Source organism: Janthinobacterium sp. Bl 1, assembly GCF_058215535.1.
On sequence record NZ_CM177086.1, the window covers coordinates 3,587,564 to 3,644,522 of the forward strand.

The 56,959-nt window shown below is 61.1% G+C and carries 54 protein-coding genes (1 of these 54 only partly in view); 32 read left to right on the forward strand and 22 right to left on the reverse strand.

The features are described from left to right. From mnmH to AC4BCN_RS16005, 11 genes are all read left to right on the forward strand, one after another. Positions 1-112, forward strand: partial view of a tRNA 2-selenouridine(34) synthase MnmH gene (gene mnmH, locus AC4BCN_RS15955; RefSeq protein ID WP_456149806.1) — the end only. 980 nt of this gene lie to the left of the window's left edge; only the last 112 of its 1,092 coding nucleotides appear in the window; the start codon falls outside the window, past its left edge; it ends in the stop codon at positions 110-112. Positions 113-157: 45 nt separating this feature from the next. Then, the gene (gene selD, locus AC4BCN_RS15960) at positions 158-1,222 is read left to right on the forward strand and encodes a selenide, water dikinase SelD (protein ID WP_490491204.1); all 1,065 of its coding nucleotides are present in this window, start codon (positions 158-160) and stop codon (positions 1,220-1,222) included. 25 nt (positions 1,223-1,247) lie between these two features. Beyond that, positions 1,248-2,114 carry a putative selenate ABC transporter substrate-binding protein gene (locus tag AC4BCN_RS15965; RefSeq protein WP_139089099.1) on the forward strand — a complete coding sequence of 289 codons (867 nt, stop codon included), beginning with the start codon at positions 1,248-1,250 and terminating at the stop codon, positions 2,112-2,114. A gap of 131 nt (positions 2,115-2,245) precedes the next feature. Then, positions 2,246-3,058 (forward strand): phosphonate ABC transporter ATP-binding protein, encoded by an 813-nt coding sequence (locus tag AC4BCN_RS15970; RefSeq protein ID WP_490491205.1) that lies wholly within the window; start codon positions 2,246-2,248, stop codon positions 3,056-3,058. An 11-nt stretch (positions 3,059-3,069) separates the two neighbouring features. Next, positions 3,070-3,882 carry a PhnE/PtxC family ABC transporter permease gene (locus AC4BCN_RS15975; protein ID WP_490491206.1) on the forward strand — a complete coding sequence of 271 codons (813 nt, stop codon included), beginning with the start codon at positions 3,070-3,072 and terminating at the stop codon, positions 3,880-3,882. Next, on the forward strand, positions 3,879-4,682 hold the full coding sequence (gene phnE, locus AC4BCN_RS15980) for a phosphonate ABC transporter, permease protein PhnE (RefSeq protein WP_490491207.1): 804 nt from the start codon (positions 3,879-3,881) through the stop codon (positions 4,680-4,682). The genes AC4BCN_RS15975 and phnE overlap by 4 nt, the downstream gene beginning before the upstream one ends. 26 nt (positions 4,683-4,708) lie before the next feature. Beyond that, entirely contained in the window at positions 4,709-5,074 is a 366-nt protein-coding gene (locus AC4BCN_RS15985) for a hypothetical protein (RefSeq protein WP_490491208.1), read from the forward strand. A gap of 56 nt (positions 5,075-5,130) precedes the next feature. Then, positions 5,131-5,775, forward strand: coding sequence for a putative DNA-mimic protein (locus AC4BCN_RS15990; protein ID WP_490491209.1), 645 nt, complete (start codon positions 5,131-5,133; stop codon positions 5,773-5,775). Between the two features lie 2 nt (positions 5,776-5,777). Continuing rightward, positions 5,778-6,263 (forward strand): GNAT family N-acetyltransferase, encoded by a 486-nt coding sequence (locus AC4BCN_RS15995; protein ID WP_490491210.1) that lies wholly within the window; start codon positions 5,778-5,780, stop codon positions 6,261-6,263. Between the two features lie 28 nt (positions 6,264-6,291). After that, positions 6,292-6,876, forward strand: coding sequence for a hypothetical protein (locus tag AC4BCN_RS16000; protein WP_490491211.1), 585 nt, complete (start codon positions 6,292-6,294; stop codon positions 6,874-6,876). Positions 6,877-7,172: 296 nt separating this feature from the next. After that, on the forward strand, positions 7,173-7,763 hold the full coding sequence (locus AC4BCN_RS16005) for a hypothetical protein (RefSeq protein WP_490491212.1): 591 nt from the start codon (positions 7,173-7,175) through the stop codon (positions 7,761-7,763). On the opposite strand, the gene AC4BCN_RS16010 is transcribed toward AC4BCN_RS16005, so the two are convergent. From AC4BCN_RS16010 to cyoA, 7 genes are all read right to left on the reverse strand, one after another. Then, the gene (locus AC4BCN_RS16010) at positions 7,764-8,300 is read right to left on the reverse strand and encodes a response regulator transcription factor (protein WP_034748067.1); all 537 of its coding nucleotides are present in this window, start codon (positions 8,298-8,300) and stop codon (positions 7,764-7,766) included. It abuts the gene before it with no gap. Beyond that, positions 8,290-9,639 carry an ATP-binding protein gene (locus AC4BCN_RS16015; RefSeq protein ID WP_128141424.1) on the reverse strand — a complete coding sequence of 450 codons (1,350 nt, stop codon included), beginning with the start codon at positions 9,637-9,639 and terminating at the stop codon, positions 8,290-8,292. Before AC4BCN_RS16015 ends, AC4BCN_RS16010 begins: the two co-directional genes overlap by 11 nt. Continuing rightward, positions 9,623-10,450 (reverse strand): SURF1 family protein, encoded by an 828-nt coding sequence (locus AC4BCN_RS16020; protein ID WP_128141423.1) that lies wholly within the window; start codon positions 10,448-10,450, stop codon positions 9,623-9,625. The genes AC4BCN_RS16015 and AC4BCN_RS16020 overlap by 17 nt, the downstream gene beginning before the upstream one ends. After that, complete coding sequence (gene cyoD / locus AC4BCN_RS16025; protein ID WP_034748058.1) at positions 10,447-10,833, reverse strand: cytochrome o ubiquinol oxidase subunit IV; 387 nt, start codon at positions 10,831-10,833, stop codon at positions 10,447-10,449. Before cyoD ends, AC4BCN_RS16020 begins: the two co-directional genes overlap by 4 nt. Next, entirely contained in the window at positions 10,830-11,468 is a 639-nt protein-coding gene (cyoC, locus tag AC4BCN_RS16030) for a cytochrome o ubiquinol oxidase subunit III (RefSeq protein WP_034788486.1), read from the reverse strand. Before cyoC ends, cyoD begins: the two co-directional genes overlap by 4 nt. After that, entirely contained in the window at positions 11,461-13,464 is a 2,004-nt protein-coding gene (cyoB, locus tag AC4BCN_RS16035; RefSeq protein ID WP_490491214.1) for a cytochrome o ubiquinol oxidase subunit I, read from the reverse strand. The genes cyoC and cyoB overlap by 8 nt, the downstream gene beginning before the upstream one ends. An 84-nt stretch (positions 13,465-13,548) precedes the next feature. After that, complete coding sequence (cyoA, locus tag AC4BCN_RS16040) at positions 13,549-14,532, reverse strand: ubiquinol oxidase subunit II (RefSeq protein ID WP_046682726.1); 984 nt, start codon at positions 14,530-14,532, stop codon at positions 13,549-13,551. Positions 14,533-14,749: 217 nt separating this feature from the next. Between cyoA and AC4BCN_RS16045 the strand changes: the two genes are divergently transcribed. After that, positions 14,750-16,096 carry an MFS transporter gene (locus AC4BCN_RS16045; protein ID WP_485882682.1) on the forward strand — a complete coding sequence of 449 codons (1,347 nt, stop codon included), beginning with the start codon at positions 14,750-14,752 and terminating at the stop codon, positions 16,094-16,096. Positions 16,097-16,658: 562 nt separating this feature from the next. Here the strand turns inward: AC4BCN_RS16045 and AC4BCN_RS16050 are convergent. Then, on the reverse strand, positions 16,659-17,111 hold the full coding sequence (locus tag AC4BCN_RS16050; protein ID WP_034748582.1) for an Hsp20/alpha crystallin family protein: 453 nt from the start codon (positions 17,109-17,111) through the stop codon (positions 16,659-16,661). 282 nt (positions 17,112-17,393) lie between these two features. Here AC4BCN_RS16050 and AC4BCN_RS16055 point away from each other — a divergent pair, with 282 nt between their 5' ends. From AC4BCN_RS16055 to AC4BCN_RS16070, 4 genes are read left to right on the forward strand one after another with little or no spacing between them, the layout of a single operon-like run. Beyond that, positions 17,394-20,876 carry a response regulator gene (locus tag AC4BCN_RS16055; RefSeq protein ID WP_490491215.1) on the forward strand — a complete coding sequence of 1,161 codons (3,483 nt, stop codon included), beginning with the start codon at positions 17,394-17,396 and terminating at the stop codon, positions 20,874-20,876. Continuing rightward, a complete protein-coding gene (locus tag AC4BCN_RS16060; protein WP_490491216.1) occupies positions 20,876-21,757 on the forward strand; it encodes a CheR family methyltransferase in 882 nt (293 codons plus the stop codon). Before AC4BCN_RS16055 ends, AC4BCN_RS16060 begins: the two co-directional genes overlap by 1 nt. Beyond that, positions 21,747-22,937, forward strand: a complete 1,191-nt coding sequence (locus tag AC4BCN_RS16065; RefSeq protein WP_128143197.1) for a hybrid sensor histidine kinase/response regulator — start codon at positions 21,747-21,749, stop codon at positions 22,935-22,937. The genes AC4BCN_RS16060 and AC4BCN_RS16065 overlap by 11 nt, the downstream gene beginning before the upstream one ends. 7 nt (positions 22,938-22,944) lie before the next feature. Further along, on the forward strand, positions 22,945-25,833 hold the full coding sequence (locus AC4BCN_RS16070; RefSeq protein WP_490491217.1) for a hybrid sensor histidine kinase/response regulator: 2,889 nt from the start codon (positions 22,945-22,947) through the stop codon (positions 25,831-25,833). 9 nt (positions 25,834-25,842) lie between these two features. Here AC4BCN_RS16070 and AC4BCN_RS16075 read toward each other — a convergent pair whose 3' ends face one another. Beyond that, on the reverse strand, positions 25,843-29,043 hold the full coding sequence (locus AC4BCN_RS16075; protein WP_490491218.1) for a PAS domain-containing protein: 3,201 nt from the start codon (positions 29,041-29,043) through the stop codon (positions 25,843-25,845). Between the two features lie 139 nt (positions 29,044-29,182). On the opposite strand from AC4BCN_RS16075, the gene AC4BCN_RS16080 reads away from it, so the two are divergent. From AC4BCN_RS16080 to AC4BCN_RS16105, 6 genes are all read left to right on the forward strand, one after another. After that, complete coding sequence (locus AC4BCN_RS16080; RefSeq protein WP_490491219.1) at positions 29,183-30,088, forward strand: alpha/beta hydrolase; 906 nt, start codon at positions 29,183-29,185, stop codon at positions 30,086-30,088. Beyond that, positions 30,085-30,522 (forward strand): hypothetical protein, encoded by a 438-nt coding sequence (locus AC4BCN_RS16085; protein WP_152546386.1) that lies wholly within the window; start codon positions 30,085-30,087, stop codon positions 30,520-30,522. Before AC4BCN_RS16080 ends, AC4BCN_RS16085 begins: the two co-directional genes overlap by 4 nt. Positions 30,523-30,539: 17 nt before the next feature. Then, on the forward strand, positions 30,540-30,845 hold the full coding sequence (locus tag AC4BCN_RS16090) for a hypothetical protein (protein ID WP_034748032.1): 306 nt from the start codon (positions 30,540-30,542) through the stop codon (positions 30,843-30,845). A gap of 283 nt (positions 30,846-31,128) precedes the next feature. Then, positions 31,129-32,526: an AAA family ATPase gene (locus AC4BCN_RS16095; RefSeq protein ID WP_338678749.1), complete on the forward strand. Its 1,398-nt coding sequence runs from the start codon at positions 31,129-31,131 to the stop codon at positions 32,524-32,526. Beyond that, positions 32,523-33,194 (forward strand): HNH endonuclease, encoded by a 672-nt coding sequence (locus tag AC4BCN_RS16100; RefSeq protein WP_034748029.1) that lies wholly within the window; start codon positions 32,523-32,525, stop codon positions 33,192-33,194. The genes AC4BCN_RS16095 and AC4BCN_RS16100 overlap by 4 nt, the downstream gene beginning before the upstream one ends. Positions 33,195-33,295: 101 nt before the next feature. Continuing rightward, positions 33,296-34,735, forward strand: a complete 1,440-nt coding sequence (locus AC4BCN_RS16105; protein ID WP_338678750.1) for an IS1182 family transposase — start codon at positions 33,296-33,298, stop codon at positions 34,733-34,735. Between the two features lie 313 nt (positions 34,736-35,048). On the opposite strand, the gene AC4BCN_RS16110 is transcribed toward AC4BCN_RS16105, so the two are convergent. Both AC4BCN_RS16110 and fusA read right to left on the reverse strand, forming a co-directional pair. After that, entirely contained in the window at positions 35,049-35,579 is a 531-nt protein-coding gene (locus AC4BCN_RS16110; RefSeq protein ID WP_490491220.1) for an SRPBCC family protein, read from the reverse strand. 186 nt (positions 35,580-35,765) lie between these two features. Further along, on the reverse strand, positions 35,766-37,874 hold the full coding sequence (gene fusA, locus AC4BCN_RS16115) for an elongation factor G (RefSeq protein ID WP_490491221.1): 2,109 nt from the start codon (positions 37,872-37,874) through the stop codon (positions 35,766-35,768). 285 nt (positions 37,875-38,159) lie between these two features. Between fusA and AC4BCN_RS16120 the strand changes: the two genes are divergently transcribed. Continuing rightward, a complete protein-coding gene (locus tag AC4BCN_RS16120) occupies positions 38,160-39,278 on the forward strand; it encodes a phospholipase A (protein WP_070302464.1) in 1,119 nt (372 codons plus the stop codon). A gap of 63 nt (positions 39,279-39,341) precedes the next feature. Here AC4BCN_RS16120 and AC4BCN_RS16125 read toward each other — a convergent pair whose 3' ends face one another. The 10 genes from AC4BCN_RS16125 to mltG all read right to left on the reverse strand — a co-directional run bounded on the left by AC4BCN_RS16125 (position 39,342) and on the right by mltG (position 46,644). Next, positions 39,342-39,539 carry a hypothetical protein gene (locus tag AC4BCN_RS16125; protein WP_128143192.1) on the reverse strand — a complete coding sequence of 66 codons (198 nt, stop codon included), beginning with the start codon at positions 39,537-39,539 and terminating at the stop codon, positions 39,342-39,344. A 163-nt stretch (positions 39,540-39,702) separates the two neighbouring features. Further along, positions 39,703-39,951: a hypothetical protein gene (locus AC4BCN_RS16130; protein ID WP_128143191.1), complete on the reverse strand. Its 249-nt coding sequence runs from the start codon at positions 39,949-39,951 to the stop codon at positions 39,703-39,705. Between the two features lie 100 nt (positions 39,952-40,051). Further along, positions 40,052-40,975 (reverse strand): class I SAM-dependent methyltransferase, encoded by a 924-nt coding sequence (locus AC4BCN_RS16135; protein WP_490491222.1) that lies wholly within the window; start codon positions 40,973-40,975, stop codon positions 40,052-40,054. Positions 40,976-41,228: 253 nt separating this feature from the next. Then, positions 41,229-41,879: an ankyrin repeat domain-containing protein gene (locus tag AC4BCN_RS16140; protein WP_139089135.1), complete on the reverse strand. Its 651-nt coding sequence runs from the start codon at positions 41,877-41,879 to the stop codon at positions 41,229-41,231. Between the two features lie 16 nt (positions 41,880-41,895). Then, positions 41,896-42,675, reverse strand: a complete 780-nt coding sequence (locus AC4BCN_RS16145; RefSeq protein WP_034756159.1) for a TatD family hydrolase — start codon at positions 42,673-42,675, stop codon at positions 41,896-41,898. 92 nt (positions 42,676-42,767) lie between these two features. Then, on the reverse strand, positions 42,768-43,400 hold the full coding sequence (locus AC4BCN_RS16150; RefSeq protein WP_034756156.1) for a carbonic anhydrase: 633 nt from the start codon (positions 43,398-43,400) through the stop codon (positions 42,768-42,770). Positions 43,401-43,456: 56 nt separating this feature from the next. Continuing rightward, positions 43,457-43,843 (reverse strand): VOC family protein, encoded by a 387-nt coding sequence (locus tag AC4BCN_RS16155; RefSeq protein WP_490491223.1) that lies wholly within the window; start codon positions 43,841-43,843, stop codon positions 43,457-43,459. A 106-nt stretch (positions 43,844-43,949) separates the two neighbouring features. Further along, positions 43,950-44,978: a DNA polymerase III subunit delta' gene (locus AC4BCN_RS16160; protein ID WP_070302470.1), complete on the reverse strand. Its 1,029-nt coding sequence runs from the start codon at positions 44,976-44,978 to the stop codon at positions 43,950-43,952. Positions 44,979-44,993: 15 nt separating this feature from the next. Beyond that, complete coding sequence (gene tmk, locus AC4BCN_RS16165; RefSeq protein ID WP_490491224.1) at positions 44,994-45,635, reverse strand: dTMP kinase; 642 nt, start codon at positions 45,633-45,635, stop codon at positions 44,994-44,996. A 22-nt stretch (positions 45,636-45,657) separates the two neighbouring features. Beyond that, on the reverse strand, positions 45,658-46,644 hold the full coding sequence (gene mltG, locus AC4BCN_RS16170; RefSeq protein ID WP_034756592.1) for an endolytic transglycosylase MltG: 987 nt from the start codon (positions 46,642-46,644) through the stop codon (positions 45,658-45,660). Between the two features lie 176 nt (positions 46,645-46,820). On the opposite strand from mltG, the gene ygfZ reads away from it, so the two are divergent. From ygfZ to AC4BCN_RS16215, 9 genes are all read left to right on the forward strand, one after another. Next, a complete protein-coding gene (gene ygfZ / locus AC4BCN_RS16175; RefSeq protein WP_490491225.1) occupies positions 46,821-47,927 on the forward strand; it encodes a CAF17-like 4Fe-4S cluster assembly/insertion protein YgfZ in 1,107 nt (368 codons plus the stop codon). A 7-nt stretch (positions 47,928-47,934) separates the two neighbouring features. Further along, the gene (locus tag AC4BCN_RS16180; protein ID WP_490491226.1) at positions 47,935-48,225 is read left to right on the forward strand and encodes a DUF4936 family protein; all 291 of its coding nucleotides are present in this window, start codon (positions 47,935-47,937) and stop codon (positions 48,223-48,225) included. After that, positions 48,216-48,953 (forward strand): NRDE family protein, encoded by a 738-nt coding sequence (locus AC4BCN_RS16185; protein WP_046682751.1) that lies wholly within the window; start codon positions 48,216-48,218, stop codon positions 48,951-48,953. The genes AC4BCN_RS16180 and AC4BCN_RS16185 overlap by 10 nt, the downstream gene beginning before the upstream one ends. Positions 48,954-49,262: 309 nt before the next feature. Beyond that, on the forward strand, positions 49,263-50,270 hold the full coding sequence (locus tag AC4BCN_RS16190) for a LacI family DNA-binding transcriptional regulator (RefSeq protein WP_490491227.1): 1,008 nt from the start codon (positions 49,263-49,265) through the stop codon (positions 50,268-50,270). Positions 50,271-50,301: 31 nt separating this feature from the next. Continuing rightward, the gene (gene xylB, locus AC4BCN_RS16195; RefSeq protein WP_490493608.1) at positions 50,302-51,786 is read left to right on the forward strand and encodes a xylulokinase; all 1,485 of its coding nucleotides are present in this window, start codon (positions 50,302-50,304) and stop codon (positions 51,784-51,786) included. 2 nt (positions 51,787-51,788) lie between these two features. Next, positions 51,789-52,739, forward strand: a complete 951-nt coding sequence (gene tal / locus AC4BCN_RS16200) for a transaldolase (RefSeq protein WP_490491228.1) — start codon at positions 51,789-51,791, stop codon at positions 52,737-52,739. Positions 52,740-52,792: 53 nt separating this feature from the next. Then, positions 52,793-53,728 carry an ABC transporter substrate-binding protein gene (locus AC4BCN_RS16205; RefSeq protein WP_077404737.1) on the forward strand — a complete coding sequence of 312 codons (936 nt, stop codon included), beginning with the start codon at positions 52,793-52,795 and terminating at the stop codon, positions 53,726-53,728. An 83-nt stretch (positions 53,729-53,811) separates the two neighbouring features. After that, on the forward strand, positions 53,812-55,311 hold the full coding sequence (locus AC4BCN_RS16210) for a sugar ABC transporter ATP-binding protein (RefSeq protein ID WP_139089153.1): 1,500 nt from the start codon (positions 53,812-53,814) through the stop codon (positions 55,309-55,311). A 36-nt stretch (positions 55,312-55,347) separates the two neighbouring features. Continuing rightward, positions 55,348-56,358: an ABC transporter permease subunit gene (locus AC4BCN_RS16215; RefSeq protein ID WP_034756126.1), complete on the forward strand. Its 1,011-nt coding sequence runs from the start codon at positions 55,348-55,350 to the stop codon at positions 56,356-56,358. 119 nt (positions 56,359-56,477) lie between these two features. Here the strand turns inward: AC4BCN_RS16215 and AC4BCN_RS16220 are convergent, their stop codons facing one another. Then, positions 56,478-56,903, reverse strand: a complete 426-nt coding sequence (locus tag AC4BCN_RS16220) for a GNAT family N-acetyltransferase (RefSeq protein WP_490491229.1) — start codon at positions 56,901-56,903, stop codon at positions 56,478-56,480. Positions 56,904-56,959 lie beyond the last annotated feature (56 nt).

Genomic DNA, 56,959 nt, shown 5'->3' on the forward strand with positions numbered 1-56,959 from the left:
CGCCCAGGCGACGCCGCTGGTCTTGCCCGATATTTCAGAACATGCCTTTGAGCAAGCCGCGCGTGCATTATGTGCTATCGTCGGCGACAACCGTACCGCCAGCGCCGCGTGATGCCTGGCTTGCCACCCAATTACCTATTTCAGCAGGATGAAGACCATGTCCGATAGCGCAGCAACAGCCAATACACCGATCCGATTGACCGAGTTTGCCCATGGCGGCGGCTGCGGCTGCAAAATTGCGCCGGGCGTGCTGGCCGACATTTTAAAAGGCAGCGGCGGCTTTCCGCTGCCGAAGGAATTGCTGGTCGGCATAGAAACCTCGGATGACGCGGCCGTCTACCAGCTCAACGACGAGCAGGCGCTGATCGCCACGACGGACTTTTTCATGCCCATCGTCGACGATCCGTTCGACTTTGGCCGCATCGCCGCCACCAACGCCATTTCCGACGTGTACGCCATGGGCGGCACGCCCATCATGGCGCTGGCCCTGGTCGGCATGCCGATCAACAAGCTGCCGGTGGAAACCATCGGTCTCATTTTAAAAGGCGGCGAAACCATCTGCGCCCAGGCCGGCATCCCCATCGCGGGCGGCCACACCATCGATTCCGTCGAGCCGATCTATGGCCTCGTCGTGCTGGGCCTGGTCCACCCGTCGCAGGTGAAACGCAATGCGGGCGCGCGCGCCGGCGACAAACTGGTGTTGGGCAAGCCGATCGGCGTGGGCATCCTGTCGGCCGCGCTGAAGAAGAATGCACTCGATGCGGGCGGTTACGCTTCCCTGATCGACAACACCACCAAATTGAATACCCCGGGCAAGAAGCTGGCCCTGCTCGATGGCGTGCATGCGCTGACGGATGTGACGGGCTTCGGCTTGCTGGGCCATACCCTGGAACTGGCGCGCGGCGCCAAGTTGCAGGCGCGTATCGCCATGGATGCCGTGCCACTGCTGCCGCAAGTGCAGCAACTGGCGCAAAACGGCAACATCACGGGCGCCTCTGGCCGCAACTGGCAGGGATATGGCGCGCAAGTGGCGCTGGCCGACAGCCTGAGCGCCATCGACAAGGCGATTCTGACGGACCCGCAAACGGCCGGCCCCCTGCTAGTGGCCTGCGCGCCGGAAGCCGTCGAGCAAGTGCTGGCGATTTTCCGCGCCGAAGGCTTTGCCGACGCCACAGTGATTGGCGACGTGCTGGAAGGCACGACCGGGGTTTCCGTATTTTAATGAATAATTTAACAAAGGGAATAGCATGACCACATTCTCGAAATTCCCCGCCATCCTGGCCACCGTCGCCGCTACCCTGGCTATCCACAGCGGTCTGGCGCAAGCGCAGCAAGTGTTGCGCGTGTCCGCCATCCCCGACGAAGCGCCGACGGAACTTCAGCGCAAGTTCAAGCCGCTGGGCAGCTACCTGGAGAAAAAGCTGGGCATGAAGGTGGAATTTACGCCCGTCACTGATTACGCGGCGTCCGTGGAAGGCTTGATCAATAACAAGCTCGACATGGTCTGGTTCGGCGGTTTTACCTTCGTGCAAGCGAACGTGCGCAGCGGCGGCAAGATCGTCCCGCTGGTGCAGCGCGAGGAAGACACGAAATTCCGCTCGGTTTTTGTGACCACCAGCAAGGACATCAATCAGTTGTCCGACCTGAAGGGAAAGAATTTCACGTTCGGTTCGGAATCGTCGACCTCGGGCCACTTGATGCCGCGCTACTACTTGCTGGCGGCCAAGGTCAACCCGGATACGGACATGAAGCGCATCGCGTTTTCCGGCGCGCATGACGCCACCGTGGCGGCAGTGGCCGGCGGCAAGGTCGATGCAGGCACCTTGAACATTTCTGTTTGGGAAAAACTGGTCGAAGCGAAAAAGGTCGACCCAAGCAAGGTGCGCGTGTTCTACACGACACCAGGCTACTACGACTACAACTGGAGCGTGCGCGCCGACATGAACCCCGCCGTGCGCAAGAAGCTGACGGACGCCTTCCTGGCGCTTGACCCGTCTACGGCCGAAGGCAAGGAAATCCTCGAACTCCAGCGCGCCACCAAGTTCATCCCGACCAAGGCCGAGAACTACAAGGATATCGAAGCGGCCGCGCGCGATGCGAAGCTGTTGAAGTAATTTTATTGCCGAACCTGTCGGATTACGTCCTGCGGACTAATCCGACCTACGCTGTCCGTTGTATGGCGTAGGTCGGATTAGCGGCGCAGCCGCGTAATCCGACACCGCCCCAAAAAAAACCGACACATCGCATGACATTCCAACTTCACAAGGTCAGCGTCCACCACGCGGGCGCGCCCGGCAATGCGCTGGCCCTGCGCGAGCTTAGCCTGGACGTGGCCCAAGGTGAACAGATCGCCCTGATCGGCCCTTCCGGCGCCGGCAAGACCAGCTTGCTCCATACCCTGGCGTGTGCGCTGCGCCCCGAATCGGGCATATTGAATATTCTTGGCACTTCACCCTGGCAAGTCGCCAGCGCCGAACGCCACCGCTTGCGCGCGCGCCTGTTCCTGGCGCCGCAAACGCCGCCGCTGCCGCCGCGCCAGCGCGTCGTCAACGCCGTGCTGGCGGGCCGCTTGCCGCAATGGAATTTGTGGACGGCCATCCGTTCGCTGCTGGCGCCCATCGACCCGCGCAGCGCGTGGGAGGCGCTCGGCAAATTCAACCTGCAAGACAAACTGTATGCGCGCGTCGACCGCCTGTCCGGCGGCGAACGCCAGCGCTGCGGCATGGCCCGCGCGCTCGTGTCGAACGCGGAAGTGTTCCTTGTCGACGAACCCTTGTCCGCGCTCGACCCCACACTGGCTTTGCAGACGATCCATGTGCTGCAGGCCGAAGCAACGGAACGCAACGCCACCCTGATCTGCAGCCTGCACCAGGTGGAAATCGCCCGCGCCTGCTTTACGCGCATCGTCGCACTGCGCGATGGCCAGATCGTCTTCGACTTGCCTGGCGCCGAGGTCAGCGACGCCATGATAGCAGCGCTGTACCGCAACAAGGCAGACCCCGCGCCACAATTCGATACGGTTGAAACAAAGCTGGATGCTGCGAGGCCCCTTTGCTGAAGAGCAGCGCCATGCCGCGCGACCCCGCCTGGCGCGGCCGCCTGACCGGCGCCGCCGTCGTGCTGCTAGTGCTGTGGCCGATGCTGGTGCAGGCCGAATTCAAGCCGTGGATTTTATGGGATGCGCAAAGCCTGGCCGCCACTTGGCAATTCATCGCCAGCTTCGTGCCGCCCGCCCACTCGCTGGAATTCCTGCAACTGGTGGCCGTATCCAGCTGGGAAACCATTGCCATGGCCACGGCCGGCATGGCGCTGGCCATGCTGGGCGCCATCCCATTGACCTTGCTGGTGACGGAGCGGCTGTCGATTTCGCGCATCGGCTCAGGCCGAGTGTCGCCGCTGGCTGCCAGCGTGCGCCACGCCGTGCGCGCGCTGCTGGTGTTGCTGCGCAGCGTGCCGGAACTGGTCTGGGCTCTATGCTTGGTGCGCATCGTCGGCCTGGGACCGACGGCGGGCGTGATCGCCATTGCCCTCACCTATTGCGGCATGCTGGGCAAGGTGTACGCGGAAATCCTTGAATCGTCGGATGCGTCCGCCTGCAACGCCCTGCTCCACAACGGCAGCGGCAGATTACAAGCCTTGCTGTACGGCGCCCTGCCTGAGTCGGCCGCCGAACTGGTGTCGTACACGATTTACCGCTGGGAATGTGCGATCCGCGGCTCCGTCGTCATGGGTTTTGTCGGCGCGGGCGGCCTGGGCCAGCGCATGGATGAATCGATGAAGATGATGGCGGGCAGCGAACTGGCCACGATGCTGATGGTGTTCGTGCTGCTGGTGGCGGGTGCCGACGCCGTGTCCGCCATGCTGCGCCGGAGGTTGGCATGAAGCATCCGACCTTCGACGCCATGCTCGCCCCTGCGCCCGCGCGCTGGTCGACCTGGGCCTTGCTGGCCGGTTTGCTGCTGCTGGTCATCGCCAGCTTTGCCACCCTGCCCCTGAAATGGGGCGAGTTCTTCAGTGCCGACGCCGTGCGCACGAGCGCCGACTTCCTGCACGGCTTCGCCCCGCCCGAGCTGGCGCCGAACTTCCTCATGAAAGTGGGCGTCGCCACGTTCGAGACACTGGCCATGTCGGCCATCGGCACGGTGATCGCCGCACTCGTGGGCGCACTGCTGGCCTTGCCCGCCAGCGGCCGTTTTGGCAACGTGGCGCGCAATGCCACGCGCGCGATACTCAACGTGCTGCGCTCGATTCCCGAACTGGTATGGGCTTCGATTTTGCTGATCGCCGCCGGCCTGGGCCCGTTCGCGGGCACCCTGGCGCTGGCGCTGCACACGATGGGCGTGCTGGGCCGGTTGTTTGCCGATGCGTTTGAGAATTGCCCGCCCTTGCCGGCCGCCACCTTGCGCATCAATGGCGCGCGTCCTGCCGTGGCCTTCCTGTACGCCACCTTGCCGCAGTGCGGGCCGCAGATGATGTCGTACACCTTGTACCGCTGGGAAAACAATATCCGCGCCGCCGCCATCCTCGGCGTCGTCGGTGCGGGCGGCCTTGGGCAGATGCTGAAATATCACCTGTCGCTGTTCCAGATGCAGAACGCCGCTACCGTCATCGTCGCCATGCTGCTGATGGTGGCCGCCGTCGATGGCCTCAGCTACCTGCTGCGCCGCGCGATGACCCGTTAATTATTTACTTTTCACAAGGAAAATCCATGTCAGGCTGGTGGACCATTATCTCAACAGACACGCCGGAGCAAATGGCCGACATGACGAAAGTCAACAAGGACGCTTTTCTCGCCACGTGGGAAGCGGACCTGTTCGGCGCCGACTGGATCGCGCAACTATGCCATCAAGGCAAGGCGACCCAGCTGGCTTTCAACGGCTTTCCCAACCGCTACACGGCGCCGGCGAACGTCGTCGTGCCCCTGCTGCAGGCGGGCATCGCCGAGGCGCAGGATGGCGAATTTCCGCAGGACCGGCTCACAGGCTGGCCCGGTTGCATTACCGTGCACCAGGACCGCATCGCCGCCTGTAAGCCCGGTCAACTGCTGACCATCGAAGTGTGGGATCAATCGTAAATGATGATCAAAGGCAAATGGTTTAGACTGATGCGCAGCTGCAACTAGAGGAGTTCATGATGGGATTGGCAATTTCGGTCGGCGCCCTTGCCGACCTGCAGGAAGAAGACCCGGAAGGCGCGCAGTGGCTCGTCACCGCTTTGGAAGAAGCCAATCTGCTGCTGCAAAAGGCGGGGCTGCCACAGCACAGCGAACCGGCCACGCTGCCGCAACTGGACTCGCGCGTCATGCTCGATTCCTTTCCATACAGCTTCCTGCACACCCTGCGCCGCGCGTATGCCCATGCGTGCCTCGATGCGCAATGGCGTGCCACGCCATTGGCCGAGGGCGAGGATGCAACGGAGGATCCGGTGCTCGATGCCGCGCAGGATGACTTTGACAGCCACCTGATCTGCCATTCCGATTGCGAAGGTTTTTATTTCCCCCTCGTCTTCGAGGAAGTCATTTTTGCCGATGAGGAACACGCGCTGCTGGGCGGCATGCTGGGTTCCTCGTACAGCCTGCGCGCTGAACTGGTCACGGTCGCGCCCGCACTGGGCATCTTCCTGCTGGGCGACGAACTGAGCGATGAAGAAGCGGCCCGCATCAATGCGCGCATCGACGCCGAAGACGGCCTGGAACGCGAACTGGTCGCCTGGCTGGCCGCGTACGAGGCATGCCGGCTCAGCATCGAGCACAAGACGGTGATCGTCTTCAATTAAGCATGCTGATACGCCCCACCRCCGCCGCCGACTGGCCGGCCCTGAAAGCCACGCGCCTGGCCGCCCTGCTCGACGCGCCCACGGCCTTTGGCGCCAGCCACGCCAGCGCGGCCGGTTTTTCCGATGCCGACTGGCAGCAGCGCGCCGTCAGCACGCCCCAGCGCACGTTTTTCCTCGCCTTTGATGGAGAGCAAACCATCGGCCTGGCCGCGCAAGTGGTGGCCGGCAATGGCGAGTGCCACCTGATCGCCATGTGGGTACATCAGGAATATCGGGGCATGGCCGTGGCGCAGGGTCTGGTCGACGCCGTGAAACAATGCGCCGTGAACAATGGCCATCGTCGGCTGGTGCTCGACGTGGCGCCGGAGAACGCGCGCGCGGCCGCGTTTTACCGGAAACAGGGCTTTGTGTTTTTACCGGTATGGGAAGCGCTGGAAAGCCATCCGCATATCCAGGTGCAGAAGATGGAGTGGCTGGCGCCCGTATAAGCATTAACTAATGGAAAGGTGCAAAGCGATGCTGCGATCTATCTCCACACTCCTGCTGTTGACTGTCCTTGCCGGCAAGGCGAGCGCAGCGAATATTCCCGATACCGTTCTTGAATATGCGCATGCGTTTGCGCAAACACAGGCGGCGGACAAGCAAGCACCCACGCCGCCAGCCGACTACGCGCAATGGTTCTTTCAAGGCTTGACCCATCCATCGGGCGGGATCGTGACGCAATCGGCCGCCATGCGCGATGCCTACACGAATGGCCAACGCTATTGGCGCGATCATCCGTCCGAACGGGCCAACATCATGGCAGGCTATGGCTACCGTGCCATCGAGCGCGATGGCCTCTGGTCGCGGGGCTTTGAAAAGAGCGTTTTCCAACCGGCCCATGCTGATCTCGACGGTGACGCCGGCGCATGGTGGTTCAACTCCTTCGGCGGCGTTGCATGGCGCGACGTCGGCCTGGTGGCACCCAATTCAAGCCATGAACAGCCGCGCGTGCATATTGTCGGCTATCTCAGTCCCAAAGGCCATTATGGCCATCTGGGCGCCTATGAACATGAAGTCCTGGTCACGTCGGGTGCCGCCGTGCAAGCCGCAGATCATTGATGGTGAATCCGGATAAACGCGATTTCAAGCACTCCATTCATCCCGATTGACATCCTGTCTTAAAAACCTCCTCGCGCCTGTATTTTTTTCTACACTCTGCCAAGGTGGGATTACTTGGGATTCAAATGAACAGGATAAATATGCGTGCAATAGCTGGTCTTATGCTGTGTTTATGCAGCGCCGCGGTGCGAGCCCAGGCGGATACGGCGCAAGCCACGGAGCCATCCGCTCAGGATGTCGCGGCGTCAGTCAATGTAAAGGGCATCCGGGACCCGGACTGGAAGCCCTACAGTGCCATGCTCAAGGGCGTCAAACGCTTCGAGGAAAAACATGGTCTGTCGCCTGGCGCGCAGCTGCGCTTCATCCTGGAACCGCGCCGTGCCGATGTCGACATGCACACCATCGCGCTGCGGCTGGAAAGCGACGAAGCGGCTATGGCCATACCGCTGGGGGAGCGCAATATCTTCACCTTGCCCGTCGAACAAGGGCCGCTATATGAAAAGGCCGAGCTGACCGTGAACCGCAAGGCGGGATCGGTCAGGTGGATTCCCTACGTCAGGAGCGCGGCGGCCAGCGACACCATCCGCCGCCTGGGCGACCTGCGGCTGGCGTGCGAAGTCCATTGGGCCATCGACAAGGACACCTTGCCTTTTGCGATGCGCACGGCGATGGGCGCATTGGGCGGACCCTGCAATTTCGTGTCGCAAAAGGGAACCTACAGCTTTTCCGAACCGCGGCGCATCACGGCCGCGACCATCAGCTACAACGGCAAAAGCGCGCCCGTGCCCTTCAGCGGCTCGTCGTTTACGCCGCCGCTGCGGGAGCAGGACTGGAGCGATGACAGCGTTGTCGAGCTGACGTTCGACAATGAACAAGCTGCGCGGTGATTACTTCACCCGCTGCTTCTCCAGCTTCCTCGCCAGCGTACGCCGGTGCATGCCAAGGCGGCGGGCCGTTTCCGAGATATTGAAATCCGTCTCGGCCAGCATTTCGTGGATACGTTCCCATTCCAGGGTCTTGATGTTGGTGGCGCGGTTCGTCAGTTCGATGTCGGCATTGCCGGCCACGTGGCCGAAGGCCGCTTCGATGTCGTCCGTGTTCGACGGTTTCGCCAGGTACTGGCAGGCACCCAGCTTGATGGCTTCGACGGCCGTGCCGATGCTGGCGTAGCCGGTCAGCACGACGATCAGCATGTCCGGGTCATGCTGGTGCAGCATCTGCACGCAGGCCAGGCCCGAGGTGTTCCCATTTAACTTCAGGTCGACGACGGCGTAGTCGGGACAATGCTGTTCCAGCAAGGCGCTCGCTTCGTCGAAATTGGTGGCCAGGATGACCTGGTAGCCGCGCCGTTCGAACGAGCGGCCCAGGGTGCGGGCAAACGCGGCGTCGTCTTCCACGATCAGTAACAGACGGTCATCCTGCATGGTGGTCGCTTTCTCTTTCCAGTTTGATGGCCGCCAGCGGCAAGGCCAGGTGCACCACCGCCCCGCCCTGCACCCGGTTGCGTGCCGTCACTGTGCCGCCCAGGGTACGCGCGACATTGACCACCAGGAACAAACCGAGGCCGCCGCCGGGCTTGCCCTTGCTGCTTTGATACGGCTTGCCCAGGTGCGTCAGCATCGACGGCTCGAAGCCGGGGCCCGCATCGGTAATGACCAGGTGCAAGGCATCCGCTTCGCGCGTCGCTTCGAAACGCAGCCACTCGGGCGACGCTTCCAGCGCATTGTCGAGCACATTGCAAATGGTTTGTTTCAGGGTCGAATCGAAGACGACGGGCACGTCGTGCTCGATGCGGTTATCGTACTCGAAACCCTGGATCGGGCGGCTGGTGCGCCACTCGTCGACCAGGTCGTTGAGGAAGGTATTGATCGTCGTTTTTACGGAAGATTCGCCGCGCGCCTCGCCCGCCGACAATAAAATGCCGCTGACGATGCTCTTGCAGCGCTGCAACTGGGCCTGCATTTCCGTGATTTCTTCCAGCAATTCGCTGTTCTTGCTCAGTTCCGGCATGCGGCGCCAGTCGCCGAGGATGACGGAGAGTGTTGCCAGCGGCGTGCCCAGCTCGTGCGCGGCGCCCGAAGCCAGCAAGCCCATGCGGATGATGTGCTCTTCTTCCGCCGCGCGCTGGCGCAAATCCGCCACCTTGGCGTCGCCGGCGCGCTGGTTGCGGTTGATACGCGTGATGAACACCACGAGCAAGGCCGCGTTCAGGATGAAACAGATCAGCAAGCCCTGCACGTACAGGCTGGAAAAGCCCCGCTCGGGGTCGATCGGCAGAATCAGGGGGCCGGGCAGCAAGGCCAGGCCGGCCAGGCACAGGCTCGTAATGGCTACCATGATCCAGGTCGACCACACTTCCAGCAGCACGGCGCTGAGGATGACTTGCAGTAAATACAGGAAGGCAAACGGATTGCTGATGCCGCCACTCAGGTAGAGCTGCGCCGTCAGCACGGTGACGTCGACCAGCAGGGCAAGGAACAACGCCGTGTTGGAGACGGGCTGGCGTTCATGCCAGCGCAGCAGGCTGGCAAGGTTAAAAGCGATGAGGCAGGACAGCACTTCGAGCATGTAGGGCACGGGCAAGGCGATGCCCAGTCCCACGCCCACGCCGAAGATGGTGCTGATCTGGCCGATCACGGCCAGCCAGCGCAGCTGGATCAGCAGCTTCATGTTCTGGTGGCCGGCCGGATGTTCCATCTCGGCCGCCACCGTACCGCGTTCTAACACTTCGCGGTTGGGCAGGATTTCAATCCTGCCCGGCATGGTCACTCTCTTGCGTGCCGGCGCGACGGCGCGCGCGGCGGCGCTTGTCTTCGCGCACGATCCACCACGTGATGCCGGCCACCATCAGGGCCAGCGCGAACCACGTCAGGGCGTACACGAGGTGGTTGTTGTGGAAGGAAATCACGGTCAGGCCGCCGACGGGCGCGTCGCTGGCCGTTTCCGATTTTGCCTTCGCGTCGACAAAATATGGCGCCACATTGGTCAGCATGTGCGAAGCGCCGATGGCGGCCACGTCGCGCGAATACCAGTGCTGCGTGGCAGGACTGTTTTCGCGCAAGAAACCGCCGCCCGTCTCGCTGACGCGCAGCAAGCCGTCGACGTGCACGATGCCGGCCGGCGTGCTGGCGGCGATGCCTTCGCGTTTCGGCACGAAGCCGCGGTTGACCAGCACGGTGCTGCCATCGGCCAGACGCAATGGCGTCATCAGCCAGTAACCGCTGCCCAGTGCCGTCGTTGCTTGCACCAGGGTATTGAAAATGGGGAGATAGGTACCGGAGAGTCGCACATGGCGGTATTCGTCCGTTTGCTGCGTGATGCTGGCCCAGGCTGCGGGTCCAGGTGCGTCCGTTGCGGGCGCATGTACGCGTTGTTCGACGCGCTCGATCAGGTCAAGCTTCCAGAACAGGCGCTTGACTTGCCAGGTGCCCAAGGCACAGAAACCGGCAAACAAGATCCCCGCCAGCAAGGCTAATGCGTAGCGCACAGCCATGCCGCGTGGGCCTGGCGCGGCATCTTGCGATGCGGCGCCAGGGGCGCGCCCGGTGTTGCTTGGGCGCGTATTACTCATCATGGAGCCGTTTTCGTATGCATGTACTCAGGCATCAGATCCGGCATCATGTTGTGGTTCATGTGGTACATGACCCACAGGGAACCGGCCATGGCAATGCCCACGATCATGATGGTGAAGATCAGCGCCATCATGTTCCAGCCGCCTTCGGACTTGGTGTTCATATGCAGGAAGTACACCATGTGTACCACCACTTGAACAGCCGCGAACGCCAGCAGGACCAGGCCCATGGTGCCCGAGTTGGTGATGGCTTTCGTCATCACCAGCCAGAACGGAATGGCCGTCAGGATCACCGACAGGATGAAACCGATCGTGTAGCTTTTCAGGCTGCCATGATCGTGGTTGTCATGGTGGTGGCTATCGCCGTGTGTGTGGTGGTCGCTCATGGCAGCACTCCCATCAGGTAGACAAAGGTGAAGACGCCGATCCAGATGACGTCCAGGAAGTGCCAGAACAGCGACAGGCACATCATGCGGCGGCCGTTTTCCGGGGTCAGGCCATGCTTGTTCAACTGGAACATCAAGGTCACGAGCCAGATCACGCCGAACGTCACGTGCAAGCCGTGGGTACCGACCAGCGCGAAGAACGACGACAGGAACGCGCTGCGCTGCGGACCGGCGCCTTCGTGGATCAGATGAATGAATTCATACATTTCCAGCGACAGGAAGGCCAGGCCGAACAGGCCCGTGATGCCCAGCCAGACCAGGGTGCTGCGCAATTGCTTGCGCTGCATGGCCAGCATGGCGAAACCGTAGGTGATCGACGACAGCAGCAGCATGGCCGTGTTGACGGCCACCAGCGGCAGGTCGAACAGCGCGGCGCCCGTCGGGCCGTCCGCGTAGCTGCGGCCGACCACGGCGTACGTGGCGAACAGACAGGCGAAGATCAGGCAATCGCTCATCAGGTAGAGCCAGAAACCCAGCAAGCTGCCGTTTTCCGGGTGGTGCTCGCGCACAAAGTAGCTGCGCGTGCTTGGTGCGGCGCCAGCGGCGCCGGTGTTATGGGCGATGGTATCAGACATGGCTGCTCAGCAATTTAGTATAAGCGTCTTCGGTACGGACCACTTCTTCCGCAGGAATGTAGTAATCGCGCTTGTAGTTAAAGGTATGGACGATGATGGTAATCATCATGATCACGAAGCCAATGCTGGCGACGAGCCACATTTGCCAGATCAGGCCAAAACCGACCAGTGCGGACAGTGCTGCGATCACGAAACCAGCCCAGGTGTTCTTCGGCATGTGGATCTTCGTGAAACCGGACGTCGGACGCTGGTAACCGTGTTTCTTCATGTCAGTCCATGCATCGAGTTCGTGCACTTGTGGCGTGAAGGCGAAATTATAGTCTGGCGGTGGCGACGACGTCGACCATTCCAGCGTACGGCCACCCCATGGGTCACCGGTCACGTCGCGCAGGGCGTGACGGTTGCGGTAGCTGACGAAGAACTGGATCAGCATGGAAGCGATACCCAGTGCGATCGAGACGGCGCCAAACCAGGCGATGATGGTCCAGATTTGCAACGATGGATCTTCGAAGTGGTTGACACGGCGGGTCACGCCCATCAGGCCCAGCACGTACAGCGGCATGAAGGCCAGGTAGAAGCCGACGAACCAGAACCAGAACGAGCACTTGCCCCAGAACACATCGAGCTTGTAGCCGAAGGCTTTCGGGTACCAGTAGTTAATCGCCGCGAAGACACCGAAGACCACGCCGCCGATAATCACGTTATGGAAGTGGGCGATCAGGAACAGGCTGTTGTGCAGCACGAAGTCAGCTGGTGGTACTGCCAGCAATACGCCGGTCATGCCGCCGATGGTGAAGGTAACCATGAAGCCGATCGTCCACAGCATGGGCAGTTCAAAGCGGATGCGGCCGCGGTACATGGTAAACAGCCAGTTGAAGATCTTCGCGCCCGTCGGGATCGAAATGATCATCGTCGTGATGCCGAAGAAGGAGTTGACGCTGGCGCCCGAACCCATGGTGAAGAAGTGATGCAGCCATACCAGGTACGACAGGATCATGATGACGCAGGTGGCGTACACCATCGAGGCGTAGCCGAACAAACGCTTGCTGCAGAACGTGGCGACGACTTCCGAGAACACGCCGAACAGCGGCAGGATCAGGATGTACACCTCAGGGTGGCCCCAGATCCAGATCAGGTTGACGTACATCATGGCGTTGCCGCCCAGTTCCGTCGTGAAGAAGTTAAAGCCCGCAACGCGGTCCAGCGACAACATGGCCAGTACGGCCGTCAGTACCGGGAAAGCGGCGACGATCAGGATGTTGGTGCACAGTGCGGTCCAGGTGAAGATCGGCATGCGCATCCAGGTCATGCCCGGCGCGCGCATCTTGACGATGGTGGCGATCAGGTTGACACCGGACAATAGCGTCCCGACCCCGGCAATCTGCAAGGACCAGATGTAATAATCTACCCCCACGTCCGGACTGCCGACGATGCCCGACAGCGGTGGATAGGCCAGCCAGCCCGTGCGGGCGAATTCGCCGACGAACAGCGAAGCCATGACCAGGGCGGCGCCCATGGTGGTCATCCAGAAGCTGAAGTTGTTAAGGAATGGGAAAGCCACGTCGCGCGCGCCGATTTGCAGCGGCACCACGTAGTTCATCAGACCCGTCACGAAAGGCATCGCGACGAAGAAGATCATGATCACGCCGTGGGCGGTGAAGATCTGATCGTAGTGATGCGGTGGCAGGAAGCCGGCATTGTCGCCAAAGGCGACAGCCTGCTGGGTACGCATCATCAGCGCGTCGGCAAAGCCGCGCAGCAGCATGACGAGGCCCAGGATCATGTACATGATACCGATTTTTTTATGGTCGATACTGGTGATCCAGTCGCGCCACAGGGTACCCCAGACGCGGAAATACGTCAGTGCCGCAACGAGTGCGATACCGCCCAGGGCAACCATGGCAAAGGTCACCAGCAGGATAGGTTCGTGAAATGGAATTGCATCCCAAGTCAGACGGCCGAATATAAGCTTCGTCAGATCAATATGGTCTAGCATTGTTACTCTCAGAGAAAAAAGGGAGGCGCCAGGCAAACGGCGCCAGTATCTGCAGCGCAATGCGCTGCGGGATTCATGCAGTTGTTACTTGGCTTGAACGCCCTTTTCAACCACTGCATCGCTAGCGACTACTGCCGTTACGGCCGCTACCGGGCTATTTGCCATCGTCAACTTATATGGCTGGACCGGCGTCACGCACAGGGCGTCGGAAACGATGGTGCGGTTCAGGATTGCCTTGTACAGGTCGTTAGGCACGGCGCTGTAGCGGCGGACCGGGTCGCGTTCGCTAGGCTGAGCCAGCGACAGGTAGTCGTCGCGGTTCAGCGCGCCGCCACCGGCACGTGCCGATTCCACCCATTTGTCGAAGTCCGCATCATTGACACCGTGGAACTTGAAGCGCATGCCCGAGAAACCGGCACCGCTGTAGTTCGCGGAGAAGCCCTTGTAGACACCAGGCTTGTTGATGACGGCATTCAACTGCGTTTCCATGCCCGGCATGGCGTAGATCTGACCTGCCAGTGCGGGGATGAAGAACGAGTTCATGACGGACGACGCGGTGATCTTGAAGCGGATTGGACGATCAACAGGCGCGTACAGTTCATTCACGGAAGCGATGCCTTGCTCCGGGTAGATGAACAGCCATTTCCAGTCCAGGGCCACGACTTCGACGATCATCGGCTTGTGGCTGGCAGGAATAGGACGGTTGGCGTCGATACGGCTCAATGGGCGGTATGGATCGAGGGTGTGGGTGCTGATCCAGGTCAGCAGGCCCAGCACGATAATGATCAACAGGGGCGCGCCCCAGATAATCAGCTCGAGGCGAGTCGAGTGGTCCCAGTCCGGCTCGTATTTGGCCGCGGTATTGTTTTTTCTATAGCGCCATGCAAAAAGCAGGGTCAGGGCGATTACCGGAACGATAATCAACAGCATCAGCAATGTCGAGATGACAATCAGATTGCCTTGCTGAACTGCGATGTCACCAGACGCATTCAGTACCACCGTATTGCAACCAGCCAACAATGCGAGAGGTAAAAGAAGCAGTCCGCGACGAACTTTTAATGAAAACATACAGGAAAGTCCAGTACAGGGGATGAAGATATGGTACTGTATTCTCACTGGAGCGCGTTGGCAATTGGACGTTTTGTCCACCCCCTTGCTCGGATTTTCACTGGATGATTGCGGAGTTTTCCTACAGCTATCCATTGAATAGTCCTACTCCGGGCGTGAGACACCCGGGGTATGTTACGCGTTGGCCGAACTCGAAACTATATTGGAGACGATCATCATGTCCAGCACGCGCATACACAGCGGGGATGTACCCGCCGACTTTTCCCCCCACTCCCTGCGCGACGCACGCGGGGCCGGCACGGTCGAATCGCATATCGACCCCGGTGAGATCGCCGTCGGCGTGATCATCGGCCGCGCTTCCGAATACTTTGACTTCTTTGTCTACGCCATCGCCTCGGTGCTGGTGTTTCCACGCGTCTTCTTCCCGTTTGAAGAACGCCTGGAGGGTACATTATATGCATTCCTGATTTTCTCGTTTGCCTTCATCGCCCGTCCTTTCGGCACCGTGATCTTCATGGAGATCCAGCGCCGCATGGGACGCAGCGCCAAACTGACGTTCGCCCTCTTCCTGCTGGGCGTGTCGACGGCCGGCATCGCTTTCCTGCCGACCTATTCCCACCTGGGCTTTGCCGCCATCATCTGGCTGTCCGTACTGCGCATCGGCCAGGGCGTGGCGCTGGGCGGTTCGTGGGATGGCCTGCCATCGCTGCTGGCTCTGAACGCGCCGGAAAACAAGCGCGGCTGGTACGCCATGCTGGGTCAGCTGGGCGCACCGACCGGCTTCCTGATCGCCGCCGGCCTGTTCTGGTTCATGCTGACCACCCTGACGGATGAAGACTTCCTCGACTGGGGCTGGCGCTATCCTTTCTATGTGGCTTTCGCCATCAACGTGGTAGCCCTGTTTGCCCGTCTGCGCCTCGTGTCGACGAATGAATATGCGCGCCTGCTCGACGAACGCGAACTGCAGCCCGTGAGCGTGTTTGAAATGAGCCGAGGCCAGGGCCGCAACGTGCTGATCGGCGCCCTCGCCGCTTTGGCCAGCTACGCGCTGTTCCACCTCGTCACCGTGTTCCCGCTGTCGTGGATTTCCGTCTACCAGACGCGTTCGGCTTCTGACTTCCTGCAAATCCAGATGCTGGGCGCCGTGCTGGCCGCCGTCGGCGTGGTGATTTCCGGCGTGCTGGCCGATAAAGTGGGCCGCCGCACCACCCTGGGCGTGCTGGCTGTGCTGATCGCCATCTTCAGCGCCTTCGTGCCGACCCTGATGGGTGGCGGCAATACGGGCCAGGACGTCTTCATCCTCGTCGGCTTCAGCCTGCTGGGCTTGTCCTACGGCCAGGCAGCCGGCGCCGTGACGGCCAACTTCCCTGCCCGCTTCCGCTACACGGGCGCGGCCCTGACGTCCGACCTGGCCTGGCTGGTCGGCGCCGGCTTCGCACCGCTGGTGGCGCTGGGCCTGTCGGCCAACTTCGGCCTCGCCTATGTCAGCTTCTACCTGCTGTCTGGTGCCGTCGCTTCGCTGGCCGCCCTGAGCCTGAACCGGGCGCTGGAAATCCGCGACTGACATATAGACTGACATACATATAGAGGCAATCCGGGTGGCAGCGCGCCGCCATCCGGAACACCCCAGAAACGCCGGCACCGTCCGGCGTTTTTTCGTAGGTCGGCTTAGCCCGCAGGGCGTAAGCCGACAGGCGCCGCCACGAAGATTGTCAGATTACGCTGCGCTAATCTGACCTACGCAGCTAAAACTGACATATATATAGAGAGACAATCCGGGTGGCAGCGCCCCGCCACCCGGAACACCCCAGAAACGCCGGCACCGTCCGGCGTTTTTTCGTAGGTCGGTTTAGCCCGCAGGGCGTAAGCCGACAGGCGCCGCCACGAAGATTGTCAGATTACGCTGCGCTAATCTGACCTACGCAGCTAAAACTTGACATATATATAGAGAGGCAATCCGGGTGGCAGCGCCCCGCCACCCGGAACACCCCAGGAAACGCCGGCACCGTCCGGCGTTTTTTCGTAGGTCGGTTTAGCCCGCAGGGCGTAAGCCGACAGGCGCCGCCACGAAGATTGTCAGATTACTCTGCGCTAATCTGACCTACGCAGCTAAAACCCGGCACGGCTCACTGTATCGACAGTTGCCGCCCACCCGTGCCTTCCTTCTTCGGCAAGTCCAGCAGCAGCACGCCATTTTCATAGCGGGCTTGCGCGCCGGCCTCGTCCACCTCGTGCGGCAGCACGAAACTGCGGTACTGCTGGCCGTACTCGCGTTCGCTGCGCACGGTCTTGCCGCCGCCGTCGCGCGTCACTCTTTCATCCTTGAGCTCGGCGCTGATGGAGACGCGGTTGCCGTCGATGGAGACCTTGATATCGTCCTTGTTGACGCCGGGAATATCCGCCTGCACCTGATAAGCTTGTTCGGTTTCGGAAATATCGACACGCATGCGTGCCGAACCGCCATCGCGCAAGCGCAAGGCGGGCGCGAAAAAGTCGTGCATGAATTCTTCCATGTCGCTGAACGGGTCGAAACGTGCCAGCGGGTTTTGCGGATCGCGACGGATCAGTTGATTAGCCATGATGTCCTCCTGCATGGGCTGGTTTGCACACGGCGGCCGTCTGCTTGGACGTCGCCACCTCCTGCATCTTAGGATGTCAACAACCAATCTCTTTGATCTGCCTCAATCGTGGCCACCTTGATTTTTCCTCTACTTTCATCTGTGCGCTACCCCGCATTGCACTAGCTTGCGCCTGCGAAAAATGTCCCAAGGCTGTTATGCTAGCGCACGCTATGCTTGACCATCAGAAATCTTGCATTTCAATTAAAATTGATTTTTTCGCGACAGCCTTACACGGACATGATGAATACCAAGACCCCGATCGACTCCTTCAGCTTTCGCCGCATCCTCGCCCGCAACGTGACCTTGCCGCTGGTCATCGGGGTCGTCACGGCCCTCGTGTTCGTCGCCTTGATCGCCTACCTGCTCTCGGCCCTGCGCTCTGTCGAGCATTCAGAACGGGTGATCGGCAACGCGAATGAAGTCATGAAGCTGTCGGTCGACCTGGAAACGGGCATGCGCGGCTATTTGCTGACGGGCGATGAAACGTTTTTGGCGCCATATAAATCGGGCAAGGCCAAGATCGCCGTGGAAATGACCACCCTGCTGGACCTGGTATCCGACAGCCCCATCCAGGTGGACCGCTTGCGCCGCATCCGCGCGCTGCAAGGCCAGTGGCTCGATTACGCCGAAGGCGTGATCGCCCAGCGCCGCAACAACCAGGAATTCCTTGCGCGCGTGCGCCAGGGCGAAGGCAAGCTGGAGTTTGACGAAATCCGCCGCGAATTCCTCGCCTTCCTGTCCATGGAACAGCGGCTGCGCCAGGAACGGGCCGATACGGCCGAAAGCCGCACCATGCTGGCCGTGGTCGTGTTCCTCATCCTCAGCCTGGGATTGTCGGGCTTGCTCGCCTACTTGGGCCGGCGCGAACTGCTGCGCCTGTCCGATATCTACAACGATGCGCTCGAGCAGCGTGGCAGGGACAACGATGTGCTGCAGGAGCAAGCGTGGCTGCGCACGGGGCAGACGGAACTGGCGGCCCACACGAGCGGCCAGCTGGGCCTGCCGCAACTGGGACGGCACGTGCTGGATTTCCTCGCCCACCGCCTCGACGTGGCCATCGCTACTCTGTACGTCGTCGACGAAGATGGCAGCCTGCGCCGCACGGCCGTGTACGGTTTCAACGAACAGGGCGTCAAGGAAAAGCAGGTGTTCAAGCTGGGCGAAGGCCTGGTGGGCGAGACGGCCCGCGAAAAGCGCCTCAAGCATGTGCAGCAAGTGCCCGAGAATTACCTGACCGTGACGTCGAGCCTGGGCCGTGGTGCGCCGCTGGAACTGGTCCTGGCGCCCGTCAACAATGAAGGCGTCGTCAACGGCGTCATCGAACTGGGCTTTACGCATCCCGTCAGCGCCCGCGCCAAGGAATGGCTGAACCTGATTGCCGCGAACGTCGGCACCTCGCTGGAAGCGGCCCTGTACCGCCAGCGCCTGCAAAATGTGCTCGAAGAAACCCAGCAACTGAATGAAGAACTGGAAGTGCAGCAGGAAGAACTGCGCACGGCCAATGAAGAGCTGGGCGAACAGTCGCGCGTGCTGGAACAGTCGCAAGCCCACCTGGAAGAGCAAAAGGCGGCGCTCGAGCAGTCGAACGGGCAACTGGCCGTGCAGGCGCTGTCGCTGGACCAGAAAAACATGGCCATCGTCCAGGCGCACGCCCAGCTGGAAGCGCGCGCGGAAGAGCTGCAGCGGGCCAGCCGCTACAAGTCCGAATTCTTGGCGAACATGTCGCACGAGCTGCGCACGCCACTGAACAGCTCGCTGATCCTGTCCAAGCTGCTGTCGGACAACACCAGCGGCAACCTGACGCCGGAGCAAGTGACGTTTGCGCAAACCATCTATTCGGCCGGCAACGATCTACTCACCCTCATCAACGATATCCTCGACATTTCCAAGGTCGAGGCAGGCAAGCTGGAATTGACCCCGGAAGCCGTGCCTTTCGACGAACTGCTCAGCAGCATGAAGATGCTGTTCGGCGCCCAGGCGCAGCAAAAGAAACTCATTTTGAGCGTCAAGGTGGCGCCGGACTCTCCGCCGTCGCTCGTCAGCGACCGCCAGCGCCTCGAGCAAATCCTGAAAAACCTGCTGTCGAACGCCATCAAGTTTACGGATACGGGTACCGTCAGCTTGCACGTGAGCAGCGGCGCGGACGGCCAGGTGCGCTTCCAGGTGCAGGATTCGGGCATCGGCATTGCCGACGACCAGCAGCACAAGATTTTCGACGCCTTCCATCAGGCCGACGGCACCACCAGCCGCCGCTATGGCGGCACGGGCCTGGGCCTGTCGATTTCGCGCGACCTGGCCACCTTGCTGGGCGGCAGTATCGAGCTGGCCAGCACGCCAGGCCAGGGCAGTATGTTTACATTGGTGCTGCCGGCCGTCATGCCGGAGCGCGCCGTGGAAGCGGAGCCGGCCCCGGCCGCAGTGCCGCAAGCACCCGCAAAAATCGCGGCCGCCGCGCCCAAGGCCGCGCCCGCCGCCAAGCCCGTGCCGCTGCCCACCTTCCAGGATGACCGCGACAGCGTGCCCGCCGTCAAGACGGGCCAGCGTTCCGTGCTGGTGATCGAGGATGAACCGTCGTTTGCCGGCATCCTGTTCGACCTCGCGCATGAAATGCAATACCGCTGCCTGGTGGCGCACGGCGCCGACGAAGGCTTGCGCCTGGCCGAGGAATTCCTGCCCGACGCCATCCTGCTCGACATGGGCTTGCCGGACCGTCCGGGCTTGCTGGTCTTGCAGCAGCTCAAGGAAAACCCGCTGACGCGCCACATTCCCGTGCACATCGTGTCCGGCAACGACCAGATCCAGGAAGCCATGCAGCTGGGCGCCATCGGCTACGCCACCAAGCCGCGCACGCGCGAGCAATTGAAGGAAGTGTTCCGCAAGCTCGAGTCGAAATTCACGCAGCAGATGAAACGCATCCTGCTGGTCGAGGACGACGAACGCCAGCGCGAAAGCGTGGTGCACCTGATCAGCGACGACGACGTGGAAATCACGGCCGTGGCCCTGGGCGAGCAGGCGCTGGAATTGCTCAAAACGCAGATTTTCGACTGCATGATCATCGACTTGAAGCTGCCCGATATCCAGGGCAACGAATTGCTCGAACGCATGGAGCATGAAGAACTGTGCTCGTTCCCGCCCGTCATCGTCTACACGGGCCGCAACCTGAGCCGCGAGGAAGAAGCGGACCTGATGAAGTATTCACGCTCCATCATCATCAAGGGTGCCCGTTCGCCCGAACGCCTGCTCGACGAAGTCACCCTCTTCCTGCACAAGGTGGAATCCGAACTGTCGAGCGAGCGCCAGGGCATGCTGCAGCAGGTGCGCAGCCGCGAACGCGTATTCGAGGGGCGCAAGATCTTGCTCGTGGACGACGACGTGCGCAATATCTTTGCCCTCACCAATGCGCTGGAACAGCGAGGCGTGGTGGTGGAAATCGGCCGCAACGGCTTCGAAGCCATCAGCAAGCTCAACAGCGTGGACGATATCGACCTCGTGCTGATGGATGTCATGATGCCGGGCATGGATGGGCTGGAAGCGACGCGTTTGATCCGCGCCGATGGCCGTTACAACAAGCTGCCGATTATCGCCATCACGGCCAAGGCCATGAAGAATGACCAGGAAGAATGCCTGCAGGCGGGCGCGTCCGACTATCTGGCCAAGCCGATCGACCTCGATCGGTTGTATTCGCTGCTGCGCGTGTGGATGCCGAAGATGGAACGCATCTGATGTCCCAGCGCACCACGGACGCGCAACTGCACGCGCTGATGGAAGCGCTGTACCAGCGTTACAGCTATGATTTTCGCGACTACTCCCTGCCCTCGCAACGGCGGCGCCTCAATCATGCGCTCGACCGTTTGCATTGTGCAGATGTGCCTGCCCTGCAGCAGCGCGTGCTGGACGACCCGTCCGCCTTTGGCGACCTGCTGCAGATTTTGACCGTGCCCGTCACGCAAATGTTCCGCGACCCGGCATTTTTCCGCGCCTTGCGCGAACACGTGGTGCCCGTGCTGAAAACCTACCCGTCGCCGACGATCTGGGTGGCCGGCTGCTGCACGGGGGAAGAAGCGCTGTCGCTGGCCATCGTGCTGCACGAGGAAGGTTTGCTCGAGCGCAGCACGATTTACGCCACAGACATCAATCCCCAAGCGCTGGCCACGGCCGCGCGCGGCGCGTATCCGCTGCACCGGCTTGAAGAATATGGCGCCAACTACCTGGCCGCGGGCGGCCTGGGCCAACTGGCCGACTATTACACGGTCGAGCATGCCACGACGCGGTTCCAGCAGGGTCTGCTCGACAAGATCAACTTTGCCGACCACAGCCTGTCCACGGACAGCGTGTTTATTGAAACGCAATTAATTTTGTGCCGTAACGTCTTGATTTACTTTAATAAAACCTTGCAGGAGCGAGCCTTGGGCCTGTTCCAGGACTCGCTATGCCACCGGGGTTTCCTGGGCCTGGGCAGCAAGGAAAGCACGCATTTCACGCGCTTTGCCCCCGACTTCGAGCCATTGCCGGGTCCTGAAAAGCTCTACCGCAAGCGTGCGCCGTCGCACGCCGCTTCCCACTACGCTGGACGGCACATGCCAGGAATGAAACATGATGAATGAAACAAGCACCAAACTGCTGATCGTCGACGACTTGCCGGAAAACTTGCGCGCGCTCAACGCGCTGATCCGCGAGAGCGACCGCAGCGTCTACCAGGCCTCGTCCGGCGAAGAAGCGCTGGCCCTGCTGCTCGAGCACGATTTCGCGCTGGCCATCCTCGACGTGCAAATGCCGGAGATGGATGGTTTTGAGCTGGCGCAATTGATGCGCGGCACGGAAAAGACGCGCCACATCCCCATCGTCTTCGTCACGGCGGCTGGCAAGGAAATGAATTTCGCCTTCCAGGGCTATGAAAGCGGCGCCGTCGACTTCCTGCACAAGCCGCTCGACATCAATGCCGTGCAAAGCAAGGTCAATGTCTTCGTTGCCCTGCACCAGCAGCGCAGCGAGACGCGGCGACAGGTGCAGGCACTCGAGCACAGCCGCCAGCAGCAGGAAGCGCTGCTGAAGGAATTGCGCGCCACGCAGGCTGAACTGCAGCGCTCGCTGCGCCTGCGCGATGAATTCATGTCCATGGTGGCGCACGAACTGCGCACGCCGTTGAATACGCTGTTCCTGGAAACGCAGATGCGCACCGTTAACCTGGAACGGGGCAACCTGGCCGCCTTCGAGCCGGACAAGCTGGGCAAGATGGTGGCACGCGACGGGCGGCAAATCCGCAGCATGGTGCGCCTGATCGACGACATGCTCGACGTATCGCGCATCACCAGCGGCAAGCTGTCGATCCGCCGCGAAGCCGTCGACCTGACCTGCCTGGTGCGCCGCGTGGCGGACGACCTGGGCCCGTATGCGGCCGCCACGGGCAGCGTACTGGAAGTGATGGCCTTCGAGCCCATCCACGGTTTCTGGGACGCCTTCCGCGTCGAGCAAATCGTTGTCAACCTGATCAGCAACGCCGTGCGCTACGGCCAGGGCCAGCCCGTGGAAATCAGCCTGGCGCACACGCAGAACAGCGCCGTCATCGAAGTGCGCGACCATGGCATCGGTATCAACGCACGCGACCAGGAACGCATTTTCGACGCGTTCGAGCGCGTCATGCACCAGGACCGCACGGGCGGACTGGGCCTGGGCCTGTTCATCACCAAGCAGCTGGTCGATGCGCATGGCGGCGCCATCACCCTGCAAAGCCAGCCCGGCAATGGCGCCCTGTTCAGCGTCACCCTGCCGCTGGCCGGCAGCTGAGGCCGGCATGACCAGCACCCCCGTCCCCCGCAGCCAGGCCGGCGCCAGCGGCGTCGCCTTTTTGCTGCAACTGGAACGCCGGCTGCGCCTGCTGCAAGACACGGGCGAGATTCTTTCCCTGTCGGCGCAGCTGCTGGGACAGCGCCTGGGCGCCCAGCAAGTGGCCTGTTTCGATATCGACCAGACCCTGCAGTGCCCCACCCTGCAGCATGCGTGGAGCGATGGACTGGCACCGGGCGCCGCCGGCGAGTATTTCCTCGGCGATTACGCGGCAGGTCTGGCCGATGCCCTTGCCGCCGGCCAGGCGCTCGCCGTCAGCGATGTGGCAAGCGACCCGCGCACAGCCATGCCGGCCGCGCTGGCCGCGTTCGCGCGCCTGGGCATCCGTGCCTTCCTGAACATTCCGATTGCCAAGGATGGCCAGCTGGAGGCCCTGTTCGTCGTACACAGCAGCGCGGCGCGCCTGTGGCATGCGGACGAGATCGAACTGGCCGTGCAAGTGTCGGAACGCGTCTGGTCGACCATTTTGCGGGCCCGGGCGGAATCGCGTTTGCGCGCCCTGACTGCCAGCATGGAAACGCAAGTGGCCGAGCGCACGCGCGAATTCGGCCGCACCTGGAACGTCAGCCCCGACTTGCTGGGCGTGCTCAACCTCGACGGCTATTTCGAACACTCGAACCCCGCCTGGCAAGCCACCCTGGGCTGGTCCAGGGAGGAAATCCGCACGACGAAATTCTTTGAACTGATCCACCCGGACGACTTGCCGCGCACCTATGCGGCCTGGGATGCTGCCAACCAGGGCCAGCCGGCACTGCGCTTCGAAAACCGCTACCGCCACAAGCTGGGCGGCTGGCACTGGCTGTCGTGGGTGGCCGTGCCCGAAGGCGAGAAGGTGTATTGCAGCGCGCGCGACATCACCGTGGAAAAGAAGCTGGAAGCGGACCTGGCCGCGCGCAACAGCGAGCGCGAGCGCCTGTGGCGCAGCGCGCAAGACCTGATGGTGGCCATCGATGCCGAAGGCTGCTTTGCCGCCGTCAACCCGGCCGCCGGCGCCATCCTGGGCTGGCTGCCCGAGGAAATGCTGGGCCGCAGCCTGTTCGACTTCGTAATGCCCGAAGATGCCGCCGCCACGCGCCAGGCGCTGGCGCAAGTGACGCAGGAGGCCCTGCCCAGCTTTGAAAACCGCTACCGGCACCGCGACGGCGGCCACCGCTGGCTGTCCTGGGTGGCGGCCATCGAAGGCGACCTGATTTTCGCCACCGGGCGCCACGTCACCTTGGAAAAGGAAGCGCAAAGCACCTTGCGCAGCATGCAGGAATCGTTGCGCCACAGCGAGATGGCCCTGCTGCAATCGCAAAAGCTCGAAGCGTTGGGCAAGCTGACGGGCGGCGTGGCCCACGATTTCAATAACGTGCTGCAAATTATCTCGGGCAATCTTCAGCTGCTGCAGCTGAGCCTGGATGACGACCCGCTGGCCGCCAAGCGCATCGCAAGCGCCTCGGCCGCCGTGGAACGGGGTGCCAAACTGTCGGCCCAGCTGCTGGCCTTTGCGCGGCGCCAGCCATTGAAACCGCTGGTGACGGACCTGGCGCAGCTGCTGCGCTCAACGGAAGAGCTGCTGCGGCGCGCCACCGGCGAAACCATCGAAACGCGCTGGCTGCTGGCCGACGACTGCTGGCGCGCCCTGGTCGACCCGCACCAGCTGGAAAACGTCATCCTCAACCTGGCCATCAATGCGCGCGACGCCATGGATGGCCAGGGCCAGCTGACCATCGAACTGAGCAACATCGTGCTGGGCAGCGACTACGCGGCCCGCCATGCGGACGTGGCGCCCGGCGACTACGTGCTGCTGGCCGTCTCGGATACGGGTACAGGCATTCCCGCCGAGCTGCTGGACAAGATTTTCGAGCCGTTCTTCACAACAAAGAAGGAAGGCGAAGGCACGGGCCTGGGCCTGTCCATGGCCTACGGCTTCCTGCGCCAGAGCGGCGGCCACCTGACGGTGGACAGCCTGCCTGGTCATGGCAGCACCTTCCGCATCTATCTGCCGCGCTCGCTTGAAGCGGAAACGGAACTGCCGCTGCAACTGGGCGGCCCCGTGCTGGGCGGCAAGGAAACCATCCTCGTCGTGGAAGACGACGTGCACGTGCAGACGACGGTGGTCGACATGTTGCGCGGCTTGGGTTACGTCGTGCTGCGCGCCAGCGATGGCGAAAGCGCGCTGGCCGTCATCGGCAGCGGCGTTCCCATCGACCTGCTGTTTACGGACGTGGTGATGCCAGGCAAGGTAGCCAGCACGGCGCTGGCGCGCCAGGCCCGCGTGCTGCTGCCGCAGCTGGCCGTGTTGTTTACCTCGGGCTACACGCAAGACGCCATGATGCAGGGCGGCCGATTGGAACCGGGTGTCGAGTTGTTGAGCAAGCCGTACCGGCGCGAAGACCTGGCGCGGCGCATCCGCCACCTGCTGGCCAATGGCCGCCACGTGACGGCCCTGCACCAGTACCGCGCGCAACTGGCGCCGCCGCAACCCCCACCCGCACAGCCGGCGGGACGACATATTTTATTGGTGGAAGACAATGCAGACGCGCGCGCCATGACGAGCGAATTGCTGGCCATGCTCGGTCATACTGTGCTGGCCGTGGGCACGGCCGAGGAAGCCTTGCCCCTGCTGGGCACGCCGGGACTGGACTTGCTGCTGACCGATATCAGCCTGCCGCGCATGTCGGGCGCCGAGCTGGCCGAACTGGCGGCGCGCGACTATCCGCAGCTGGAAGTGGTATTTTCCACCGGCCATGCACCGGCCAATTCCGGCGTGCTGGACCCGCAAGCGCGCTTCCTGGTGAAACCATTTACCGTCAAGCAATTGCAGCAAGCCTTGCTGGCGCCAGCCGAGTAAGCCACTAAGTTAGTAGACGTCGAGCCGGCGCGCCTTCAGTGCGCTGGCCAGCTCTTCCAGACCAAACGGCTTGCGCAGGAAACGGGCGCTGGCGTCCTGCATCAGGCTGGCGCCCCAGTCATGGCCGGAAGCAAACACCACGTCCAGCTGCGGCCAGTGCGCGCGCGCATGGCGCGCCAGTTCCAGGCCGGACATGGTGGGCAGGCTGATGTCCGTCACCAGCACGTCCAGGCCCGGCATGGCCAACAGCGGCATGGCCGCTTCCGCGCTGGCCACGCCGTGCACGGTGTGTCCCAGCATATTGAGCATTTCCGTCGTCATTTCACGCGCATCGTCATTGTCTTCCACCAGCAGGATGCGCCGCCCGGAAGGGTCGGGCGCGCCCACGAGGCGGCGGTCGGCCAGCAAATGGCGGATGCGCCGCGCCAGGTCTTCGCGCTGGTACGGTTTGCTCAACAGCTCCACGCCCGGGTCCAGCCGCCCACCCTGCATGATGGCGTTGTGCGTGTAGCCCGAGGTAAATAGCACGGCCAGCTCCGGCAGCAGCAGCCTGGCCTGCTGCGCCAGCTGCTTGCTGCTGACGGGGCCGGGCATGACCACGTCCGTAAACAGCAGATCGATGGCCACGCCCGTGCCCAGCAGGGCCAGGGCCGAGGCGCCGTCATCGGCATGCAGCACGTCGTAGCCTAGGCCGCGCAGCATGTCGACCACCGTGTGCTGCACGGGCGCATCGTCTTCCACGACGAGGATGGTCTCGCCACCGCCCAGCACGGGACCCGTCAGGCTCGGTGGCGGTTCGGCCAGTTTTTCCAGCGAACGGGGCAGATAAATCTTGAACGTCGTGCCGGCGCCCGGTGCGCTGTGCACCTTGATGTGGCCCGCGCTCTGGCGGATGAAGCCATACGCCATGGACAGCCCCAGGCCCGTGCCCTCGCCTTCGCGCTTGGTGGTGAAGAAGGGCTCGAAGATCTGGTCGATCACGTCGCGCTCCATGCCATGGCCTGTGTCGGTGATGGTCAGCAGCACGTATTGCCCCTCCAGCACGTCCGCATGCTGGCTGGCGTAGGCGGCGTCGAGCGTGACGTTGCTCAAGGTAAAAGTCAGGCGTCCGCCCTTGTCCATCGCATCGCGCGCGTTGATGGCCATGTTCAGCAGCACGTTTTCCATCTGGTTCGGGTCGACCAGCGTATGCCACAGGCCGTCGCTGATGAAGGTTTCCTCGGTAATCGCTTCGCCCAGCGCGCGGCGGATCAGCTCATGCATGCGGCGCAGCAAACGCCCCAGGTCCGTCACCAGCGGTTTCAACGGCTGGCGCCGCGCAAAGGCCAGCAGCTGCGACGCCAGCTTGGCGCCCCGGTCGACGGCCGAGGCGGCGGAATCGAGGCGGCGGGCCGCCTGCGGATTGTCGGCCACCGTCAGTTTCAGTAACTGCAAATTGCCGGAAATGATTTGCAGGACGTTATTGAAATCGTGGGCCACGCCGCCCGTCAGCTTGCCGATCGATTCCAGCTTTTGCGCCTGCAATAAAGCTTGCTCGCTGCGCACCAGCGCCAGCCGCGCCTCTTTTTCATCGGTGACGTCGCGGCCGATGGCATGGATCAGCTTTTGCGCCGGCACGGCCGTCCAGGAAATCCAGCGGTAGCCGCCATCGCGGCGCCGGTAGCGGTTTTCCATGCGCAAGGTGGGCGCGCCATGGGCCAGTCGCGACAAGTCCTGCAAGGCCGCCATGCGGTCATCGGGATGCACGAGGCTGATGAAGTCCATGCCCAGCGATTCGACTTCCGGGCGCTCGAGGATCTTGCTCCAGGCGGGATTGACGGCGATGATCATGCCGGACAGGTCCGCCACCAGCATGATGTCGGTCGACAGCCGCCACATGCGGTCGCGGTCGGCCGTGCGGTTGGCCATTTCCACTTCCAGCGAGGAATTCAGGTAGGCCATCTTTTCCAGCACGTTCTTCTGTTCCTGCACGTCCGTATTCGTGCCCACCCAGCGCAGCACCTTGCCCGCCTCGTCGAACAGGGGCAAGGCGCGCGCGAGGAACCAGCGGTAGGCGCCGTCGCTGGCGCGGCGCATGCGGAACTCCTGTTCATAGGCGCTGGCCGTGGCGACGGCCCGGTCCCAGCTTCTCTGCGTGGTCTGCACGTCGTCCGGATGCACGCAGTGGCGAAAACCGCTGGACACGAGCGACTTCATCGATTGTCCCGTGTATTCGCACACCTGTTCGTTGACCCAGTAGGTGGCGCCGCTGCCATGCGCCAGCCAGGCCTGGTTGGGCATGGTGGAAGCGAGCGAACGGAACTGCGCCTCGCTGTCGAGCAAGGCATTGCGCGCCTGCCAGTGTTCGTCGATATCCTCGCACGAGCCATACCATTTCACGGCCTGGCCGCGCTCGTCCCGCCGGCAATATGCGCGCGAATGCACCCAGCGGTACTGGCCATCCTGCCGGCGCACGCGCATTTCCTGGTCGAAAGGCTGGCCGCTGCCCACCGCTTCGCTCCAGGCCGCCAAGGAATGGGGAATGTCTTCGGGGTGGATGGCTTCCAGCCAGCTGGTGCCCAGGCCGTTGCCACCAGTCCATTCGCGCCAGCGCTGCGCGACATAGTCAAGCTTGCCGTCGATATCGGCCGTCCACAGCACTTGCGTGTTCAGTTCGATGGCGTAATGAAAATGTTCGCGGCTGTCGTGCAGCGCCTGTTCCAGCTGGCCCCGCTCGATGACATGCGCGGCCACGCGCGCGGCCAGCGCCAGCAGTTCGATCTCCGGTTGCGTGGGATGGCATGTCACCTGGAAAAACAGGCCCAGCACGCCCAGGATATGCCCCTTGGCGCCGAACACGGGGGCAACCCAGCAGGCGCGGTAGCCGTGCAGCAAGGCATCCTTGCGCCCCGCGCTCCAGTGTACGTCGCGCGTGATGTCGCCGCAATACACGGGCGCGCCGGAAAAGGCCGCCGTGCCGAACGGGGATGGCTGTTCGCCACCATGGCGCAAGGCCAGGCACAGGTCTTGTGGCAGGCTGGGCGCGGACAAGCCGCAAAAGCGGTCGGACTCGTCGATCAGCACGAGGCAGGCATGCGCGCCGCCGTCGGCCAGCGCTTGCAGCGCCAGCAACAAATGCTCCAATGCATGGGCCAGATCGGCGCCTGCCGCAATGCTGCCCAGCGCACTATGCTCGGCGTCCAGCAAGGAAAGAATGTTGTTTGCGTGCACCGTGTCGATAAGGGGAAAACTGATGCCCGGAATATACCATGGGGCAACCCTCTTGCAGGAGGAAACAGCCCATCGTTTGATCTCTACGTGCACCTGCCCCTATGCTAAAGTGTTGCTCTCTTCTCAAGCGAATTCCAGCATGCCTACTTCCCTGCCGTCCTCCCTGATCGCCACCGCCCTGCTCGCCTCAGTCCACGGCGCTGTCGCCGCCCCCATGAGCCTGGACGACTACCTGGCCCTGAACGGCCCACCGCCCACGGCGCAGATCGCCTATGGCCCCGCGCCGTCGCAATACGCACAGCTGTTCCGGCCCGAAGGCAGCGGACCGTTCCCCGTCGTCGTGCTCGTGCATGGCGGCTGCTGGACGGTGGCCTTCGGCGGCATCAAGCAGATGCGTAACGTGGCCGGCGCCCTCGTCGCGCAAGGCATCGCCGTGTGGAATGTCGAGTACCGCCGCGTGGACGAGCCGGGCGGCGGCTATCCGGGCACCTACCAAGACATGCACGCGGCACTCGACAGCCTGCAGCAGCACGCGCGCCAATACCAGCTGGACGTGAACCGCATCGTCGCCATGGGCCACTCGGCCGGCGGCCAGCTGGTGCAATGGATCGCAGGAAGGGAAAAACTGCCAAAGACCAGCCCCCTGTACCGCGACAAGTTCCTGCCAGTGAAAAACATCGTCAGCCTGGGCGGCCTGGCCGACCTGCGCCATGAGAAAGACCTGATCAAGACCAGCTGCGAGCGCGACATCGCCCAGCTGGCAGGCCAGCCCAGCGCAACGCGCCCCGACATCTACAGCGACACCAACGCCGCCGACCTCATCCCCAACGGCAGCCGCACCGTGCTGATTACAGGTGGACTCGACACCATCTCCCCTCCCCGCGTGGCACACGATTACGCAGCGAAAGCTGTGAAGGCCGGTGACCATGCGGAAGTGCTGATTTTGCCGGGGGCCAGTCATTATGACGAGATTGCGGCCACGTCGAATGCTTGGGGGATGATTTTGGTGGTGGTTCGGGGGATGTTGGGGATGGAGACGAAATGATGAGAGTAGTGCCTGAAGCGGGCGATATGACAAAAGTAGCGCTCAAGGCTCGCGCATATCTGCCGTCAAGCGGTGTTCAGCCCAACTCCGATATTGCCTCCGTCAGCTATGCCGACGGCACACTGATTGTGCTGATTGCCTGTTCGCGAGAGCAAAATGACGTCAGCGGCCTGAAGATTACGTTCCCCGACGTAGACGGATTTCGCTTGCTTGATGAGGTCGACCTGGTGCGATACTGGAATTCCAGTGACTTCCCGTGCGGCAGCCACCTCTTGGAAGTGCTGACAGGAGGTTGGGGTATGGAAGAGAACACGCTACAGGGTTTTGAACACACACGGCGCGAATGGCTGGTCGTCACCGGGAACGCCTGCCTCAGCGCATTTTGCCAGGCAGAGCCTGAGTTAGCGGAGGCAACATGGAAGTTTCAAGTCTAAACAGAGATACAAGAAAAATGTCCGTACAGATCGAACGCTACGTTGACGACGCCTTTCCGGGCGTAGTCGCGTGCGTGCTGAGCGATGCCGATGGCGGCAGGCATGAATTCATTGAGAAAGTGCCAGTGGTCAGTAGCAGCGATCTGCGTGCGGACAGCAGCTATCCGCAGCCGGGATACATTGCTTGCGTTGTCGAACACGAATGGATGGACACGGCTGGGCGCAAGCTGGTGCGCATCAATACACAAGCTCCTTGGGACATTGCGTCTGTTTCAGGGATAACGGTGTTTAACGTACTGGAAGTGCAACTAATCGGCAAGTGATGACGGACAGTTAGCACCTGCGACGTCAGCTAAACGACGTGACAATGCGTGACTTTTTTCGCTGGGTAATTCGTTATGCTCATGACTCCATGGAAAGTTAGTGTCGCGGAACCAGTGTCCTTTATAGGGCGGAACCTGGCAACGACAGCTACCGATCAAAAGCTGGCGGCACTAAATCCGACATTTTTTAACCGAAAAAATTTGGTTAAATCATTCCCCCCTTGTGCTTGATTTAATGCCACGTATTTTCAATTTGAATTAAAAATTAAAGAGGCTTTGATTGTTGTTAAAAAAAATTGCGATTAACGGGCATGGCCTATTTTCAAACTTATCTTTCCCTCTTTCATCTGCTTGTGACGCAGGCACCAACTACAAGACGGTGATCATTGGCCCAAATGGAACTGGCAAGAGTACAATATTATCTTGCATCGCGGATGCATTGACCATTGAATGTAGTGAGAGAAAAATCAAGTCTCTTATCGGGATTGATTATAGCTATGACCTTGAAGCAGAAATGGCTGGAAAAGCCCTATTGATCAGCAGTAGCGATATAAGCTCCGGAGGAAATTTCGGAAAAGGAAAGATTTTGGCGATTTCTTCCACGCCAAATGATCGCTTTCCGTTTCTAGCGAAAAATAGTGTACGGAAAAGTGAGCACTACGTGTATTTGGGTTTGAAAACTGCTTCCAATAACATCTTTTTCTCCAATATGAAAGAAAAGATGTTCCAAGACATGCTTTTGATATGCCGATCGACACGTAGGGTGAATGGTGCACTGGAGGTTCTGAATAAACTTGGCTTCAACAGCAAATTCTCAATCACGCTGGAACGAGGTAGTAATTTCGCTGCTTTCAATGACTCAGGAAGACGTAAGCTTCACAGCAACGCAATGGCAGGAAGTGCAAGTTTTCAGAATGCAGCTTTCCGTGGATTCGTGACATCTGATTTCTATATCGAAAATGAAGTCGCCATTAAAGATTTTCTCACGTCTATAGAAAATGACGCATCGGCGCAAGCCAACTTATCTACAATTAGTCGAAATAAAAAATTATTCGATAAATTGACAATGATATCACGTTTGACGGAAGCTAAGATTCTAACTATAAAAACACTTTCAATATTCTCGAATAATGGCATCGACTTACATCAATCCAGTTCGGGTGAGTTCAACATCTTGAGAATATTCTTGTCGATTATTGCGCACGTGGAAAATGATTCAGTAATCATGATTGACGAGCCAGAAATAAGTTTGCACCCGAACTGGCAAATCGACTTTCTATCGATACTAGATGCAGCATTAGTCGGTTTTTTGGGTTGTCACTCTTTAATAGCCACACATTCGCATTTTTTATTGTCCAATTTGGAGGGGAGAAATTCCACAATTCTGGCACTCCAATTTAATCATGAGCGCGGAGAAATTTTCGTTGATGCTTTAGATGTTAATAGTTACGGATGGTCGCCCGAGCACACATTATATCAAGTCTTTGGAGTCACCGGATTTAGAAACAAATACCTCGAACTTGACCTACGAATCATCATCGATTACATGAGCAACGATTCGGGAAGCTTTCGAAAATTCAAAGAATCTTTGGGGCGAATTAGAAAATTTAATATTACTGAAATCGATCCATTGTTTAAACTCATCAACAAAGCTGAGAAAATCATAAAAGAAAAGTCATGAAAAATGCATTAAGGTTCACGGAACAAATTGTTGCGGCATATACGTACACCGTTGCGGAACAGTCCTTAGTGGATGCTCTTCACAATTCAACGCTAGGTCATGATGAGATGTGGAGCGGCAGCATAGCTACCATTCCACATAAGCGCAAAGATCGGGACACACTTAAAACTAATATCAAAAAATTCTTGGAGTTAGCACAAGACGGGTACTGCTATTACTGTGGTTTTAGCTTTGTTTCTAGGAACGGTGAGCGTGGCTATAAGGGTATCCAGCGCGACCACATCGCTCCGAAAAGTTTGTATAAGCAGTTCACCTTTCAGAGCAGAAATTTAATTCTTGCCTGTTCGAAATGCAATTCCAGCGATTATAAAGGCGATACGGAGACTGTTGAAAAGGCATCTGCTGAGTATGATAAATGTGATTTTAATATTATTCACCCTTATTTGGATAAATTTTCTCGTCATCTCCAGTTGCAGGACGATGGTCTGCTCAAGCTTGTTCGTAAGTCTCGTAAAGGAAAGGCGACCAAAAAGATGTTTGGACTAGATGAAACATTTGAGGTGACGCTCAGGTCTGTTTGCTTGCAATTTGATAAATATCAAGTTAACACTTTAGAAGAGTTATTGCTTGCGCGCATATCTAAGGTGAATATTTCAGTTCATAAATGAAAGGTCTGCTAAGAGGCCAGAGTGTGTGAAAACGCACCCCAATGTAAACGAGATTTTTTCTGAAGCGTTAATAGCTCATTTGACGTAATCAGGAGAGCAGGATGAAGCGTTTTGTCGAGGGAACCGACCGCAGCCAGAGCGTTCTCTTTCCCGAGCATCTGGATGACTACGTTGCAGAGGACAATATCGTTCGGATTGTAGAGGCATTCATTGAAGCGCTTGATCTCAGGACCCTTGGCTTTGCCGGTGCCGACCCGGCACGCACCGGTCGCCCGTCCTACCATCCTGCAGTTCTCCTTGGGATTTACATCTATGGTTACCTCAATCGAATCCAGTCGAGCCGCCGCCTGGAGCGTGAGGCGCAGCGTAATATCGAACTGATGTGGTTGACCGGGAGGCTATCTCCCGACTTTAAAACCATCGCTGACTTTCGCAAAGATAACGGCCCCGCCATCTGCAAAGTGTGCCGCCAATTCGTGCAGGTATGTCGCAGGCTTGATGTTTTCTCGGATAGCAGCGTGGCAATCGATGGCAGCAAGTTCAAAGCGGTAAATAATCGCGACCGAAATTTCACCAACAACAAGCTGGAAGCCCGCATTGAGCAGATCGAGGAAAGCATCAAGCGCTACATGGACGAGCTTGATCGCGCCGACCGTGATCCTGCGCTTGTCCCCGCAACTCGCGTGATGCGTATTAAAGAAAAAATCGCAGGTCTGAAAGAGCAGATCGAAAGCCTGGGTGAGCTCGACAAGAAATTGAAGCAGACGCCAGATCAGCAGATTTCGCTGACTGATCCTGATGCACGCTCGATGTCGACCAGCGGACGCGGAACCGCCACCGTCGGATACAACGTGCAATCTGCCGTCGACACAAAGCACCACTTGATCGTGGCGCATGAAGTCACCAACATAGGAAATGATCGCGCCCAGCTGGCGTCAATGGCAAAGCAAGCCAATGAGGTGATCGGTCTGAAGCATCTAGAGGTGTACGCTGATCGCGGCTATTACAGCGGTCCCGAAATTTTGGCGTGCGAGGAATCGGGGATGGTGCCATTAGTTCCTAAACCGCTCACTTCGGGCAATCGTGCAAAGGGGCTATTCGATAAACGCGACTTCCGATATCTGCCCGAGAGCGACGAGTTCCAATGTCCTGCTGGAGAACGTGCAATCCGACGATTCAGCACGCTAGAAAAAGGGCTGCTGTTTCACAAATACTGGTCGTCATCTTGTCCCAAGTGCCTGATGAAATCTCAGTGCACCACCGGCGCAAATCGCCGTATCGCCCGCTGGGAGCACGAAGACGCCCTCGATAGGATGAGCAAGCGGATAGCTGAGCACGGAGACGTCGCGAGAATCAGGCGGCAAACAGTCGAACATCCATTCGGTACGTTAAAAGCTTGGATGGGTGCTACACATTTTTTAACTCGAACGTTACCACGCGTGAAAACAGAGATGAGCTTACATGTTCTAGCCTACAACTTGAAACGCATGGTGAACATCATGGGAAATCAGGGGCTGAAAGCGGCGTTGTTGGGGGCGTGAGCCCTTTTTAACTTCGACTCGCACGTCGGGGAAAATCGGGGGCTTGCACGGAGCGGCCGCTCCCGATACAAAAACTCGGGTTTTCACACAGCCTGAGGCGAAAGCGGACCTTCCCCGACCGCAAACTGGCAACTGGCAACGATAGCAAGAACCCACCCCGCCCCAAACAAAGGCTCCCCGGGCCCAGCGAGCCTGAAAAATGGCCAGGGCAAGGCGCGCGGGCGAAGACAGTACGCATGTACGGCGAGCCCAAGCAACGCAGCCATGGCCGTTTTCTCAGGCCCGCGGCTCTGGCCCGCCATTCAATAAAAACTTACTGGACACGCGCCAAGTACTGGGCTAACTGGGCGAAGGTAGCCTTGAATCCCTGCGTCATCGACTCAAACCCCTGCTTGAAAGTCTCATGCTGCTCATCCGTCGCCTTGTGCGGCGTCGATCGTAACGTCATCGTCGTCTTGCCATTCTCTTCGCTAAGCGTCATGACATTGAACGATTCCAGCGGCCAAGTAGCGCTGACGGGGTGCTGCACAGCGTTCCCCTGCTTATCGGCAAACGTCAGGATGGAAACGATGCGTTCGGGCGCTTCGATAGACTGGTAGGTGAACTTGCCCCACATCTCGTAGCCATTGTCGGCGCGCATGCCGTAGTGGAAGACGCCGCCCGGTTTGAGGTCCAGCGCCAGCACGCTCAATTCGAAGCCGACGGGGCCCCACCACTGAGCCAGGCGCTCCGGCTCCACCCACGAGCGGAACACCAGTTCGCGTGGTGCGTCGAAGGTTTGCGTGATGACAAAGTCGCTACTGTCGCGGTGCTGTCCTTCCTGCTTCTGTTCTGCGGTGGCCATGCTCTCTCCTGTGTTGGTGGACTGGCAGTTAATGTAACAGTGACGCCGAAAATGGGAAAGGTCCGTACGCCATCTTGAGCGTAGGTCGGGTTAGCGCGCAGCGCGTAAGCCGACACCATCACCAGCGGACCAGGCCAACAATGGTGTCGGATTACGGCCCGGAGGGCCTAATCCGACCTACCCGACCTACTTGGCTTTGCCAGCAGATGCCACCTGGTCGAGGATATGCTTGGGTACGGCAGCATAATGCTTGAATTCCATCGTGTAGGTGGCCCTGCCCTGCGTCAGCGAACGCAGGGTGGTGGAATAGCCGAACATTTCCGCCAGCGGCACGAGCGCCTTGACGATGCGGCCCGCGCCGCCGGGGACGTCGTCGACGCCCTGCACCATGCCACGGCGGGCCGTCAGGTCGCCCATGACGTTGCCCATGAACTCTTCCGGCGTTTCCGCCTCCACCTGCATCATCGGTTCGAGCAGCACGGGGTGTGCTTTGCGCATGCCATCCTTGAAGGCGATGGAGCCGGCCATGCGGAAGGCGTTTTCGTTTGAATCGACGTCGTGGTAGGAGCCGAAGGTCAACGTTGCCTTGACGTCGACGACCGGATAGCCGGCCAGCACGCCCGACTTCAAGGTTTCGACGATGCCCTTGTCGACAGCGGGGATGAATTCGCGCGGCACCACGCCGCCCTTGATGGCATCGACAAACTGGTAACCTGTGCCTGGTGGCAACGGTTCAAGTTTGAGCACCACATGGCCGTACTGGCCCCGCCCGCCCGATTGCTTGACGAACTTGCCCTCCACGTCTTCCACCGCGCGCGTGATGGTTTCGCGGTACGCCACTTGCGGTTTGCCGACATTGGCTTCCACGCCGAATTCGCGCCGCATGCGGTCGACCAGTATCTCCAGGTGCAATTCACCCATGCCCGACATGATGGTCTGGCCCGATTCCTCGTCCGTATGCACCTTGAACGACGGGTCTTCCTGTGCCAGGCGGTTCAGGGCGATGCCCATCTTTTCCTGGTCAGGCTTGGTCTTCGGTTCGACGGCCTGGGAAATCACGGGTTCCGGGAAGATCATCTTTTCCAGCACGATGATGTGGTCGATGGCGCACAGGGTGTCGCCCGTGGTGACGGCTTTCAGGCCCACGGCGGCGGCGATGTCGCCCGCATACACTTCCTTGATTTCCTTGCGCTCGTTCGCATGCATCTGCAGGATGCGCCCCAGCCTCTCGCGCGCGCTCTTGGTGGGGTTGTAGACCATGTCGCCCGAGTTCACCACGCCCGAATACACGCGGAAGAAAGTCAATTGCCCCACGAACGGGTCCGTCATGATCTTGAAGGCGAGCGCGGCAAAGTGCTCGTCGTCAGTCGGATGGCGCTCCACTTCATTGTCGTGCTCGTCATGGCCCATGATGGGCGGCACTTCCATCGGCGACGGCAGGTATTCGATGACGGCGTCGAGCATGGCCTGCACGCCCTTGTTCTTGAAGGCGCTGCCGCACAGCATGGGCACGATCTCGTTGCGAATCGTGCGCGCGCGCAAGGCTTGCTTGAGCTCCGCTTCCGTAAACGTGTCGCCATTCAGATAGCGTTCCGTCATCTCCGTGCTGGCTTCGGCCGCGTGCTCGACCATGTGATCGTGCCACTGCTGTGCCTGTGCCTGTAGTTCGGCGGGAATCTCGCCATAGCTGAACTGCACGCCCTGGCTGGCGTCGTCCCAGGTGATGGCACGCATTTTCAGCAAATCGATCACGCCCGTGAAATGGTCTTCGGCGCCGATCGGCAGCTGGATGGGCACGGCCACGCCCTTCAGGCGGTCGGCGATCTGCTGGCGCACGCGAAGGAAATCAGCGCCCACCCGGTCCATCTTGTTGATGAAGGCGATGCGCGGCACGTGGTATTTGTTGGCCTGCCGCCAGACAGTCTCGGATTGCGGCTGCACGCCGCCGACGGCGTCATACACCATCACGGCGCCGTCGAGCACGCGCATCGAGCGCTCGACCTCGATCGTGAAATCCACGTGGCCGGGCGTATCGATGATGTTGATCCGATGCTCGGGAAAGTTGCCGGCCATGCCTTTCCAGAAGGCCGTGGTGGCGGCCGAGGTGATGGTGATGCCCCGTTCCTGCTCCTGTTCCATCCAGTCCATGGTGGCGGCGCCATTATGCACTTCGCCGATCTTGTGATTCACCCCCGTATAAAACAGGATGCGCTCGGTGGTGGTGGTCTTGCCGGCGTCGATATGGGCGCTGATGCCGATGTTACGGTAGCGCTCGATAGGTGTTTTGCGGGTCATCACAATCTCCATGGCTAGCCCCGGCACCCGGTTTTCCAGTGTAGCAGACATCGATTTGGCCGGCACGGCGGCGTGCCGTTTACCAAGCGCACAACACTGTCCGCCGTGCGCACGCCAGGCACACGGAGAAAAAGAACGGATTCAGCTATACTTTCAGACGTTCATTTTTGTACTTTAAATCAACAAAGATTAATCAGCATCAATACGCATGGTAATCTACCATGCAAGGCGACGCCGCCGGCATGCAGCCAAGGTGCGCACCGAACGACATGCCCTACTCAGCCTATGACTATCCAACTAAGAAAAATAATCCTCTCTTCCCTGCTGGCATCGCCGGCGCTGGCCATGGCCGGTGAACTGGAACAGCAAATGCAGCGTTGCGCCGTGCTTGGCGACGCCAGCGCCCGCCTGGGGTGCTTCGACACCCTGGCCAAGGCGGCGGAAAAAGCCACCATCGCGGCCGGCGGTGATTCCGCCACCGCTGCCGTCACCCTGGCAGCGGCAGCCGAGGCCGCCCCCATCACTCCCGTCAGTCCGCCTGGCGTGGCCACGCCGGACGCTGTCAACGCGGCCATTCCTGCCGTCGCACAGACAGGCGCGGCGCCGCCGGAAGCGCCGATTTCGCGCACGCAGCAATCGTGGGAATTGAACGAGGCCTCGAAGCGCGGCCTGTTCAACTTCCGCCCGCACCGCGACACCTATCTGCTGCTGGCCAATTACAGCGACGCCTCGAACGACGAGCCGTTCCAGGATTTCACGCCGGCCGGCATCAAGAGCCAGCATGTGGAACTGACGTTCCAGCTGAGCTTCAAGATGAAGCTGCTGGAAGACATCGCCGGCACGCCGCTCGACATGTGGTTCGGCTACACGCAGCAAAGTTTCTGGCAAGCGTATAACCGCAAGGCATCGAGCCCGTTCCGCGAGACCAATTACCAGCCGGAACTGATGCTGATCATGCCGATCAACAAGAATTTCGCGGGTGTGGAATTCAATTACCTGAACTTCGGCCTCGTGCACCAGTCGAACGGTCAGACGTCGACCCTGTCGCGCAGCTGGAACCGCGTGTATGCCGAGCTGGGCATGGAAAAAGACAATCTGGCCGTCACGGCCCGTGTCTGGCACCGCCTCGACAATGGCAAGACCGACAATGACAATATCGACATCACCGATTACCTGGGGCATGGCGACTTGCGCGTGAGCTACCGCAACAAGGGCCACGAGTATGCCGTGACGGCCCGCCGCAATTTCAGCAAGAAGCATGGCTCCATGCAGGCAAGCTGGGCTTTCCCTTTGAAGGCCAACCTGAAAGGCTATCTGCAACTGTTCTCCGGCTATGGCCAGAGCTTGATCGACTACAACTATTCGCAGAAATCGATCGGCGCCGGTTTCATGGTCGACCTGTAAGCCAGGCAGTACCGCAAACAAAAATGGCGCCGAGGGCGCCATTTTTTATGGGAAATATCTGGTTTATCGCGGGCCGCCGCCCAGCACGCGGGCCGGCAGCATGACGATGGCGCGCAGCAATTCAAACACGCCTTCCACGCCGATGCCGATCAAACGGAACGGCAGCAACAGCAGCCAGGCCAGCGGATACAGCACGAGGGCCAGCAAGGCCAGGGGCCAGCACACGAGCAAGAGCAGCAGCCACAGCACAAATCCCAGCATCGCGTCCCCCTAGAATGAAATGTGCGGAGCAAGCCGTGCTTGCCCCGCTACCGTGAGGCCACTATATGCAAGCGCCGCCACGGCGGCAAGGGCCGTGCGATGAACTGCGTGCTGGGGGGATGAACGGTGCAAAAACGGGAATGAACGGCGCCTGCGGCTACCTTTATTGACCGACGCAAATCACTTTCGTGACGTATTCATGCGCGTTCGGCTTCTTGCTGGTGGCCCATTTGATGGCCTGGTTGGCATCTTCAATGGTCAGGATGGAGGCCTTGTCCTTCGACTTGATGAAGGACACGCCTTCAAACACGCCTTCCTTGCTGCGCATTACCTTGGCAAACACGGGCGGCTTGGTCTCGCCATCGCTGATTTTGTTCTGTTGCACGAGGTAACGCTGATCGATCTGTTCCATGATAGTAAAGCTGTCCAGTGGGTAAAAGACGAAATATACCCTGAATGGACAAACGCCGCAGGATGAAATCGCTGCGGCGTTGCCTTTGAATTAACGCTACTTATGCGTAGACGGCGTTCTGCGTGGCAGGCTGCAGGCTCACGTCATAGATCACCTGCGCGCGGATCGACGTTTCCAGCGAAGGAATCGAGCCGCCGGCGCGGTACTGGAAGCTCACTTGCAGCACGTCGCCCGCCTTCACGGCCACCGGCGTGGCCAGCGGCAAGCACATGTAGTGGTTAAGCCAGTCGATGGTCGTCGAGCGCTCGGGCACGACGGCCAGGATGTTCTTGGTGACGAAACGCAAGGCGTTCAGGGTGCCGCTGCGCTCGACGACGAACTTGCCGTCGAAGCCGAACATGCTGTCCGTCGGCTGGCTGAAGTCGATGATGCTGTACACGGACGGCGGCGCCAGCTCCTGCACGCCAGGATGGATGGCCGTGGTTTCCTGGAATTGCACGATGGGCGCATAAAAGCCCTCGAAATCGTATTCCTGCTGCATCGGCTGCACGGCCATGATGACGGCTTCGGGCAGGAAGATGGGCAGCGGGCCGCCAAAACGGGCCAGGTAGCGGCGCTTGAACGACTCGATCACTTCCACCTGCTTTTCGCGCAGCATGCCGACATGGATCATTTCGCAGATGACCACGTCGACGGGCTCGGGCGGCAGGTATTCGAAGGCGTCCGCATGGACGACTTCGACTTTTTCACCGTTGGGATTGAGCGCCAGCATCTTGCGCGCTTCCTTGACCATGTCCGGATTGAACTCCACGCACCACACCTTGTCGGCGCGTGCGGCCGCAAACCACGACAGCACGCCCGTGCCGCCGCCCAGCTCCAGCACTTTCATGCCAGGCTTCACCGCGTAATCAATCGCCGACTTGAACCCGTGCATGCGGTTCTGGTCCATCAACATATTGTGGTGGTAATGGACGGGGATAAATTGCCCCAGGTAACAACTCTCGATTTCTCGTTCATTCAGCATGTCTGTCCTCTTGGAGTCTGGCTCCGATGGCCGATCGGTTTTGTCATTCCAGAAAGCAGTGTTATCACACGGGCTGCGCGAGGGGCGGCGACAAACCAGCCGGCGCCTGACGTTGATGTGATTGCCCATGCGAAAAATCTCCTGATTAATGCGACACGATCATTATCGTTAATCGGCACGGAGAACAAAGGGCTGAGCTGAGAGGCAATTCCATGCCAGTTTCAGCGCTGGCATGGAAAATATTGCTAGAAGATTACTTTCGTGCCGCGCGCGCCTTCTGCGCCGCTTCAATGATGGCGACCACGCCCGGCTTGTCGCCGGCCTGGGCAAACTGCACGGCCGTCCAGCCATGGTCGCTTTTCAGGTTCGCATCCGCACCCCAGGACAGCAGCAGCTTGACGGCGCCCTCCTGCCCCTCGCGGGCGGAGAACATCAGCGGCGTGACGTTGGCGGGCGCGCGCGCATCAACGACCGCGTCGCGGTCCAATAAAATCTTCATGATGGGCAGGTCGCCCGCCGACGCCGCATAGTGGAGCGCCGTCCAGCCGCTCTGGTTGACCTTGGCGCCTTTGGCCAGCAAGGCTTCCACGGCATCCTGCTTGTGTTTATAGGCGGCCATCATCAGCGCCGTGTTGCCGTTGGCGGAACGGGCTTCGATGTCGATGCCGGGTGCGTCGAGCAGCATCTCGAAAACCCGGTCCGCATCGTCGCGCAAGGCCAGCACGAGGGGAATGTCGCCGCGCTGCGCGTCGGGCTGGTTCGGGTTCATGCCCTCGGCCAGCATGTCGCGCACGCCGCTGGCGTTGTTGACGGACACGGCGCGGAAGAAAGCATCCGGTTCCGGCGCCGCCTGGCTGGCGGTGGCGCAGCACAGCAGCATCGCCAGCGCGAGTTTTTTCATCATGTCTGACCTTAAGAAGTTACGGCAACTGATTGAATAACTTGAAAAAATTGTCCGTCGTCTGGCGCGCCACCTGCTCCAGCGGGATGCCTTTCAGGGTCGACAGGTATTCCGCCACGTGGGCTACATAGCCCGGTTCGTTCATGCGGCCGCGGAACGGCACGGGCGCCAGGTACGGCGAATCCGTTTCGATGAGGATGCGCTCGAGCGGTACTTCCAGGGCCACGGCTTGCAAATCCTTGGCGCTCTTGAACGTGACGATGCCGGAAAACGAAATATAGAAACCCATGTCGATGGCGGCGCGCGCCACTTCCAGGGATTCCGTAAAGCAATGCATGACGCCGGCCACGCCGCCGTCGGCCACGCCAGCACCCTCTTCACGCATGATGCGTATCGTGTCTTCACTGGCCGCTCTTGTGTGAATAATCAAGGGCTTGCGCGTGATTCTTGAAGCTTTGATGTGAGTTCTGAAACGCTCGCGCTGCCACTCGAGGTCGCCCGTCAAACGAAAATAATCGAGGCCCGTCTCGCCGATGGCGATGATCTTCGGGTGGTCCGCCAATCGCACCAGGTCTTCCACGGACGGCTCGGGCGTGTCTTCGTAGTCGGGATGCACGCCGACGGAGGCAAAGATATGCGGATACTGCTCGGCCAGGGCCAGCACCTGCGGGAAGTCCGGCAAGTCGACGGACACGCACAGGGCGTGCGTCACCTTGTTCTCGGCCATCTTGGCGAGGATCTCGGGCATGCGAGCGGCCAGCTCGGGGAAATTGATATGGCAATGGGAATCGATATACATAAGGCGGGATTGTACCGGAGGGAGCGAAAACTGGCAGGGGAACGGCGGCGGCGCGCGTCCCCTGCCGGGGCGGTTCGGAGGCTTGCAGCCGATTACATTTGCGAGGCCGGGTGTTCCGCGAGCGGGACGAAGTTGCCGGTCGACTCGTCGAGCGCATCGAGGGAACCGTTCTCGATGTCGTACACCCAGCCGTGCAGGGTCAGCCGGTGTTGCGCCATGGCCAGCGCCACCGAAGGATGGGTGCGCAGGTTATTGAGTTGCGCGACCACGTTCGCGCGCACCATGCCATCGATGCGCGACTGTTCCGTCGGATGGTCGACCGATTCGTTGATCATGCGCGCCGCGTCCGCATGGTGCAGCCAGCTGCGCACGGCCGGCATGTGGTCGAGGCAGGCACAGGTGGCGATCGCCTTCATCGCGCCGCAATCGGAATGGCCGCAAATGACGATGTCGCTCACGTTCAAGGCGGAGACGGCAAATTCGACCGTGGCGCTGACGCCGCCCGGTTCCGGGCCGTACGATGGCACGATGTTGCCCGCGTTGCGGATCACGAAGAGTTCGCCTGGTTCGCGCTGCGTCACCAGTTCCGGCACCATGCGGCTGTCCGAGCAGGAAATGAACAGGGCCTTCGGGGTTTGCCCCGTGGCCAGGGTCTTGAACAACTCGCGGCGCTCAGGAAAAACCTCTTTTTGGAAGCGTAGGAATCCAGCAATAATGTCGCGCATAATAAATAGGGATCGTTATCTGAGCCGGTATTATCGCTGAAGGCGTCTGGCTTCGCCTACTGCCCCTGTGGCGGCTGCCACAGTTCCACCTTGTTGCCTTCTGGATCGATGACCCAGCCGAACTGGCCGTATTCCGAATCGGGCGCCTTGTCCAGCACCTCACAGCCTTCGTCGCGCAGGGCTTGCAGCAGCGCATCGAGGTCGTCGACCCGGTAATTGATCATGAAGGAAGCCTTGCCTGGCAGGAATTGCTCGCTGCCCTTGGCCGCCACGGACCAGATGGTGGTGCCGGCCGTGGGCTGGCCGTCCGCATCCGCCCAACTAAAGGCGGCGCCGCCCCACGGCTGCACGTCCAGGCCCAGGTGGCGCTGGTACCAGGCGCGCAGCGCGGCCGGGTCTTGCGCCTGGAAAAAGATGCCGCCGATACCAGTGATTCGTTTCATGCACGCCTCCCGCGCTGTCCAGTGCCTTGACTGTAACACCAGGGGCCAAGCGTGGCAAACGGAAAAGAGATAATTTACATTAACTCAGCAACACAAGCGCTTGATTTTATTGGCAACTGGAAGCGTAATCGAGCAGCATATCTTCGAGGAACAGCTTGGGTGACAAGGGGTGCTCGGCAATCGCCCGGCGCTCGTTCGCCGCCTTGATGGCGGCCATCAGACGGCTCACGTTGATGCGTCCCGCCAGCGCTTCCAGTTCGCGCCGGTGGCGCGGGTAGTAACGGATGGTGCCCGACAATTTGACGGAAAACACATCGTACAGCCAACGCTGGAGCGATGCCACGAGCGGTGCCAGCGGCGCCTTCTGCAATTTGTCGGCCGCCTTCAGGGCCGCTTCGACGCCGGGATTGGCCAGCACTTGCAGCAACTGTTCCGTCTCTTCGCGGCCGCCCGACTCGGACTGGGCCAGCGCGGCCAGCGGTGCGCCGCCCTGCTCGCGCAGCCAGCTGTCCGCGTCGTTCAAGCCTTGCTGCTTGAGCCACGTCAAGGCCTGCTCGTGGCTGGGCATGGGCAAGGCAAATTTCCTGCAGCGCGACAATATCGTCGGCAGCAAACGGTCCAGGCTGTTCGAGGCCAGCAGGAACAAGGTGCCCGGCGGCGGCTCTTCCAGCGTCTTCAGCAAGGCGTTCGAGGCGGGCGTGTTCAGCGCTTCGGCCGGATACAGCACCACCACGCGCAAGCCCTGGCGGTGTGTGGAAATGTTCATGAAGTCGGCCAGGTTGCGTATCTGCTCGATCTTGATGTCTTTCGACGGCGTCTTGGTCTTGGCGCTTTTCTTCGCACCTTCGCCCTCTTCGCCGTCGTCGGCCACCTCGTCTTCCAGCGCTTCCGGACGGACCCGGCGGTAATCGGGATGGTTGCCCTGGCTAAACCAGCCGCACGAGGCGCAAGCGCCGCAGGCATGGCCGTCGGCGCGCACGTCTTCGCACAGCAGCGCTTGCGCAAAATGCTCGATGAAGTCGGCCTTGCCGATGCCCTGCGCGCCATGGAACAAAATGGCGTGCGGCATGCGCGGGCGCAAGGCTTGCAATTGCTGCCAGGCGTCCTGTTGCCACGGATAGAGAGAACTGGTCATTTTATTCTTTGTAAATCAGCGTGTTACGACGCTTTGTTCGAGCAAAGCATCAAGCAATTTTGCTAGCTGCACTTGAATGTCGGCGATGCTTTGCGTGGAATCGATGATGCGGAAGCGCCCGGGGAACTGGGCCGCGCGGCGCAGGTACTCGTTGCGCGTGGCGGCAAAGAAGTCCGATCGCTCCTGCTCGAACTTGTCGAGCGCGCGCGTGGCGTCCAGGCGGGCCCGGGCGACGGCCAGCGGCACGTCGAATAAAAACGTCAGGTCCGGCTGCAGATGCGGATGCACCCACGCTTCCAGCGCCTCCATCTTGCCCAGGTCCATGCCGCGGCCGCCGCCCTGATAGGCGAAGCTGGCATCGGTAAAGCGGTCGGAAATGACCCACTCGCCCCGCGCCAACGCTGGCGCGATGACTTGCGCGATGTGTTCGCGGCGGCTGGCGAACATCAGCAAGGCTTCCGTTTCCAGATGCATTTTTTCATGCAGCAGCAGTTCGCGCAGCTTTTCGCCCAGGCTGGTGCCGCCCGGTTCGCGCGACGAGACGAGGCTCACGCCCCTTTGCCGCAGGTAGTCGGTAACAAAGCCGATATGCGTCGACTTGCCCGCGCCATCGATGCCTTCGAAGGTGATGAAGCGGGGTTGATGGTGTTGTGTCATGAAACTTCTTAATCTGGTGAAATTAGCGCTGGTACTGGTTCACGGCGCGGTTATGGTCGGGCAAGTTGGCCGAGAACTGGCTGGTGCCGTCGCCACGGGCAACGAAATACAGCGCTTGCGTGCGGGCCGGCGCCAGCGCCGCCGTCAGCGATTGCGCGCCGGCCAGGGCGATCGGCGTAGGCGGCAAGCCGCCGCGCGTGTAGGTATTGTACGGGGTGTCCGCTTCCAGGTCGCGTTTGCGGATCTTGCCCTGGTAATTGTCGCCCATGCCATAGATCACGGTCGGGTCCGTCTGCAGCAGCATGCCCGTCTTCAGGCGGTTGACGAACACGCCGGCGATCATGGCGCGCTCGGACTTTTGCCCCGTTTCCTTTTCCACGATGGAAGCCATGATCAGCGCTTCGTACGGGTTTTTATATGGCAAGGCCGGATCGCGCTTGTCCCACGCTTCGGACAGGCGGCCGATCATGGCCGTGTGCGCCTGCCTGAAAATCTGCATTTCGCTGGCGCCCTTGGCGAACAGATACGTGTCCGGGAAGAACAGGCCTTCCGGCAGCACATATTCAGGGCTGATCTTCGCCATCAGTTCCTTGTCGGACAGGCCCACGGTATCGTGCTTGAGTCCCGGGTGGTTGGCCATGGCCAGGCGCATCTGTTTGAACGTCCAGCCTTCGATGATGGTCAGCGACTCTTGCGCGAACTCGCCGCGCGCCAGCTGCGTGATCAAACGCTGCGGCGTCGTGCCTGGTTTCAACTCGTAGGAACCGGCCTTGATCTTCGAGGTCTTGCCTTCGATGCGCGCCAGCATGTTGAACAGGATGGGCACGATGGGCACGCCCGCGTCCGCGATCTGCTGGCCGGCCGCATGCGCGCCACTGCCCGGGCTGATCGTAAACGGGATCGCTTCGCCGTCCGTGGTGATGGGCTGCTGCGCCCAGTACACAAAAGTACCGCCGACGCCGATGGCGGCGATGACTGAACTGACTACAAGTTTTTTAAAGAAAGCCATTGTTCCGATTCTTGTGATGCGCTCGCTGGCAGGCAGCGCGCGCTTGTTATGATCGTTCATTTGTGAAGCAAGTGCGCGCAAAGCGGCGCCAACACTGGCAATCTTGCCGCTGCCGACGCAATTTGCGCGACATCACTATAATGAACCCGTAATGATAATGCTTAATCGCTGATCTAATGGAAATTATGAATAACTGGAATCAATTTTTAACCGCTCAAGGCGCCCGCCCCGTTGCCGCCGATGGCGCGCCTGACGGCACCGCAAACTCCCCTGTCGCCGATTTCGGCCAGTCCCTGACAGTGCCCCAGCTGCAAGCAGGTTTTGTCGCGGCCATCACGGACCAGGGCTTGATCGGCTTAAACGGCGACGATGCAGCCAGTTTCCTGCACGGCCAGCTGACCAACGACGTGGAACACCTGAACCAGGAGCAAGTGCTCCTGGCCGGCTACTGCACGCCGAAAGGCCGCTTGCTGGCCAGTTTCCTGATGTGGCGCAACGCCACCACCATTTATCTGCAATTGCCGCGCGCCATACAGCCGGCGATTCAGAAGCGGCTGCAGATGTTCGTGCTGCGCGCCAAGGCCAAGCTGCACGATGCGTCCGCCGATGATGCCAATCAAGTCGTCCTGGGCCTGGGCGGCAAGCAAGCCAGTGCGGCCCTGTCCGCCTGGTTCCCTGCGCTGCCCGCCACGCCGTTCAGCAAGGTCGAGCACACGCTGGGCACCCTGCTGCGCGTGGCCGATGCGTTCGGCAGCGCCCGCTATCAATGGCTGACGTCGGCCGCCACGGCGCGCGACGTGTGGCCGCAGCTGGCCGAAACTCTCGCCAAGGGAGGCGATGACGCCTGGCAATTGTCCGAGATCCATGCAGGCATCCCGCAGATCACGGCCGCCACGCAAGAGCAGTTCGTGCCGCAAATGGTCAACTTCGAATTGCTGGGCGGCGTCAATTTCAAGAAAGGCTGCTACCCGGGCCAGGAAATCGTCGCGCGCAGCCAGTATCTGGGCAAGCTCAAGCGCCGCACCACCCTCGTCAGCATCGCCGATCCCTCGGTAGCGGCCGGTGGCGAACTGTTCGCCGTCAGCGATCCCGAGCAACCGTGCGGCATGGTCGTCAACGCGGCGCCGAACGGCGTGGGCGGCATCGACGCCCTCGTTGAAATGAAGCTGGGGGCGATCGAAGAAGGTTCAAGCGCCGCCGGCGCCGTACGCTACGGCTCGGCCCAGGGCGCTGCCGTGCAGTTCCTGCCCATGCCTTACGTGCTCGACGCACTCGACTTGTGAGAATGCCATGAAAGATCTGTACGTTTACTATCAGGTAAAAGAAGAGCACGCCCAGGCGCTGGAAGCCCGGGTCCGCGCCATGCAGGCGAAACTGGCGGCCGCGTCCGGCGTGGCGCCGCAACTGAAGCGCCGTCCTGAAGCCAAGGATGGCTTGCAGACGTGGATGGAAATCTACCCCGTCGTCGGCGAAGGTTTTACGGAACTGCTGGCCGGCGCATCAGAGGAAGCGGGCTTGCTGTCCCTGACGGCTGGCGCGCGCCATACGGAAGTGTTCATGGATTTGCCTCCATGTGCCTGATCGTTTTTGCCTGGAAAGTCAATCCGCACATCCCGCTGATTGCCGCCGCCAACCGCGACGAATTCTATGAACGCGCCAGCGCCCCCGCCGGCGCCTGGCCCGAACACCCGCAAGTGTATGCGGGCCGCGACCTGCAGGCGGGCGGCAGCTGGATGGGCATCACCCAGGCCGGCAGCGGCAGCTCGCGCTTTGCCGCCATCACGAACATCCGCAGTCCGCAAGACCGCAACCCGGACGCCCCCTCGCGCGGCGCCCTCGTGGCCGACTATTTGGCCGGCAACATGTCGCCGCAAGACTACATCGCGCAAATCCGCCCCGGCAGCGGTGCCTACAACGGTTTCAATCTGGTGCTCGGTGACGCGGATACCCTGATCTGGTTTTCCAACCGCGGTGATGGCGATGCGCGCAATGGCCAGCCTTTGGAACCGGGTATCTACGGCCTGTCGAACGCCCTGCTCGACGCGCCGTGGCCGAAGGTCCTGAAGACCAAGGCCCAGTTCGCCAGCCTGCTGTGCCAGGGCGCGCCCGATGAAGCGTATTTCGACATGCTGGCCGACACCACGCGTGCGCCCGACTTCCGCTTGCCGGACACGGGCGTGCCGCTCGACCTCGAGCGCGTGCTGTCCGCCGTCTGCATTGAAACGCCGGGCTACGGCACGCGCACGTCCACCGTCGTGAAACTGTTCCCGGACTCTCCCGGCGAATTGCATGAGCTGGTGATACAGTAACGCCACCTTGCCATCTTTATGAGGCGTAGGTCGGGGTAGGTCGGGGTAGCGCGCAAGCGCGTAACCCGACAACACCACCACACTCAACCGGCATCACCGCCCCCAACGTCGGATTACGCGCCCCTGCGGCGCGCTAATTCGACCTACGCCAGCCTCCCCTCTCTCATCAGAAAACCCATATCCATCCGCACGCACAAAAAAGAAAGCGCTTGCGCAAGCGCTTTCTTTTGTTTACGATAGATTCAAACGCGGCGACACAGCCGTACTCAATCGCAGCACACAATAATAATAAAACCATCAGGAGACACCATGGCCACCATGGAAGATGTAGCGCGGGCGGCGGACGTATCGCTGTCGACCGTCTCGCACGTACTCAACGGCACCCGCAAGGTCAGCCCAAAAACCGTCGCCGCCGTCAACGCGGCCATGCAGCAGATCGGCTATGTGCCGAACATGCTGGCGCGCGCCCTCGCCGGTTCCTCGTCGGGCACCATCGGCGTGGCCATTTCCGCCTTCACCAATCATTACTTCAGCGAAACCGTGCGCGCCATCGAGGCGGCCTGCACGCGCCACGGTCTGATGATGCTGTTTTCCGATACGCATGACGATCCCGAGCAGGAATTAAAAGTGGTGCAGAACTTGCACCAGCGCCGGGTCGACGGCATCGTGCTGGCGCCGTCGGGCGACACGCATCACCGCACGCTCGACTATTTGACCAGCAACAAGATCGCTTCCGTATTGGTCGACCGCATGTCGGCGCAACCGTTCGACCAGGTGGGCGTGGAAAATATCGAGGCGACGGCCGAACTGGTCGGCCACCTGATCACCGTCCACGGCCACCGCCGCATCGGCTTCATCGCGGGCGCACCGGGCCTGTCCACGACGGACGAGCGTATCGAAGGCTACCGCCTGGCCTTGCAGCGCGCCAATATCGTCTTTGACCCGGCACTGCTGCGCTCAGGCGACTCCAACCTCGAGCGCAGCGGCGCGGCCACGCGCGAATTGCTGGCACTGCCCGCCGGACAGCGCCCGACGGCCATCGTGGCCGGCAATAACCTGATGACCATCGGCACCATGCATGCCTTGCGCGACGCGCACATCGCGGTGCCGCAAGACGTGTCCCTGGCCGGCTTCGATGATTTCGACTGGGCCGATTACTTCAGCCCCCGTCTGACGGTGATGGCGCAGCCGCTCGAAGAGCTGGGCGCCATGGCCGTCGACCTGTTGATCGACCGCATCGCTAATCCGGGCCGCGCCCGGCATGTGCAGCGCTTGTCGCCGACCTTGCGCGTGCGCAATTCCTGCGGCTGCCCCTGACCTTTTACAGCAAACTGATATGCATCCAGCGATTTCCCTCGGTATCGACCTCGGTACCTCCGAACTGAAAACCGTGCTGATGGACAGCACGGGCACGGTGCGCGGCCAGGCTTCCGTGCGCATTGACACCAGCCGCCCGCAGCCGGGCTGGTCCGAACAAGCGCCGCAGGACTGGTGGGCCGCCTGCGTCAACGCACTGGGCCAGCTGCGCGCCGGCTGGCCGCAGGAATATGCGCAGATCGCCTGTATCGGCCTGTCGGGCCAGATGCATGGCGCCGTGCTGCTCGACACCAACGACGCTGTGATCCGCCCGGCCATCCTGTGGAACGATGCGCGCGCCGAAGCCGAAGCGGCCGGTCTGGCGCGCGACTATCCCGCCTATGCGGACGTGACGGGCAGCCTGCCCATGGCCGGACTGACGGCGCCGAAACTGCTGTGGCTGCAAACGCACGAGCCTGACGCTTTTGCCGCCATCGCCTGCCTGCTGTCGCCCAAGGATTATCTGCGCCTGCAATTGACGGGCAACAAGGTCACCGACATGTCCGACGCGGCCGGCACCCTGTGGCTGGACGAGGCCAAGCGTGCCTGGTTCGCCCCCATGCTGGCCGCCTGCGGCCTGGCGCCGGAACAGATGCCGGCGCTGGCCGAAGGCGATGCGGCCACGGGCACGGTGCTGGCCGCCGTGACAGACAAGCTGGGCTTGCCATCGGACGTCATAGTGGCGGCCGGCGGCGGCGACAACCCCGTCTCGGCCGTGGGCATCGGCGCCGTCAATGGCGGTGACAGTTTCATTTCGCTGGGCACCAGCGCCGCCATCGTTTCCGTCACCGAAGCGCCTTTGGGCAACCCGGCCGGCGGCGTGCACAGCTTTTGCCACGCCCTGCCCGGCCGCTGGTATGCGATGGGGGCGATTTTATCGGGCGCCAGCTGTCTGCGCTGGGCCACCGGTGTACTGGGCCAGCCCGACGAGGCAGCCCTGCTGGCGCTCGTGGAAACGGGCTTGCCGCTCGACGCCCCCGTCGCGCCGTCCGCGCCCCTGTTCCTGCCGTATCTGTCGGGCGAGCGCACGCCGCATAACGATCCGCAAGTGCGCGGCGCCTTCCTGCAGCTGGGCCACGACAGCACGCCGGCGCAACTCGGCTATGCCGTACTCGAAGGCGTGGCCTTTGCCTTGCGCGACGCCATGGCGGCCGTCACGTCGACGGGCGCCGTCGTTCCCCACTGCATGCTGGTGGGCGGCGGCGCGCGCAGCCAGTACTGGGCGCAATTGCTGGCCAATGTGCTGGGCCGCGAGATGCGCACCCTGCACAACAGCGAACTGTCGGCCAGCCTGGGCGCGGCCAAGCTGGGCTTTGCCGCCATCGGCCAGCGCCAGTTGCTGGCCACCAGCTTACCCATCAAAAACACTTTCCTGCCCGATGCCGCGCACAGCGCAGCCTTGAGCATCCGTTACGGCCGCTACCGTAGCTTGTTTCCCGCCGTGCAAGCCTTGCACCAACTCAGTGATAAGGAATAGTAATGAATCAGCTGCAACAACTAAAACAGTACAGCACCGTCGTCGCCGACACGGGCGACTTTTTGCAACTGGCGCGCTTCGCGCCGCAAGACGCGACCACCAATCCGTCGCTGATTTTAAAAGCCGTGCTGCAGCCCGATTACGCGCCTTTGCTGGAAAGCACGGTTGCTGCCCACAAGCATGCGTCGCTCGACGATATCGTCGACCAGGTGCTGGTGCGCTTCGGCCTGGAAATCCTGAAAGTGGTGCCGGGCCGCGTGTCGACGGAAGTCGATGCCCGTTTGAGCTTTGACCGCGACGCCACCGTGGCCCGCGGGCGCCGCCTGATCGCCCTGTATGAAGCGGCTGGCATCAGCCGCGAGCGCGTGCTGATCAAGGTCGCCGCCACCTGGGAAGGCATCCAGGCGGCGCGCGAGCTGGAAAAAGACGGCATCTTTTGCAACCTGACCCTGCTGTTCGCATTTTGCCAGGCCGTCGCCTGCGCCGACGCGAAAGTGCGCCTGATTTCGCCGTTTGTGGGCCGCATCTACGACTGGCACAAGAAATCGATGGGCGCCGCATGGGATGAAGCGGCGCGCAGCCTGTCCAACGATCCAGGTGTACAGTCGGTCACGCGCATCTTCAATTACTACAAACAACATGGCATCGCCACGCAAGTGATGGGCGCCAGCTTCCGCAACGTGGGGCAGATCACGGCCCTGTCCGGCTGCGACTTGCTGACCATCAGCCCGGACTTGCTGGCGAAACTCGAAGCATCCGACGCGCCGTTCGAGCGCGCCCTGGGCGCCAACCTGGGCGCGGCGCAGCCGGCCATCACGTATGACAAGGCCGCTTTCCGCTACGCCTTGAACGACGACGCGATGGCGACCGAAAAGCTGGCCGAAGGCATCCGCGGCTTTGCCGTCGATGCGGGCAAGCTGGACGCCATGATCGAGAAATTACGCAATCAATAAGTTTCACCCGTAGCACCGTTTGTTTTTGACAATAAAAACCCTTGGAGATCCTCATGAAAAAAGTCATTACCGCCTCCCTGTTGCTGTCCGCCGCCTGCGGCGCTTTCGCCGCTGACAAACCGCTGAAATCCATCGGCGTGAGCGTGGGCGACCTGGCCAACCCGTTCTTCGTGGCGATTGGCCGCGGCGCGGAAGAAAGCGCGAAAAAACTGGGCGGCCCGGGCGTGAAAGTCACCACGGTGTCCAGCAAGTATGACCTGAACACCCAGGTGGACCAGATTGAAAACTTTATTGCCAACAAGACCGACATCATCATCCTGAACGCCGTCGATTCCAAGGGTATCGCCCCAGCCATCAAGAAAGCGCGCAATGCGGGCGTGGTCGTGATCGCCGTCGACGTGGGCGCCGTGGGCGCGTCGGCCACCGTGATGTCCGACAACACCATGGCTGGCGACGTGTCGTGCGCCTACCTGGCAAAGCAGATCGGCGGCAAGGGCAATGTTGTGATCCTGAACGGCCCGCCGGTCACGTCCGTGATCGACCGCGTCAACGGCTGCAAGAAAACCCTGGCCGCGTTCAAGGATATCAAGATCCTGTCCGACAACCAGAACGCCGGCGGCAGCCGCGACGGCGGCATGACCGTGATGTCGAACTTGCTGACGGCCCATCCGAAGATCGACGGCGTGTTTGCCATCAACGATCCGACGGGCATCGGCGCCGAACTGGCGATCAAGCAATCGAAGCGCACGGACGTCAAACTGATCACGGCCGTCGATGGCGCGCCCGATGGCCAGAACGCCCTGAAAAACAAGGCCGGCCTGTTTGCCGCCACCTCGGCGCAAAACCCGTACCGCATGGCCACCGACGCCGTGCAAATGGGCTACGACATCATGAACGGCCGCACGCCGAAACAGACGATGGTGCTGTTGCCGACCCCGGCCATCACCAAGGAAAACGTCGCCACCTATACGGGCTGGGTAAAGAACTGATCTGCCTGACCTGAACCACGTGTTGCCCGCCCCGGCCCCGGTCCAAGGGTGGGCAACAGTTTCAAAAGCAAGGAAGGACAGTCATGAGCGACAATATTATTTTTGAAATGCGCGGCATCGAGAAGCGCTTTGGCGCCACGCGCGCGCTGCGCGGCGTGCACCTGACGGTGCGCAGCGGCGAAATCCATGCCGTGATGGGCGAAAATGGCGCCGGCAAGAGCACCCTGATGAAAATCCTCTCGGGCGTGTACACGCCGGATGCCGGTGAGATCATTCTCGACGGCAAGCCGATCCGCATCCGCAACCCGGGCGAGGCACGCGCGCTGGGCATCAACCTGATCTACCAGGAACTGAGCGTGGCCAAGAACATGACGGTGGCGCAGAACGTCTTCATGGGCAGCGAGCCGAAAGGACCGTTCTGGACCGTCAAGGGCGGCGAAATGCGCGCGCGCACGAACGCCATCCTGGCCGACCTCGGCTCCCGTTTCGACGCCGACACCATGGTCTCGACCTTGTCGATCGCCGAGCAGCAGCAGGTGGAAATCGCCCGCGCCCTCGTGCACGAAAGCCGCATCCTGATCATGGACGAGCCCACTGCCGCCCTGTCCGACCGGGAAACAGAACAATTGTTCCGCATCATCGAAGAGCAGCGCGACAAGGGCCTGGCCGTGCTCTACATCAGCCACCGCATGGCCGAGGTGGAACGCCTGGCGCGCCGCATCACGGTGCTGCGCGATGGCGCCTATGTGGGCGAGCTGGGCAAGGATGAACTCGATCAAAAGAAAGTCGTGCAAATGATGGTGGGCCGCCCCGCCGACGACTTTTATTCGCACCAGCGGCGCACCACGCGCGGCGCCGAGCGCTTGCGCGTTGAAAACGTGGGCGGTGGCAAGGTCAAGCCTGCCTCGTTCACCCTGCATGCGGGTGAAGTGACGGGTCTTGCCGGCCTCGTCGGCGCGGGCCGCACGGAACTGGCGCGCCTGATCTTTGGCGCCGACAAGAAGCAAACGGGGCAAGTATGGCTCGACGGCCAGGAAGTGCACATCCACCGGCCGCTGGCGGCCATCCGCCACGGCATCGGCTACCTGCCCGAAGACCGCAAGAGCCTGGGCCTGTTCATGCAATTGTCGGCCATGGAAAACATGTCGATGAATATCCTGTCCAAGCATGCGACGGCGGGCGTCGTCAACCGTGGCGCCCTGACCCAGCTGACGCGCGAGGCGATAGCCAACCTCAACGTGAAAGTGTCGGGACCGGACGGCATCGTCGGCGGCCTGTCCGGCGGCAACCAGCAGAAAGTCTTGCTGGCGCGCTGGCTGGCCATCGCACCGAAAGTGCTCATCCTCGACGAACCGACGCGGGGCGTGGACGTGGGCGCGAAGAGCGAAATCTACAAGATCATCCACCAGCTGGCGGACGCGGGCACGGCCGTTCTGTGCATTTCCAGCGAACTGGCCGAGCTGGTCGGCATTTGCGACCGCGTGATGGTGATGTGCGAAGGACGCCTGACGGGCGAAGTGACGGGCGACGATATCACGCAGGAAAAAATCCTTGCCTACGCTACCCATCTGGAAGCGGCATAAAAATACGCATCAGCATAATTATTCAGGAGAATCAACATGACAACGAGTACCACCAGCGGCGCCGCGCGCGCCGGCGAACCCTTCAATGCCTCGAACCTGATGCGCCGCCTGGGCATGCTGCCCGTGCTGGTGGTGCTCTACCTGGCCATGTATGGCCTGACCGTGTATTTCTCGGCCGACGGCACGTCGACGTTCATGACCAGCAATAACACCATGAACATCTTCCGCCAGGTGTCGATCAACATCGTGCTCGCATCCGGCATGACTTTCGTCATTCTGACCAGCGGCATCGATCTGTCCGTCGGTTCCGTGCTGGCCGTCTCGGCCGTGGCAGGCATGCTGATGTCGCTGTCGGCCCAGTTCGCCGGCTTTTCGATCCCCACCTTCCTCATCGTCGGCCTGCTGCTGGGCGCGCTGAATGGCGTGCTGGTCGCTCTCGTCGGCCTGAACCCCTTCGTGGTGACTTTGGGCACCATGACGGCCCTGCGCGGCGCGGCCTACCTGCTGGCGGACGGCACCAGCGTGCTGAACACGGAAATCCCTAGCTTTGAATGGATGGGCAACGGCAGCTTCCTGGCCGTGCCCTGGCTGATCTGGCTGGCCGCCGCCGTGGTGCTGCTGACCTGGTTCATCCTGCGCAAGACGACCCTGGGCCTGCATATCTACGCCGTCGGCGGCAATATCCAGGCGGCACGCTTGACCGGCATCAAGGTCGGTCTCGTGCTGATGTTTGTCTACACGATCAGCGGCCTGTTCGCCGGCCTGGGCGGCGCCATGTCGGCCAGCCGTCTGTATGCGGCCAACGGCAACTGGGGCACGGGCTATGAGCTCGACGCCATCGCGGCCGTCGTGCTCGGCGGCACGAGCCTGATGGGCGGCGTGGGTTCCGTCTGGGGCACCGTCATCGGCGCCCTGATCATCGGCGTGATGAACAATGGCTTGACGATCCTGGGCTTGTCGTCGTTCTGGCAGTATGTGGCCAAGGGTGTCGTGATCGTGCTGGCGGTGATTCTGGACAAATGGCGCCAGTCGCACGCGCAGAACTGATTGTGACGTGGTGTGTCGGGTTACGCGCTGCGCGCTAACCCGACCTACCGTTGACGTAACAGGCAGGCGTAGGTCGGATTAGCGCTACGCGCGTAATCCGACAACACCCGAAACACTGCTTAGAACACCAACCGCATCTCCACATGCGCAATCCCCGCCTCTTCAAACTGTTCCCCCTGCTGCACGAAACCGTGGCGCGCATAGAATGGCGCGGCCACGGTTTGCGCGTTCAGCACCACCGCTTGATCGCCCCGCTCGCGGGCTTTGTCCATCAGCAAGGTCAACATGGCGCCGCCCACGCCCGTGCCGCGGCCCGGCTGGCGCACGGCCATGCGGCCGATGTGGCCGTCTGGCAATAGCCGGCCCGTGCCGATGGCATTGCCGGCATCGTCATAGGCAACGGCGTGCAGGCAGACGGCATCCATGTCGTCGAGTTCGATCTCGGCCGGCACTTTCTGTTCATCGACGAAGACTTCAAAACGGATGACGGTAGCGTCAGGGCCCAGTGTGGCCCAGTCGCCGAGGCGGATGGTGTGCTTGGTCATGGGTATACGGTAATAAGAGACGGGCCGTCATTGTCGCACGGCCTGCCACGCCTTGG

Coding starts and splice junctions, on each gene's coding strand:
- selD (WP_490491204.1), top strand. CDS start 158: ATGTCCGATAGCGCAGCAACAGCCAATACACCGATCCGATTGACCGAG.
- AC4BCN_RS15965 (WP_139089099.1), top strand. CDS start 1,248: ATGACCACATTCTCGAAATTCCCCGCCATCCTGGCCACCGTCGCCGCT.
- AC4BCN_RS15970 (WP_490491205.1), top strand. CDS start 2,246: ATGACATTCCAACTTCACAAGGTCAGCGTCCACCACGCGGGCGCGCCC.
- AC4BCN_RS15975 (WP_490491206.1), top strand. CDS start 3,070: ATGCCGCGCGACCCCGCCTGGCGCGGCCGCCTGACCGGCGCCGCCGTC.
- phnE (WP_490491207.1), top strand. CDS start 3,879: ATGAAGCATCCGACCTTCGACGCCATGCTCGCCCCTGCGCCCGCGCGC.
- AC4BCN_RS15985 (WP_490491208.1), top strand. CDS start 4,709: ATGTCAGGCTGGTGGACCATTATCTCAACAGACACGCCGGAGCAAATG.
- AC4BCN_RS15990 (WP_490491209.1), top strand. CDS start 5,131: ATGATGGGATTGGCAATTTCGGTCGGCGCCCTTGCCGACCTGCAGGAA.
- AC4BCN_RS16000 (WP_490491211.1), top strand. CDS start 6,292: ATGCTGCGATCTATCTCCACACTCCTGCTGTTGACTGTCCTTGCCGGC.
- AC4BCN_RS16005 (WP_490491212.1), top strand. CDS start 7,173: ATGCTCAAGGGCGTCAAACGCTTCGAGGAAAAACATGGTCTGTCGCCT.
- AC4BCN_RS16010 (WP_034748067.1), bottom strand. CDS start 8,300: ATGCAGGATGACCGTCTGTTACTGATCGTGGAAGACGACGCCGCGTTT.
- AC4BCN_RS16015 (WP_128141424.1), bottom strand. CDS start 9,639: ATGCCGGGCAGGATTGAAATCCTGCCCAACCGCGAAGTGTTAGAACGC.
- AC4BCN_RS16020 (WP_128141423.1), bottom strand. CDS start 10,450: ATGATGAGTAATACGCGCCCAAGCAACACCGGGCGCGCCCCTGGCGCC.
- cyoD (WP_034748058.1), bottom strand. CDS start 10,833: ATGAGCGACCACCACACACACGGCGATAGCCACCACCATGACAACCAC.
- cyoC (WP_034788486.1), bottom strand. CDS start 11,468: ATGTCTGATACCATCGCCCATAACACCGGCGCCGCTGGCGCCGCACCA.
- cyoB (WP_490491214.1), bottom strand. CDS start 13,464: ATGCTAGACCATATTGATCTGACGAAGCTTATATTCGGCCGTCTGACT.
- cyoA (WP_046682726.1), bottom strand. CDS start 14,532: ATGTTTTCATTAAAAGTTCGTCGCGGACTGCTTCTTTTACCTCTCGCA.
- AC4BCN_RS16045 (WP_485882682.1), top strand. CDS start 14,750: ATGTCCAGCACGCGCATACACAGCGGGGATGTACCCGCCGACTTTTCC.
- AC4BCN_RS16050 (WP_034748582.1), bottom strand. CDS start 17,111: ATGGCTAATCAACTGATCCGTCGCGATCCGCAAAACCCGCTGGCACGT.
- AC4BCN_RS16055 (WP_490491215.1), top strand. CDS start 17,394: ATGAATACCAAGACCCCGATCGACTCCTTCAGCTTTCGCCGCATCCTC.
- AC4BCN_RS16060 (WP_490491216.1), top strand. CDS start 20,876: ATGTCCCAGCGCACCACGGACGCGCAACTGCACGCGCTGATGGAAGCG.
- AC4BCN_RS16065 (WP_128143197.1), top strand. CDS start 21,747: ATGATGAATGAAACAAGCACCAAACTGCTGATCGTCGACGACTTGCCG.
- AC4BCN_RS16070 (WP_490491217.1), top strand. CDS start 22,945: ATGACCAGCACCCCCGTCCCCCGCAGCCAGGCCGGCGCCAGCGGCGTC.
- AC4BCN_RS16080 (WP_490491219.1), top strand. CDS start 29,183: ATGCCTACTTCCCTGCCGTCCTCCCTGATCGCCACCGCCCTGCTCGCC.
- AC4BCN_RS16085 (WP_152546386.1), top strand. CDS start 30,085: ATGATGAGAGTAGTGCCTGAAGCGGGCGATATGACAAAAGTAGCGCTC.
- AC4BCN_RS16090 (WP_034748032.1), top strand. CDS start 30,540: ATGTCCGTACAGATCGAACGCTACGTTGACGACGCCTTTCCGGGCGTA.
- AC4BCN_RS16100 (WP_034748029.1), top strand. CDS start 32,523: ATGAAAAATGCATTAAGGTTCACGGAACAAATTGTTGCGGCATATACG.
- AC4BCN_RS16105 (WP_338678750.1), top strand. CDS start 33,296: ATGAAGCGTTTTGTCGAGGGAACCGACCGCAGCCAGAGCGTTCTCTTT.
- AC4BCN_RS16110 (WP_490491220.1), bottom strand. CDS start 35,579: ATGGCCACCGCAGAACAGAAGCAGGAAGGACAGCACCGCGACAGTAGC.
- fusA (WP_490491221.1), bottom strand. CDS start 37,874: ATGACCCGCAAAACACCTATCGAGCGCTACCGTAACATCGGCATCAGC.
- AC4BCN_RS16120 (WP_070302464.1), top strand. CDS start 38,160: ATGACTATCCAACTAAGAAAAATAATCCTCTCTTCCCTGCTGGCATCG.
- AC4BCN_RS16125 (WP_128143192.1), bottom strand. CDS start 39,539: ATGCTGGGATTTGTGCTGTGGCTGCTGCTCTTGCTCGTGTGCTGGCCC.
- AC4BCN_RS16130 (WP_128143191.1), bottom strand. CDS start 39,951: ATGGAACAGATCGATCAGCGTTACCTCGTGCAACAGAACAAAATCAGC.
- AC4BCN_RS16135 (WP_490491222.1), bottom strand. CDS start 40,975: ATGCTGAATGAACGAGAAATCGAGAGTTGTTACCTGGGGCAATTTATC.
- AC4BCN_RS16140 (WP_139089135.1), bottom strand. CDS start 41,879: ATGATGAAAAAACTCGCGCTGGCGATGCTGCTGTGCTGCGCCACCGCC.
- AC4BCN_RS16145 (WP_034756159.1), bottom strand. CDS start 42,675: ATGTATATCGATTCCCATTGCCATATCAATTTCCCCGAGCTGGCCGCT.
- AC4BCN_RS16150 (WP_034756156.1), bottom strand. CDS start 43,400: ATGCGCGACATTATTGCTGGATTCCTACGCTTCCAAAAAGAGGTTTTT.
- AC4BCN_RS16155 (WP_490491223.1), bottom strand. CDS start 43,843: ATGAAACGAATCACTGGTATCGGCGGCATCTTTTTCCAGGCGCAAGAC.
- AC4BCN_RS16160 (WP_070302470.1), bottom strand. CDS start 44,978: ATGACCAGTTCTCTCTATCCGTGGCAACAGGACGCCTGGCAGCAATTG.
- tmk (WP_490491224.1), bottom strand. CDS start 45,635: ATGACACAACACCATCAACCCCGCTTCATCACCTTCGAAGGCATCGAT.
- mltG (WP_034756592.1), bottom strand. CDS start 46,644: ATGGCTTTCTTTAAAAAACTTGTAGTCAGTTCAGTCATCGCCGCCATC.
- ygfZ (WP_490491225.1), top strand. CDS start 46,821: ATGGAAATTATGAATAACTGGAATCAATTTTTAACCGCTCAAGGCGCC.
- AC4BCN_RS16180 (WP_490491226.1), top strand. CDS start 47,935: ATGAAAGATCTGTACGTTTACTATCAGGTAAAAGAAGAGCACGCCCAG.
- AC4BCN_RS16185 (WP_046682751.1), top strand. CDS start 48,216: ATGTGCCTGATCGTTTTTGCCTGGAAAGTCAATCCGCACATCCCGCTG.
- AC4BCN_RS16190 (WP_490491227.1), top strand. CDS start 49,263: ATGGCCACCATGGAAGATGTAGCGCGGGCGGCGGACGTATCGCTGTCG.
- tal (WP_490491228.1), top strand. CDS start 51,789: ATGAATCAGCTGCAACAACTAAAACAGTACAGCACCGTCGTCGCCGAC.
- AC4BCN_RS16205 (WP_077404737.1), top strand. CDS start 52,793: ATGAAAAAAGTCATTACCGCCTCCCTGTTGCTGTCCGCCGCCTGCGGC.
- AC4BCN_RS16210 (WP_139089153.1), top strand. CDS start 53,812: ATGAGCGACAATATTATTTTTGAAATGCGCGGCATCGAGAAGCGCTTT.
- AC4BCN_RS16215 (WP_034756126.1), top strand. CDS start 55,348: ATGACAACGAGTACCACCAGCGGCGCCGCGCGCGCCGGCGAACCCTTC.
- AC4BCN_RS16220 (WP_490491229.1), bottom strand. CDS start 56,903: ATGACCAAGCACACCATCCGCCTCGGCGACTGGGCCACACTGGGCCCT.